Below are 56823 nucleotides of genomic sequence, written 5' to 3' on the forward strand. Positions count from 1 at the left end.
CCATGGACCCGCGCCGGCTCATGGCCTTCCTCGACAGCCGCCCCGAGGGCCTCTACCGCATCAAGGGGTTCGTCGACTTCGGCGCCTTCGACGCGCGCAACCGGTACGGCGTGCACGCCGTCGGCCGCTTTCTGCGCTTCTACCCGGAGCCCTGGCCGCCCGGCGAGGAGCGCCTGACCCAGCTCGTGCTCATCGGCTCCGGCATCGACGTCGAGGGGCTGCACAAGTCGCTGGAGGCGGCCGTGGCACCGGCGCCGCAGGGCGCCCCGGACGAGCCCGCCATGTGGGGCGTGCTGCGCTACGTACAGCGGGCCGAGGCGGAGGAGACGGGCGAGCTGGGGGCGGCAGACGACGAGGCCCCGGGCGACGGGTGATCCCGAGCCCAGGGCCTCGTCGGACGGGTTACAGCGGCGGGCCAGCCAGGGCCGTCACCGTGTGGCCCAGCGGGGTGCCCGAGCCGTCGCGGCGCGGGTCGGGCTCGGGGAGCTCCACCGGGGCGCCGTTGGCCTGGGCGGCCTTCGCCGGGGCCGCGCCCGCCCAGGCCAGGACCAGCATGTCCTCGCCCTTCAGGAACCGCTGGCAGCGCACTCCGCCGGTGGCCCGGCCCTTGCGCGGATACTGGTCGAACGGCGTCAGCTTGACGGTCGCCGCCGAGTCCCCGAGCAGCGTGCCGCGCGAGCCCGCCACCGTGAAGACCACCGCGTCCGCCGCCGGGTCGACCGCGGAGAACGCGATCACCTTGGCGCCCTCGGCGACCTTGATGCCCGCCATACCGCCCGCCGGGCGGCCCTGCGGCCGTACCTGCGAGGCCTGGTAGCGCAGCAGCTGGGCGTCGTCCGTGATGAAGACCAGGTCCTCCTCGCCGGTGCGCAGCTCGACCGCGCCGACGATCCGGTCGCCTTCCTTGAGGGTGATGACCTCCAGCTCGTCCTTGTTGGCCGGATAGTCGGGCACCACCCGCTTGACCACGCCCTGTTCGGTGCCGATCGCCAGTCCCGGCGACGACTCGTCCAGGGTGGTCAGACACACCAGCGTCTCGTCGGCCTCCAACGTGAGGAACTCCGAGACCGGCGCGCCGCCCGAGAGGTTGGGCGCGGCCGCCGTGTCCGGCAGCTGCGGCAGGTCGATCACCGCGAGCCGCAGCAGCCGCCCGGCCGAGGTGACCGCGCCGACGTCGCCGCGCTGGGTGGCGGGCACCGCGGAGACGATCACGTCGTGCTTGGCGCGCCGCTCGGCCTCCGCGAGCGGTTCCGCGTTGGCCGTACGCGCCAGCAGGCCCGTGGAGGACAGCAGCACCCGGCACGGGTCGTCCGCGACCTCCAGCGGCACGGCCGCGACGGGCGCGCCCGCCGACTCCAGCAGGACCGTCCGCCGCTCGGTGCCGAACTTCTTGGCGACCGCCGCCAGTTCGGCCGAGACCAGCTTGCGCAGCTCGCTGTCGGACTCCAGGATCCCGGTCAGCTCGTCGATCTCGCCGGTGAGCCGGTCGCGCTCGCTCTCCAGCTCGATGCGGTCGAACTTGGTGAGGCGGCGCAGCGGGGTGTCCAGAATGTACTGCGTCTGGATCTCGCTGAGCGAGAAGTGCTCGATCAGGCGCTGCTTGGCCTGCGCCGAGTTGTCACTCGATCTGATGAGACGGATGACCTCGTCGATGTCGAGCAGCGCGACGAGCAGGCCCTCCACCAGGTGCAGCCGGTCGCGGCGCTTGGTGCGGCGGAACTCGCTGCGCCGGCGCACCACGTCGAAGCGGTGGTCGAGGTAGACCTCCAGGAGCTCCTTGAGGCCCATGGTGAGCGGCTGGCCGTCCACCAGCGCCACGTTGTTGATGCCGAAGGACTCCTCCATCGGCGTCAGCTTGTAGAGCTGCTCCAGGACGGCCTCCGGGACGAAGCCGTTCTTGATCTCGATGACCAGGCGCAGACCGTGCGAGCGGTCGGTGAGGTCCTTGACGTCGGCGATGCCCTGGAGCTTCTTGGAGCCGACCAGGTCCTTGATCTTGGAGATCACCTTCTCCGGGCCGACCGTGAACGGCAGTTCCGTGACGACCAGGCCCTTGCGGCGGGCCGTCACGTTCTCCACCGCCGCCTTGGCGCGGATCTTGAAGGTGCCGCGGCCCGACTCGTACGCGTCCTTGATGCCGGACAGGCCGACGATCCGGCCGCCGGTGGGCAGGTCGGGGCCGGGCACGAAGCGCATCAGCGCTTCCAGGTCCGCGTTCGGGTGGCGGATCAGATGGCGGGCGGCGGCGATGACCTCGCCCAGGTTGTGCGGCGGCATATTGGTCGCCATGCCGACCGCGATCCCGGTCGCGCCGTTGACCAGCAGGTTCGGGAACGCGGCGGGCAGCGCCACCGGCTCCTGCTCCTGGCCGTCGTAGTTCGGGGAGAAGTCGACGGTGTCCTCGTCGATCGACTCGGTCATGAGCGAGGTGGCGTCGGCCATCTTGCACTCGGTGTAGCGCATCGCGGCCGGCGGGTCGTCGTTGCCGAGCGAGCCGAAGTTGCCGTGGCCGTCGACCAGCGGCAGGCGCATGGAGAACGGCTGGGCCATCCGCACCAGCGCGTCGTAGATCGACGCGTCGCCGTGCGGATGGAGCTTGCCCATGACCTCGCCGACCACGCGCGCGCACTTCACATAGCCGCGCTCGGGGCGCAGGCCCATCTCGTTCATCTGGTAGACGATGCGGCGGTGGACCGGCTTCATGCCGTCGCGGGCGTCCGGCAGGGCCCGCGAGTAGATCACCGAGTAGGCGTACTCGAGAAAGGAGCCCTGCATTTCGTCCACGACGTCGATGTCGAGGATCTTCTCCTCGAAATCGTCCGGCGGCGGGGTCTTCGTGCTGCGGCGGGCCATCGCGGCTGCGGCTCCTTCACCAACGAGTTCTTCTTAGCGACCACCAACAAGGTCTGCTGCTGACGCCGACCATTGTGGACCGTCCCACTGACAACGCAGACCGCGACCCGGGAACTTCGCCAGGTGTCGGTGCGCTTGCATACAGTGGCAGGACTTCTTCACCGCGATCGAAGGGACGTACATGCCCATGGGTCACACGGCCACCGCCCAGGCCGGCTCCGGCGGCCTGACAGCGACCGAGCACCGGCTGGCCAACGGCCTGCGCGTGGTGCTCTCCGAGGACCACCTGACCCCGGTCGCCGCGGTCTGCCTCTGGTACGACGTGGGCTCCCGCCACGAGGTCAAGGGCCGTACCGGCCTGGCTCACCTCTTCGAGCACCTGATGTTCCAGGGCTCGCACCAGGTCCACGGAAACGGCCACTTCGAGCTGGTGCAGGGCGCGGGAGGCTCGCTCAACGGCACCACCAGCTTCGAGCGGACCAACTACTTCGAGACCATGCCCACCCACCAGCTGGAGCTCGCGCTGTGGCTGGAGGCCGACCGCATGGGCTCGCTGCTCTCCGCGCTGGACGAGGAGTCCATGGAGAACCAGCGCGACGTCGTCAAGAACGAGCGCCGCCAGCGGTACGACAACGTGCCGTACGGCACGGCCTTCGAGAAGCTCACCGCGCTGGCCTACCCGGAGGGCCACCCGTACCACCACACGCCGATCGGCTCCATGGCCGACCTGGACGCGGCGACGCTCGAGGACGCGCGGAACTTCTTCCGTACGTACTACGCGCCGAACAACGCCGTCCTCTCGGTCGTCGGCGACATCGACCCCGAGGTGACGCTCGCCTGGATCGAGAAGTACTTCGGCTCGATCCCCTCGCACGACGGCAAGCAGCCGCCGCGCGACGGCGCGCTGCCCGGCGTCATCGGCGAGCAGCTGCGCGAGGTCGTCCACGAGGACGTCCCCGCGCGCGCCCTGATGGCCGCCTACCGACTGCCGCACGACGGCACCCGTGAGTGCGACGCCGCCGACCTGGCGCTCACCGTCCTCGGCGGCGGCGAGTCCTCGCGGCTGCACAACCGTCTGGTGCGCCGCGACCAGAGCGCCGTGGCGGCCGGGTTCGGCCTGCTGCGCCTGGCCGGCGCCCCCTCGCTGGGCTGGCTGGACGTGAAGACGTCCGGCGGCGTCGAGGTCCCCGACATCGAGTCGGCCGTCGACGACGAGCTGGCCCGGTTCGCCGAAGAGGGCCCCACGGCCGAGGAGATGGAGCGCGCCCAGGCCCAGCTGGAGCGCGAGTGGCTGGACCGGCTCGGCACGGTCGCCGGCCGCGCCGACGAACTCTGCCGTTACGCGGTCCTGTTCGGCGACCCCCAGCTCGCCCTGACCGCCGTCGACCGGGTGCTCGACATCACCGCCGAGGAGGTGCGGGACGTGGCCCGGGCCACCCTGCGCCCGGACAACAGGGCGGTGCTGGTCTACGAGCCGACCACCGCCGCAGCAGACGACGCGGCCGACGCCGACGCCAAGGGAGCCGAGCAGTGAGCGAGACCGGCGTGACGATGCAGTTCCACCCCCAGCCGGCCGCCGGCGCGGCCCGTCCCTGGGCGTTCCCCGCCCCCGACCGCGCCACCCTGCCCAACGGGCTCACCGTGCTGCGCTGCGACCGCCCCGGCCAGCAGGTCGTGGCCGTCGAGATCTTCGTCGCCGCCCCGCTGGACGCCGAGCCGGCCGGTCTGGACGGCGTGGCCACGATCATGGCGCGGGCGTTCTCCGAGGGCACCGACAAGCGCTCCGCCGAGGAGTTCGCCGCCGACCTGGAGCGCTGCGGCGCCACCCTGGACGCGCACGCGGACCACCCGGGCGTGCGGGTCTCCCTGGAGGTCCCGGTCTCCCGGCTGCCCAAGGCGCTGGGGCTGCTCGCAGAGGCGCTGCGCGCCCCCGCGTTCGCCGACGCCGAGGTGGACCGCCTGGTGCGCAACCGCCTCGACGAGATCCCGCACGAGCTGGCCAACCCGGCGCGCCGCGCCGCCCAGCAGCTCTCCCGCGAGCTCTTCCCGGCCACCGCGCGCATGTCGCGCCCGCGCCAGGGCACCGAGGAGACCGTCAGCCGCATCGACGCGGGCGCGGTCCGGGCCTTCTACGAGGCGTACGTACGCCCGGCCGCGGCCACCGCGGTGGTCGTCGGCGATCTGGGCGCCACCGACCTGGACGCGGTCCTGGCGGACACCCTGGGCGCGTGGACCGGCACTCCGGCCGAGGAGCGCCCGATGCCCCCGGTCACCGCCGACGACACCGGCCGCGTGGTCATCGTGGACCGGCCCGGCGCCGTCCAGACGCAGCTGCTGATCGGCCGGGTCGGACCCGACCGGCACGACCGCGTCTGGCCCGCCCAGGTCCTCGGGACGTACTGCCTGGGCGGCACCCTCACCTCCCGCCTGGACCGCGTCCTGCGGGAGGAGAAGGGCTACACGTACGGAGTCCGTGCCTACGGCCAGGTGCTGCGCTCCGGCGCGGAGGGCACCGGCGCCGCCATGCTCGCCATCAGCGGCTCGGTGGACACGCCCAACACCGGCCCGGCGCTCGACGACCTGTGGACGGTGCTGCGCAAGCTGGCCGCCGAGGGGCTCACCGACGCCGAGCGGGAGACCGCCGTGCAGAACCTGGTGGGCGTGGCCCCGCTGAAGTACGAGACGGCGGCCGCCGTCGCCGGGACGCTGGCCGACCAGGTCGAGCAGCACCTCCCGGACGACTTCCAGGCGCAGTTGTACGCGCGGCTGGCCGACACGGGCACCGTGGAGGCCACCGCGGCGGTCGTCAGCGCCTTCCCGGTGGACCGGCTGGTGACCGTGCTCGTCGGGGACGCGGCGCAGATCGTGGAGCCCGTCAAGGCCCTCGGAATCGGTGAAGTCACCGTCGTGGCGGGCTGATTGGACCGTCCGCCGGGGCTGCCTCGCGGGCGGGCGGACGAGCCGGGTGAGGACCCCGGTGGCCGAGAGGCCGCCGGGGTCCTCCCTTATGTCCGGTTTATTGGGGAGGTTGCCTGTCTGTCATGTGGCGTGCGCTACAAAAAGACGCGTCTGTTTGGTGATTGAAAGATCAGCCGTCTAGCGTCAGTCCGGCTGTCCGTCACCACCCGTCGCAGCCGCGGCACCGGACAGCGATCGCCGAGTCCCCAACTGGCGCGAGCCAGGGGAGCCGGGGACCCACTCAGTCCCTGGGGTGAATCGGACGCCTCCGTTCGCGGAGGGGCCCGTAGGAGACCTTCCAGCTCCGAACCCGTCAGCTAACCCGGTAGGCGAGATGGAAGGAAAGGACACCGCCACTCCATGGCGTTCACCCGTGCCACCGGGAAGCACCGTCGTCCGAGCGCCGTCTCGCGCAAGAGCGCGAACATAGCGGGCATCGCCACTCTCGCCACCGCCGGAGTCGTGGGCACCCTCGCCTCGCCGGCCCTGGCCGCCGAGACCGCGGCCCCCGCCGCCGCCTCCGTCGAGGACACCGGCATCACCCAGGCCATCGTGATCGGCGACTCGCTCGCCGACCGCATCGACGCCCAGGCCGCCGCCCAGCAGCACGCCGCCGACAAGGCCCGCGCCGCCGCCGAGGCGAAGCGCAAGGCCGAGGCGAAGGCCAAGGAGGAGCGCGAGGCCAGGGAGCGCGCCGCCCGCGAGGCCGAGCGCAAGCGCCTCAACTCCTTCGTCGCCCCGATCGCCGGCAGCTATGTCTCCACCGGCTACAAGACCGGTGGCTCGATCTGGTCCTCCGGCAGCCACACCGGCATCGACTTCCACGCGGGCATGGGCACCTCGGTGCACGCCGTGGGCCTCGGCACGGTCGTCGAGGCGGGCTACGGCGGCGCCTACGGCAACAACATCGTGATCCGCATGAACGACGGCACGTACACGCAGTACGGCCACCTGTCGTCCATCGGCGTGTACGTCGGCCAGCGCGTCGAGCCGGGCCAGCAGATCGGCCTCTCCGGCAACACCGGCAACACCACCGGCCCGCACCTCCACTTCGAGGCCCGCACCTCCGCGGAGTACGGCTCGGACATCGACCCGATCGCCTATCTGCGCTCGCACGGCGTCAACCTCTGACACGGCCGTCCCGCGTCCCACCGAAGCCCCCGGCGCCCGCGCCGGGGGCTTCGTCGTGCCCCCGCCCCCTGCGTGATCCGTCCATGGCCAAAAGATATGCATTGCATACGGCATGTCACCGGGAATTAACAGCCGCTGGAATAGAGTCGCCGAACAGGCGTCGATCGACCGCGTTTCGCGGGGATTAAGGCGGAGGTTCGGTCATGCGCATTCCGGCGCAATCGGTATGCACGGCAATCCGCGACGACATCGTCACGGGGCTCTTCGCGCGCGGCAGCCGGCTCACCGAGGAAGTGCTCGCCCGGCGGTACGGGGTCTCCCGAGTGCCCGTCCGCGAAGCGCTGCGCACGCTGGAGTCCGAGGGGTTCGTCACCACGCGCCGGCACGCCGGGGCCTGTGTCGCCGAGCCCACCGAGCAGGAGGCCGCCGACCTGCTCGAACTGCGCACCATGCTGGAGCCGCTGGCCGCCTCGCGGGCCGCCGCCCGGCGCACCGAGGCCCATCTCAAGGTGCTGCGCGGCCTGGTCAGGCTCGGTCAGGACCGGATCCGGCGGGGCCAGGGCGAGGATCTGCGCTCGCTGGGCGTCTGGTTCCACGAGACGCTCGCCCAGGCCTCCGGCAGCCCCGGCCTCATCGCGTTGCTCACCCAGCTGCGGCACAAGATCGCCTGGATGTACGTGGTGGAGCAGCCCGCGCTGCCCGCCGAGTGCTGGGCGGAGCACGGGGCGATCGTGGACGCGCTGGCGCGCGGCGACGCCGAACGGGCCAGGTCGCTGGCCGCCCACCACGCCGACCGCGCGTTTTCCGCCTATCGCCTGCGGCGCCCGGCCGAGGTGAGGCCTTCGCAACATGCCGTAAACACCGCGAGCGCCCGTGCTTAACAGGGCCGCCGTATACAAAGGGGTGATTCGACGGGGGTGTTTCGTGCTGCCCGAAATCGCCCCGGATATTCGACGGAACGGGCCGTCGGCCCGCACGACCGGCCCATGCGGGTAACCGGTACCGGCGCGCGACCGGTACCCGCACCCAAAAGGAAAGGAGCCGTGGACCCCGAATTCAGGGTCCACGGCTCCGATCGCGAAGTGCGGTGACGCGCCGGGTCCGGCCAGGGGCCGGCCGGGCGGGGTCAGACGGTCTCGGGGAGCTCCTCGAGGCCCTCCGCGACGAGCTTCGCCAGACGCTCCAGGGCAGCCTCGGCGCCGTCCGCCTCGGAGGCCAGCACGATCTCCTCGCCGCCCTGCGCGCCCAGGCCGAGCACCGCGAGCATGGAGGCGGCGTTGACCGGGTTGCCGTCGGCCTTGGCGATCGTCACCGGGACGCCGGAGGCCGTGGCGGCGCGGACGAAGATGGAAGCGGGGCGGGCGTGCAGGCCCTCGGCCCAGCCGACATTGACGCGGCGCTCAGCCATGGTGATGCCCTTCGAAATCTCTGACGGTTGTCTAGACCAGTCTCTCATGTCCTGCGCAGTGCTCGATCCCGACGAGGGTCCCGGATCCGGCGGCCCTTCGGCCCTGGCCGCCCTCTCCACTTGCCCCTACCTTGACCCGACCCAACCGGCCTCGCGACCCGTAGGCTGCCCGTATGCAGGCTCCGCAGGAGAAGACGCAGGACCCCGCGTACCCGGCCCACTGGGAGGCCGACGTCGTGCTGCGCGACGGGGGCACCGCGCGGATCAGGCCCATCACGACCGACGACGCGGAGCGGCTCGTCTCGTTCTACGAGCAGGTGTCGGACGAGTCCAAGTACTACCGCTTCTTCGCGCCCTACCCCCGGCTGTCGGCGAAGGACGTGCACCGCTTCACCCATCACGACTACGTGGACCGGGTCGGGCTCGCGGCGACGGTGGGGGGCGAGTTCATCGCGACCGTGCGCTACGACCGGATCAACGCGCAGGGCCGGCCCGCCTCGGCGCCGGCCGACGAGGCCGAGGTGGCGTTCCTGGTCCAGGACGCCCACCAGGGGCGCGGGGTCGCCTCCGCGCTGCTCGAACACGTGGCGGCGGTCGCGCGCGAGCGGGGGATCCGGCGGTTCGCGGCGGAGGTGCTGCCCGCCAACAACAAGATGATCAAGGTGTTCACCGACGCGGGCTACCAGCAGAAGCGTTCCTTCGAGGACGGCTCGGTCCATCTCACACTGGATCTGGAGCCGACCGCCGAGTCGCTGGCCGTACAGCGCGCCCGCGAGCAGCGCGCGGAGGCGCGCTCGGTGCAGCGGCTGCTGACGCCCGGTTCGGTGGCGGTGATCGGCGCCGGGCGCGCGCCGGGCGGCGTGGGCCGTACGGTGCTGCGCAACCTGCTCGGGGCGGGCTTCACCGGACGTACGTACGCGGTCAACCGGGCCCTGCCCGAAGGCGCTTCCCGGCTCGACGGGGTCCCGGCGGTCCGCTCGCTCGCCGAGCTCGCCGAGCCGGTCGACCTCGCGGTCCTCGCGGTCCCGGCCGAGCGGGTGCCGGAGGCGGTCGCGGAGTGCGGTGAGCACGGGGTGCAGGGGCTGGTCGTGCTGTCCGCCGGGTACGCGGAGAGCGGCGCGGCCGGGCGCGAGCGCCAGCGCGAACTGCTGCGCCAGGTGCGGTCGTACGGCATGCGGCTGATCGGGCCCAACGCGTTCGGCGTCATCAACACCGCGCCCGGCACGCGGCTGAACGCTTCGCTGGCGCCCGAGCCGCCGGGCCGCGGCCGGATCGGCCTGTTCACCCAGTCGGGCGCGATCGGCATCGCGCTCCTGTCCGGTCTGCACCGGCGCGGCGCGGGCCTGTCGACGTTCATCTCGTCGGGCAACCGGGCGGACGTCTCGGGCAACGACATCCTCCAGTACTGGTACGAGGACGCGGACACGGACGTGGTCCTGCTCTACCTCGAGTCCATCGGCAACCCGAGGAAGTTCACCCGGCTCGCGCGGCGTACGGCGGCGGTGAAGCCGGTGGTGGCGGTGAAGGGCGCCCGGCACAGCGGCTCGACCCCGCCGGGGCACGCGGTCCCGGTGACCCGGGTCCCGGACGCGGCGGTCTCGGCGCTGCTGCGCCAGGCGGGCGTGATCCGGGTGGACACGGTGACCGAGCTGGTCGACGCGGGCGTCCTCCTCGCGGGCCAGCCCCTGCCGGCCGGGCCGCGCGTGGCCATCCTCGGCAACTCGGAGTCCCTCGGCCTCCTCACGTACGACGCCTGCCTCACGGAGGGCCTGCGCCCGCACCCGCCGGTGGACCTGACGACGGCGGCCACTCCCGAGGACTTCCGCGACGCCCTGGCCCGCGCCCTGGCGGACGAGTTCTGCGACGCGGTGGTGGTCACGGCGATCCCCTGGGTGGGCGAGCCCGGCTACCCCGACGAGGCCCTGGCCACGGCGCTCCAGCAGGCCACGGCGACGGCACCGGCGAAGCCGGTGGCGGTGGTGCACGTAGAACTGGGGGGCTTGGCGGAGGCGCTGGCGAGCGCGGCGAGCACGGGGCGACGCGGCGCGACTGCGGCCCGGTGGCCCGCTGTGCCCACCCGTTCCGCCCCTGCGGAACGCATGCCCACAGCGGAGGGGAACGGTCAGGCGCGGCGGGACTGGGCAGCCCCGGGGAACACCCCCAAGCGGGCCGCCGGGACGCCAGGCACCTCCGAGGCCCCGGGACACAGCCCGACCGGTGGCACGGGCACGGTTCCCCCGGCGCAGCCCCAGCGGGGTGCGGGGGCCGCAGGCCCCGCCGGGGTTCCGGGGCGGAGCCCCGAGGGGGTGCAGGGGGGCAGCGCCGGGGTTCCGGGGCCGAGCCGCGAGGGGGTGCAGGGGGGCGGCGCCGGGGTTCCGGGGCGGAGCTCCGAGGGGGTGCAGGGGCGCAGCCCCGCTGGGGGGCCGGGGGCGCAGCCCCCGGGTGTTCCCTCCCTCCTCAGCCCATCCCCACCCCCGGAGGGTCTCGGGAAGGGGCGGGGTGGGGGAGAAAACACCATCCCCGCCTACCCCGCCGCGGAACGCGCGGTCCGCGCCCTCGCCGAGGCCGTCCGCTACGGGCAGTGGCGGCGCCAGGCCGCCGAGCAGGGCCGGGTGCCGGAGTACGACGACATCGACGAGACGGGCGCGGCGGCCGACATCGAGCGGCTGCTCGGGGCCGACCCCGACCCCAGGGGCAGGACCCTGGCCGCCGACGACGCCACCGCCCTCCTCGCCCGCTACGGCATCCCCGTCCGCCAGGCCCTCCCCGCCCCCGGCCCCGACGCCGCCGTCGCGGCCGCCAGCCGCCTCGGCTACCCCGTGGCCCTCAAGACCACCGCCCCGCACCTGCGCCACCGCCCCGACCTCGGCGGCGTCCGCCTCGACCTCGCCGACGAGGAGCAACTGCGCCGCGCGTACGCGGAGTTGACGCAGGCCCTAGGCAAGCCCGAGGAGCTCCAGCCGGTCGTCCAGGCGATGGCACCCCGGGGCGTGGACACCGTCGTACGCGCCGCCATCGACCCGGCCGTCGGCGCCGTGCTCTCCTTCGGGCTCGCCGGAGCCGCCTCCGAGCTGCTCGGCGACACCGGCCACCGGCTCGTCCCGGCCACCGACCGGGACGCCGCCGAGCTGGTCCGGTCGATCCGGACCGCACCCCTGCTCTTCGGCTGGCGCGGCTCCGCCCCGGTGGACACCGCGGCCCTCGAAGAGCTGCTGCTGAGGGTCTCGCGTCTGGTCGACGACCACCCGGAGGTCGTCGCCGTCTCCCTGGAGCCCGTGGTCGTCGCCCAGCAGGGCCTCTCCGTGCTCGGCGCCGGCCTGCGCCTCGCACCCCCGCCGCCCCGCTCCGACCTGGGCCCCAGGCGGCTGCCCAGCTACTGAAACGATCGGGCCCCGGGGCCCCGTAGGATGGAGCCCATGGCGAAGACCGGCACGATGACCCAGGGGCTGCGCGCGGCGATCGAGCGCAGCGGCTACTACCCGGCCCTTGTGGCCGAGGCGGTGGAGGCCGCCGTCGGTGGTGAGCCCATCGCGTCGTACCTGGTCCACCAGGAGACCACCTTCGACGCCAACGAGGTGCGTCGCCATGTGACGGTCCTGGTCCTGACGGACAACCGTTTCATCGTCAGCCACACCGACGAGCAGAACGCGGACACCAGCTCCCCGACGCCGTACGCCACCACCTCCACCGAGTCCGTGAAGCTCGACCGGATCTCGTCCGTGGTCGTCAGCCGCGTGGTCGCCAACCCCGAGTCGTACACCCCGGGCACCCTGCCCCGCGAGGTCGTCCTGACCATCGGCTGGGGCGCCGTCTCCCGGATCGACCTGGAGCCCGCCGCCTGCGGCGACCCGGGCTGCGACGCCGACCACGGCTACACCGGCAACTCCACCGCCGACGACCTGAGCCTGCGCGTCAGCGAGGCCGGGGACGGCCCGGACACCGTGCGCCAGACCCTCGACTTCGCCCAGGCCCTCTCCGAAGCCACCGCGGCCGCCCGCTGATGGTCCAGCCCACCTGGCAGGACCCGGAGCCCCTCGCCCTCGACACCGCCCCGCTGCCCGAGTACGGCAGCGGCTCGCTCGCCGACCTGCTGCCCACCCTCGCGGGCGGCATGGGCGTGCCCGGCATGACCGCCGCCATCTCCGAGCTGACCCCGGCCGACCGGAACTGCGTCTTCCTGATCGACGGGCTCGGCTGGGAGCAGATCAAGGCCCACCCCGACGAGGCGCCCTACCTCCACTCCCTGCTCGGCGGCTCGCGCGGCGGCACCGGACGGCCGATCACCGCCGGTTTCCCCGCGACCACCGCCACCTCGCTCGCCTCCGTCGGCACCGGTCTGCCGCCCGCCGCGCACGGCCTGCCCGGCTACACCGCGCGCGACCCGCGGACCGGCGCGCTGATGAACCAGCTCCGCTGGAAGCCCTGGACCGACCCGCACGCCTGGCAGCCGTACCCCACGGTCTTCCAGCTGGCCGACGCGGCCGGTGTGCACACCGCCCAGGTGTCCTCGCCGACCTTCGAGCACACCCCGCTCACCAAGGTCGCGCTCAGTGGCGGAACGTTTCACGGCAGGCTGACCGGCGAGGACCGGATGGACCTGGCGGCCGCCCAACTGGCCGCCGGGGACCGCTCGCTGGTCTACACGTACTACAGCGAGGTCGACGGCAAGGGCCACCGCTTCGGCATCGACTCGGACGCCTGGCGCGGCCAGCTGATGTACGTCGACCGGCTGGTCCAGCGGCTCGCCGAGCAGCTGCCGCCGCGCTCCGCGCTCTATGTCACCGCCGACCACGGCATGATCGACATCCCCTTCGACGAAGAGTCCCGTATCGACTTCGACGAGGACTGGGAGCTGCGCGCCGGAGTGGCCCTGCTGGGCGGCGAGGGCCGGGCCCGGCATGTGTACGCGGTCCCGGGCGCCGAGTCCGACGTGCTCGCCGTCTGGCGCGAGGTGCTCGGCGAGCAGTTCTGGGTGGCGAGCCGCGACGAGGCGATCGCGGCGGGCTGGTTCGGACAGCCGGGCGCCTGCGACGAGCGGGTGTACGGACGGATCGGCGACGTCGTCGCGGCCGCGCACGCCGATGTGGTGATCATCGCCTCGCAGAACGAGCCGCACGAGTCCGCGATGGTCGGCATGCACGGCTCGATGACCCCGGTCGAGCAGCTCGTGCCGCTCCTCGAAGTACGCTCGTAACCCTCCCGCACCTCCCCTCTGTCCCCTGTACGCGGACGCGTGCGCAGATCCGAAAGGCCGTCACCCCCCCATGCCCGAGCTGGTGTTCTTCTCCGGAACGATGGACTGCGGAAAGAGCACCCTCGCTCTTCAGATCGAGCACAACCGCTCCGCGCGCGGCCTCCAGGGCATGATCTTCACCCGGGACGACCGCGCGGGCGAGGGCAAGCTGTCCTCCCGGCTCGGCCTGGTGACGGACGCCGTCGAGGCGGCCGACGGCTTCGACTTCTACGCGTATCTGGTCGCCCACCTCTCCAAGGGCGGCCGCTGCGACTATGTGATCGCGGACGAGGCGCAGTTCCTCGCGCCCGGCCAGATCGACCAGCTCGCCCGGGTCGTCGACGACCTCGACCTGGACGTCTTCGCCTTCGGCATCACCACCGACTTCCGCTCCAAGCTCTTCCCCGGCTCCCAGCGCCTGGTCGAGCTGGCCGACCGGGTGGAGGTGCTCCAGGTCGAGGCGCTCTGCTGGTGCGGCGCGCGGGCCACGCACAACGCGCGCACCCGGGGCGGGGAGATGGTGGTCGAGGGCGCGCAGGTGGTGGTGGGCGACGTGAACCAGTCCGAGGACGAGATCGGGTACGAGGTGCTGTGCCGGCGCCACCACCGGCGCCGGATGACGGCGGCGGCGGCGCGGGCGGCGGCCCTGTCGCCGGACGTGCTGCCCGTGGACGCGTAGCGGCCCGGACCCTCGGCGCGGAACGTCGTCGGCCGCGACCGGCGCACACGGTCACACCTTCGACCGCACCAGCGTGAACACCGCTCCCTCCGGGTCAGTCACCGTGGCCACGCGGCCGCTCGACGCCTCGCGCGGGGGCTGGAGGACATGGCCGCCCAGCTCCGTGACCCGCCGCGCGGCCTCGTCCGTGTCGGCCACCTCGAAGTACGTCATCCAGTGCGAGCCCTTGTCGCGTGGCAGGGCGTGGCCCACGCCGTGCAGCGAGCAGACCGGGCGGCCCTCGACGAGCAGCGTCACGTGGTCGAAGTCGGCCGAGACCATCGCCTCCTTCTCGTAGCCGAACACCGTCTCGTAGAACTTGCCGACCGTGGAGGTCTCGCGGGTCAGCAGCTCGTTCCAGACGGGCGTGCCCGGGGCGCCCGCCACCGTCGTGCCGACGTGCGCCTGGGCCTGCCAGGCGCCGAAGACCGCGCCCTCCGGGTCCGAGGCGATCACCAGCCGCCCCGCGTCGCCCGCGTCGAGCGGACCCACCCCGACCGTGCCGCCGCAGTGCCGGATCGCCTCGGCCGTGGCGTCCGCGTCGTCGGTGGCCAGATAGGTGGTCCAGGCGATCGGCAGATGGCGGTCGGGCGGCAGCTGCCCGATGCCCGCGACCTCGGCGCCGTCGAGCAGCGCCCGCACATAGGGGCCGAGCGAGGCGGGTCCCGGCCGGAACTCCCAGCCGAACAGCGCCGCGTAGAACTCCTGGGTGGGAGCCAGGCCGTGCACCATGAGGCTCACCCAGCAGGGTGTGCCGGGCGTGCGCCGGGTCTCTGCCTGGGACATCGTGACTCTCTCCTCGGACCATCGCTGTGAGAACGCGCCCTGAAGAGGCGGGCGGCCGGGCCGCGCCGACGCCCGCCTTCCCGCAGATGCTTGCACCACCGACGGCCAAGCGCCCCCCGGCCGCGCCGCTTTTGGCGCGTTCCCACAGGAGCATGCCCGCTTTGGCATTTCTCATCCGTTTCGCTCCCGTTACGCGGCGAGGCGCGCTACGACAGGATGGCCCCATGAACGCCATCATCAGCGCATCCGAACTGGCGAACGAGCTGGCCGGGCCCCGGCCCCCGGTCCTCCTGGACGTCCGCTGGCAGCTCAGCCTGGCGAAGGCGGCCGGCGAGCCTGCCTTCGACGGCCGGGCCGAGTACGAGGCCGGGCATCTGCCCGGCGCGGTCTTCGTCGACCTCGACGCGGAGCTCGCGGGCCCGCCCGGAGCGGGCGGGCGCCATCCGCTGCCCGACGTGGCGGAGTTCGGCGCCGTGATGCGCCGCGCGGGCGTGTCGGCCGCGACGCCGGTCGTCGTCTACGACGGAGGCCAGGGCTGGGCCGCCGCACGCGCCTGGTGGCTGCTGCGCTGGACGGGCCATGAGGACGTACGGGTCCTCGACGGCGGCCTGGCCACCTGGACCGGCGACCTGTCGACCGGGATCCCGGCGCCCGCCGAGGGCGACTTCGTCCCTCGGCCCGGCGCGGTCGGCCTGCTCGACGCGGACGGGGCGGCCGCGCTCGCCCGGTCCGGACTGCTGCTCGACGCCCGGGCGGGGGAGCGGTACCGGGGCGAGGTCGAGCCCATCGACCGGGTCGGCGGCCACATCCCGGGCGCGGTCTCCGCCCCCACCACCGAGAACGTCGGCCCCGACGGCCGCTTCCTGGCTCCCGAGGCCCTGGCCGACCGCTTCAAGGCGCTGGGTGCCTCCGGCAACGACGTCGGGGTGTACTGCGGCTCCGGCGTCTCCGGCGCCCACGAGGTGCTGGCCCTGGCGGTCGCGGGCATCCCTGCCGCGCTCTACGCCGGGTCCTGGTCGCAGTGGTCCTCGGACGAGTCCCGCCCGGTGGCGACGGGCCCCGACCCGCAGTAGCGCACGCAGACCGAGGGGCCCGCGCTCGGCGCGGGCCCCTCGACGCGACTGCTACTCCTGTTTCTTGCGCCGGGTGCCGAAGACGATCTCGTCCCAGCTGGGCACGGCGGCGCGCCGGCCGGGCCGGACGCCGTCCGCCTCGGCCTGGCGGTCCGTGGTGCCGGTGAGGCGGTCGCGGTGGCCGGTCACCGAGCGGGGCATCAGGACGTCCGCGTACGCGGCGCCCGCGCCCGCCGACGCCGCCGGTGCGGGCGGCTCCTCGACCTCGGGCTCCGCCTCGGGCTCGGTCGCCGGGGGCTCCGCGGGCGGGGCGGGCCGCTCGGGCACCACCATGTCGCCGCGGAAGCTGGGCACGGCCTCCAGCAGGCTGGTGAGCGAGTCGCTGTCGTCCACCGCCGCCGCGGGCTCCGGCACGGGCGCGGTGGGGCGCTCCAACTGCCGGTCCAGCTGGCGGTCGAGGGCGCGGTCCAGCGGCCGTTCCAGGGCCCGGTCGAGCGGCCGGTCCCGGGGCAGTCTGGCGATCCGGGGCACGAACGGGAAGCTCGGCTCGGGGGTGTCGTCGCTCTCGCCGATCAGCGAGCGGGCCTCGTCGTCGACGGCCTGGACGAGACGGCGCGGCGGGTCGTAGGTCCAGCTGGCCGCGTGCGGCTCGGTGGCCACCCGGTAGACGAGCAGGACCTCCCAGGTGCCGTCGTCGCGGCGCCAGGAGTCCCACTGGACGCTGTCCTTGTCGGCGCCGCGCAGCAGCAGCCGCTCCTGGACGGCCTCGCCGAGCTGGGGGCCGGTGTTCTCGCCGGGGCGCCGCACGGGGGTCTTGCGGGCCCGCTCGGCCATGAAGGCGCGCTCCGCCAGCACCGGGCCCTCGAAGCGCCGGACCCGGTCGACGGGGATCCCGGCGAGCTGGGCGACCTCCTCGGCCGAGGCACCCGCACGTATACGCGCCTGGATGTCGCGGGGGCGGAGGTGGCTCTCGACCTCGATCTCGATCTGCCCGAGCCGGGCGCGGTCGTTGCGCACGGCGGCGCGCAGCCGCTCATCGATCGGAAGCGTGTATTCCGTGCTGTCCGCAGCCTTGAGCACCAGTCGTGTGCCGTCGTTGGAGACGGCCACGACACGCAATTCGGGCATGGGGACCTCCCGGGTGGTGCCTGCCGACGTCACCTGCGTCGCTGCTTCCGCTAGTCGAGTGTGGCCTGCCCGGGTGCAGCCTGCCACAACCTTGCCGAGTTGCCCGGCGTGTCGGGCATGGGCCCTGGAACGCCGTTATGGCACGGTTACCTGTTCGCGACGCAGAGTGACCGAAGTGGTCGCTCTGGACAGCAGGCGCCCGTGCGGTGCCGCGGCGCCGCCGGTTCGAGTGCCGCTTTCGGCCCCCTCCCGCAGAGCCCGGAAACCCGTGAGGGAGACCAGGCCCAGGGCTCGCCACAGTACTCCATTCGGGCCACCTGGGTGGACCGCCGCGCCGCCGAAGTTCTCCCTGGGGGCGGGAGTTGGACACCGTGCGCCCCGCGAATACGCACTTCATACGTGTTGTGCTTCACAGAATCGGCAGAAACGGAACTAATCGCTTCGCCCATAGGTCCCCACTACGTACAAGCTGGCGGAGAAGGGCGAACAGAGGCTGTAGATGGGTGAGAAGCCGGATACCGGGACGAAACTGGACGAGAAGCGCATCGATCTGAGTGTGCCCCAGGTCGCGGGCAGCGCGCTCGCGGCGATCGCGGCCGCCGTGCTCGCCTCCCGGCTCGGTGTCTACGGGACGATCCTCGGCGCCGGTGTGGTGAGCGTCGTCGCCACCTGTGGCGGCACCGTCTTCCAGCACCTGTTCCGGCGTACGGGCGAACAACTGCGCGACGTCACCGTCCAGTCGCTGCCCAGGGCGCGCCGCGACCCGGGCCTGCCGGCGTACGAGGACACCCGCGAGGGCGAGTTCGGCGCGGCCACCGTGCACGGCACCCGGCTGCGCGGCTGGAAGCGGTCGGCGCTCGGCGCGGCCGTCGTCTTCGCGGTCGCGATGGGCGGCATCACCACCTACGAACTGGCGTCCGGCGGCGAGCTGGGCGGCGGCAGCGGCGGCACCACGTTCGGCTCGGTCGTCAGCGGGAGCGGCGGGGGCCCGTCGCGGACGGACTCCGACAAGGACTCCGGGGACGGCACCGGCAAGGACTCCGAACCCGGGCGGCACACCCCGCGACCCTCCGGCTCGGGTGCCGACGGGGGCGCCTTGGCCTCGCCGGACCCGGAACAGGGGAGCGGTGGCGCCTCCGCCACCGGCGGCGCCCCGGGCCCGGGAGGCGGCAGCCCGTCGCCGACGCCCTCCACCGCGACCGGCGGCGCCTCCACCGGCGGTTCGGGCTCCTCGGGCGGCACCCCGACCCCGCCGCCGTCGCCCTCGCCGTCCAAGGGGGGCGCGTCCACCGACCCGGGCGGCGCCACCCCGGACAAGGGGGCGGGCGCGCGGACGGACGCGCCCGCCCCCACGCCGTAGGGCGTCAGTCCCCGAGCACCCGGCGCAGATAGGCGTTGCCGAACAGCCGGTCGGGATCGAGCCGGTCGCGCAGGGCGGTGAACTCGCCGAAGCGCGGATAGGCCTCGGCGAAGTACTCGGCGTCGCGGGTGTGCACCTTGCCCCAGTGCGGCCGGCCCCCGTGCGCGGTCATGATCCGCTCCACGGCGGTGAAGTACGCCTGGTACGGCGTGCCCTTGTACATGTGCACGGCGATGTACGCGGTGTCGCGCCCGGACGCCGTGGAGAGCGCGATGTCGTCGGCCGGGGCGGTGCGCACCTCCACCGGGAAGCTCACCCGCAGGTTCGACCGCTCGACCAGCGCCCGCACTTCGCGCAGCGCCGCCACGACGGCCTCGCGCGGCACCGCGTACTCCATCTCGACGAATCGCACCCGGCGGGGACTTGTGAAGACCTTGTACGGAATGTCGGTGTACGTACGGGCGGAGAGAGCCCGGCTGGAAACCTTGGCGATCGCGGGGATCGTCGCGGGGACGGCCCGGCCCAGCGAACAGACGACCTGGAAGAGGCCGTTGGACATGAACTCGTCCTCGATCCAGCCGCTCACCCGGCCGGGCGGGGCGGCGGGGCCCGCGCTGCGGTTGTTGCGCTTGGTGTTGCAGTTGCCGGTGTGCGGGAACCAGTAGAACTCGAAGTGCTCGTTCTCGGCGTGCAGCGCCTCGAACTCCGACGTGACCTTGTCGAAGGCCATCGGCTCCTCGCGCGCGGTGAGCAGGAACTCCGGCTCCACCGCGAAGGTGATCGCCGAGACGACGCCCAGCGCTCCCAGGCCTATCCGGGCCGCCGCGAAGACATCCGGGTTCTCCTCGGCCGAGCACTTCAGCAGCGAGCCGTCGGCGGTGACCAGTTCGAGCGCGGTGATCTGCGCGGCGATGGAAGCCGATTCGCGGCCGGTGCCGTGGGTGCCGGTGGAGGTGGCCCCGGCCACCGTCTGCTCCATGATGTCGCCCATGTTGGTGAGCGAGAGGCCCTCGCGCGCGAGGACGGCGTTCAGCCGCTTCAGGGGCGTGCCCGCCTCGACGGTCACCGTCATGCCCGTACGGTCGATCTCCCGTATCCCGGTGAGCAGATCCGGGCGTATGAGCACACCGTCGGTGGCGGCGGCCGTGGTGAAGGAGTGGCCGGTGCCGACCGCCTTCACCTTCAGGCCGTCCTCGGCGGCCCGGCGCACCGCATCGGCCAGCTCGGCCGCCGAGGCCGGGGAGACCTCCCGCACCGGCCGGGCCGTGACGTTGCCCGCCCAGTTACGCCACGTGCTGCTGCTCGCTCCGCTCATCTGCTCCGAGCCCCTCCCGCCCAGGCGCCGGCCTGCTCAGCCGGCGGTACCCCAGGAACGCCACCGCGGCCGCGAGCGCTCCCGAGACGACGGGCACCAGATACCCCGAGCGCGCGCCCGCCGCGTCCACCGCCCAGCCGGCGGCCGACGACCCGAGCGCCACACCGACCGCGAGCCCGGTACTGGTCCAGGTCATGCCCTCGGTGAGCTTGCTGCGCGGTACATGCTGTTCGACGAGGGCCATGGTCGTCACCATCGTCGGTGCGATGGACAGGCCCGCGACAAAGAGCGCCACGGCCAGGAACGGCAGGCTCCCGGCCAGTTGGAGCGGGATCATACTCACCGCCATCGCAGCCACTCCCACCAACCACCTCCTGGCAGGGGCGCCCTTGAGGCGCAGCAGTCCGAAGACGGCGCCCGCGAGGCAGGAGCCCAGCGCGTAGACGGCGAGCACCAGACTGGCCGCCGCCTTGTGGCCGCGCTCGTCCGCGAAGGCCACGGTGACCACGTCGACGGCGCCGAAGATCGCGCCGGTGGCGACGAAGGTGGCGACCAGGACCTGGAGGCCGGGGGAGCGCAGTGCGGAGCCGCCGGTGTGGTGCTCGCGCGGGTGCGGCACCGGCTCGGTGGCGCGCTGGGCGGTCAGCCAGAAGACGCCGACCGTCAGGAACCCGGCCGCGATCAGCGGCCCCGCCTCCGCGAACCAGGCGGTGGAGAGCCCGATGGACAGGATCGGCCCGATGATGAAGCAGAGCTCGTCGACGATCGACTCCCACGAGTACGCGGCGTGCAGCCGCTGCCCGTCGCCCCGGTAGAGCTCGGCCCAGCGGGCACGGACCATCGAGCCGACGCTCGGCACGCAGCCCGCGGCCGCGGCGAACGCGAACAGCGACCAGTCGGGGGCGCCCTGCTGGGCGCAGACGAGCAGCCCGGCCACGGCGGCCACCGCGGCGAGCGTGGCGGGGCGCAGCACCCGCCGCTGGCCGTGCCGGTCGACCAGGCGCGAGATGTACGGGCCGAGCACGGCGGCCGACATGGCGAGGGTCGCGGAGAGCGCCCCGGCCAGCCCGTAGCGGCCGGTGAGCTGGGAGATCATCGTGACGATGCCGATGCCCATCATGGACAGCGGCATCCGGCCGAGCAGCCCGGCCGCGGAGAACCGCTTGCTGCCGGGGGCGGCGAATATCGCGCGGTACGGACTGGGCATGGGGGCTCCGGCGGCCGGCTCAGCCGTGGGGCTGAAGCGTGTCACTGATACGGGTGTACTTAACGTCTAAACCTTACGGTGTTGAACTTACGGTGTCAGGTGCCCCCGGCGCACGCGTTTTTCCGGCCTCACCGGCGCGCGCTCCCCGGCGGCCGCCGGGCCGGGCCGGTTCCGCGCCTGTCAGTGACGGATGGCAGGATCGGTGTCATGTCCGATCTGCGCGATCAAGCTCCTGGAGCGGCCGGCGAAGCGGCTCCGTACGACGCCCTGCTGCTGCTCTCCTTCGGCGGCCCCGAGGGCCCGGACGACGTGGTCCCGTTCCTGGAGAACGTGACGCGCGGCCGGGGCATCCCCAAGGAGCGGCTCAAGGAGGTGGGGCAGCACTACTTCCTGTTCGGCGGGGTCAGCCCCATCAACGACCAGAACCGCGCCCTGCTGGAAGCCCTGCGCGAGGACTTCGCGCACAACAGCCTGGACCTCCCGGTCCACTGGGGCAACCGGAACTGGGCGCCGTATCTGACGGACACCCTGCGCGAGATGGCCCTGGCCGGTCACCGCCGTATCGCCGTGCTCACCACCAGCGCCTACGCGTCGTACTCGGGCTGCCGCCAGTACCGGGAGAACCTGGCGGACGCGCTGGCCGCGCTGGAGGCCGAGGGGATCGAGCCGCCGCGGGTGGACAAGCTGCGGCACTACTTCAACCACCCCGGCTTCGTGCGCCCGATGGTCGAGGGCGTGCTCGCCTCGCTGGCCGGCCTGCCCGAGGAGGTCCGCGTCGGCGCCCACCTCGCGTTCACCACGCACTCGATCCCCAACGCCGCCGCCGACACCTCCGGCCCGCCCGAGGAGCACGGCGAGGGCGGCGCCTATGTGCGCGAACACCTGGACGTGGCCCGGCTGGTCGCCGACGCGGTGCGTGAGGAGACCGGCGTCGAGCGCCCCTGGGAGCTCGTCTACCAGTCCCGCTCGGGCGCCCCGCACATCCCCTGGCTGGAGCCGGACATCTGCGACCACCTGGAGACCCTGCACGGCAAGGGCGTGCCCGCGGTCGTGATGGTGCCCATCGGCTTCGTCTCGGACCACATGGAGGTGCTGTACGACCTGGACACCGAGGCCACCGCCAAGGCCGCCGAGCTCGGTCTGCCGGTCGCGCGGTCGGCCACGGTCGGCGCGGACCCCCGGTTCGCCGCCGCCGTGCGCGAGCTCGTCCTGGAGCGGGCGGCGGCCGAGCGCGGCGAGCGCGTGGAGCGCTGCGCCCTGGGCGCGCTCGGCCCCTCGCACGACCTCTGCCCGGTCGGCTGCTGCCCGGCCCGCGCCCCCCGGCCCGCCGCGGCCGGCGCCGACAGCCCGTACGCGTAAGGAGCGAGCATGACCGAGCCCACCACCGCGCCGCCCGAGGACGCCGAGGGCGCCGAGCAGGCCGAGAACAGAGCGCTGCTCGCGCTGGCCCTGGAGGCCGCCCGCCGGGCCGGGGCGCTGCTGCGCGACGGCCGCCCGGACGACCTGGGCGTGGCCGCCACCAAGACGAGCTCCATCGACGTCGTCACCGAGATGGACATCGCCGCCGAGAAGCTGATCACCGGCTTCCTCTCCGAGCGGCGCCCCGACGACGGCTTCCTCGGCGAGGAGGGCGCCTCCAGCGAGGGCACCAGCGGCATCCGCTGGGTCATCGACCCGCTGGACGGCACCGTCAACTACCTCTACGGGCTGCCCACTTGGGCGGTCTCCATCGCCGCCGAGCGCGACGGCGTGCGGGTCGCGGGCGTGGTCGAGGCCCCGATGCGCGGCGAGACGTACCACGCGGTGCTGGGCGGCGGCGCGTTCCTCGGCGAGCGGCGGCTGCGCTGCCGCCCGGCCGCCCCGTTGGAGCAGTCCCTGCTCGGCACCGGCTTCGCCTACGTCCAGTCGGTCCGGGCCCACCAGGCGTCCGTCGTACAGCGCCTGATTCCCCTGTTCCGGGACATCCGGCGCGGCGGCTCGGCCGCGATCGACCTGTGCGACGTGGCGGCCGGGCGGCTGGACGCGTACTACGAGCGCGGTCTCAACCCCTGGGACCTGGCGGCGGGCGACCTCATCGCGCGCGAGGCGGGCGCCGTGACCGGCGGGCGCGCGGGCGACCCGCCGTCGCGGGAGCTGACGATCGCGGCGACCCCGGAGCTCTTCGGCCCGCTCCAGGCGCTCCTGGAGGAGCACGGCGCCTGGCACGACTGAGAGCCTGCTTGCGAACCCCCGTCTGCGCCCCGAGGCCCGGCACGCACCCTCGCCGCACGGCGACCCGCACGAGCGAGCTGTCCGGGCCGGGCCCCGGACAGCGGAGACCCCCGGCACCGTCCTGCCTGGTGCCGGGGGTCCGTCGCGCGGTGCGTCAGTGTGCCGCGGCCGCCACCTCGACGCCGTGTTCGGCGGCGAGGCGGTGGAGGTCGTCGAGCTCGGCCTGCTCGACCTCGGCGAGGAAGTCGTCGCCGGTCTCGCGGGCCCGCGTGAGGTCCGTCTCCGTGGCCTTGATGCGCTGCAGGAGTCCTGCCGTGAATGCGTCCATGGTGCGCCCCCTCGTCGTGGGTCGGTGGCGGTGGCACTTGGGGGTGTGCCGACGGTGGGCCACGATCACGAGCAGCAGGCAGTGGCATGCCACATACAGGGCGTGATCGCGGGTGTGCAGTCGTCCTCCCCCGGCCCGGTGTCCGAGAAACCTCAACTCGCCCGGCAATCCCCGCAATTCCCGGGCGACCCGGGAATCCGCAGGTCGGGCCCCGGCTGGGCGGCGGCACCGTCTTACCGCCGGTTTATGGCCGTAAGGGGCAGGATGGAAGCGCACAGTCACTGCTTCTGTGCCCACAGGACCGCCCGTACGGGCTCAGGAACGCCCGCGCGGGCCCACCGGGGCCCATGGGGGGGCGTACACCGGCCCGCGAGGGCTCGACAGGGAAGGAAAAGCGCCGTGCGCGTACTCGTCGTCGAGGACGAGCAGCTGCTCGCCGATGCGGTGGCCACCGGACTGCGCCGGGAGGCCATGGCCGTCGACGTGGTCTACGACGGCGCCGCCGCGCTCGAGCGCATCGGGGTCAACGACTACGACGTGGTCGTGCTCGACCGGGACCTCCCGGTGGTGCACGGCGACGACGTGTGCCGCAAGATCGTCGAGCTGGGGATGCCCACCCGGGTGCTGATGCTGACCGCCTCCGGCGACGTCAGCGACCGGGTGGAGGGCCTGGAGATCGGCGCCGACGACTATCTGCCCAAGCCGTTCGCCTTCAGCGAGCTGACCGCCCGGGTGCGGGCGCTCGGCCGTCGTACGACCGTGCCGCTGCCGCCCATCCTGGAGCGCGCGGGCATCAAGCTCGACCCCAACCGGCGCGAGGTCTTCCGCGACGGCAGGGAGATCCAGCTCGCGCCCAAGGAGTTCGCGGTCCTGGAGGTGCTGATGCGCAGCGAGGGCGCGGTCGTCTCGGCCGAGCAGCTCCTGGAGAAGGCCTGGGACGAGAACACGGACCCGTTCACCAACGTGGTGCGCGTGACGGTCATGACGCTGCGCCGCAAGCTCGGTGAGCCGCCCGTGATCGTCACCGTGCCCGGCTCGGGATACCGGATCTGACCGCGATGGCCACGACCCCCGCGCCACCGACGGCGCCGCCGAAGCCGACCTGGGACCCCAGGGGGGCCGAACCGCCCTTCCCCTGGGTGCGCCCGACCATCCGGATAAGGCTGACCCTGCTCTACGGCGGCATGTTCATGATCGCGGGCATCCTGCTGCTCTCGATCATCTATCTGCTGGCGGCGACGGCGCTGCACTCCGGCAATGCCCCGTTCAAGATCCTCGGCGGTCAGAACGTGACCGTGCAGAGCGGCAGCTGCCAGATCCCGGGCACCGGCAACGCCCAGGAGTTCAACGAGGCCATCAGCCGCTGTGTGGCCCAGCAGCGCCAGCACGCCCTCGACGACCTCCTGACCCGCTCCCTGATGGCGCTGGTCGGCCTCAGCGTCATCGCGTTCGCCTTCGGCTACGCGATGGCGGGCCGCGTCCTGTCGCCGCTGGGCCGGATCACCCGCACCGCCCGCCGGGTGGCCGGGACCGACCTGACCCGGCGGATCGAGCTGGACGGGCCGGACGACGAGCTCAAGGAGCTCGCGGACACCTTCGACGACATGCTGGACCGCCTGGAGCGGGCCTTCACGGCCCAGCAGCGGTTCGTCGCCAACGCCTCGCACGAGCTGCGGACCCCGCTGGCGATCAACCGCACCCTCCTGGAGGTCCATCTCTCCGACCCCGGGGCGCCCATGGAGCTCCACCAGCTGGGCAAGACGCTGCTGGCCACCAACGAGCGCAGCGAGCAGCTGGTGGAGGGCCTGCTGCTGCTCGCCCGCAGCGAGAACGAGATCGTCGACCGCAAGCCGGTCGACCTGGCCGAGGTCGCCACCCGCGCCCTCGACCAGGCCCGCGGCGAGGCCCAGGCCAAGGGCGTGGAGATCCGCGGCGAGCGGGCGCCCGCGGTGGTCCAGGGCAACGGTGTGCTCCTGGAGCGGATCGCCCTGAACCTGGTCCAGAACGCCGTGCGCTACAACGTGCCCGAGGACGGCTGGGTCTCGGTCACCACCGAGCTCAAGGACGGCCAGGCGGTCCTGCTGGTCTCGAACACGGGGCCGGTGGTTCCCGCGTACGAGATCGACAACCTCTTCGAGCCGTTCCGGCGGCTGCGGACCGAGCGGACGGGGAGCGACAAGGGGGTCGGACTCGGCCTGTCCATCGCCCGGTCGGTCGCGCGGGCCCACGGAGGCCGTATCATCGCGGAGCCCCGTGAGGGAGGCGGCCTCGTGATGCGTGTCACTTTGCCCGTCTGAGCTGCTTTTCGACGCCGTCGAGAAGTTCGCTTTGAGCGGAATTTTCGGGACCCGTTCCGAAGATATTCGTGTGTGATCAATCACAGGGGCAAATTTCCGGCCATCTACTCTCCGTGATCAAGGCTTCCCCCGGAAAACCGGGAAAAGTCCGGGTTTCCGGGGGGTGAGATCACGGGAAGTACACGGGGTGACGCCCGTGAAGTGCGACATTCGGACCGTGTACGGTCCCGATCGCCATCCAAGACGATCACTCTTGAGGAGTGCGGCTGGGTGTCGATTGAGTAACAGACCTTGATGTGAGGCAAAATCTCCGCCTCGGGTCGGGCACAAGTCCGGCCTCTCACGCGTTACGTGCGCTGGAGACACCGCAACCACCCAGAGGGGGAGAGCGACATGGCAACGGACTACGACACCCCACGCAAGACCGATGACGACGTCGATTCCGACAGTCTTGAAGAACTGAAGGCCCGGCGGAACGACAAGTCCGCCTCGGCCGTCGACGTCGACGACTTCGAGGCCGCGGAGGGCATGGAACTGCCCGGCGCGGACCTCTCCAACGAGGAGCTCGCCGTTCGGGTCCTGCCCAAGCAGGCCGACGAGTTCACCTGCATGAGCTGCTTCCTCGTGCACCACCGCAGCCAGCTGGCCCGGGAGAAGAACGGCCAGCCGATCTGCCGCGACTGCGACTGATCAGGCAGACTGTGGCAGGCGCCGAACCGCCCCGGAAGCGACCGTTCCGGCGAAAGGGTGCCCCGGGTTCACCCGAGGCGTCACAGGGCGGCACAGGCCCGGCTGAGGGCGTCCAGACGCCCACCGAGCCCTCCGCCCTCCCCGCGGTGAGCTCTGCCGCAGAGGTACACGAGGACGAGCGGGGCCGATCGGCCTCGCTCGAAGCAGCACTGGACGACCAGGCGGGGCCCGCGGCCGGGGCCCGACGCCTGGACGCCCTGCGCAGAGCCGCGACCGCCAAGGGCGTCCCGGCCATCAAGAAGGGCGTGCGCTGGAGCGGCGTGAGCGCACGGGCCGCAATCGGCCACCTCGCCGACCGCGTCATCGAGATCGCCCCGCGCATTCCGGTCCGCGACCTGGCGACCCTGCGCCGGCAATTCCCGGGTCTCGGCCCGGAGGAAATCGCGGACAAACTGATCTCCGGCGCCGCGAACGCCACCTCGACGGTGGGCGCGGGCATCGGGGCCGCCGCGATGCTCCCCGTCCCGCCGGCCATGCCGGCCGAGCTGGCCGCCGAGATCACCGGCGTCGCCGCCATCGAACTCAAGCTCATCGCCGAGCTCCACGAGGTCTACGGGATGCGGCCGCCCGGCAATCTGAAAGAGCGCTCCACCGCGTATCTGACGTCCTGGACCGAGGAGCGCGGGGTCCAGGTAACCAAACCGGCGACCATCAATGCGGCCCTCGGCGGGCAGATGAAGCGGGAACTGCGGCAGCAGATCATGAAGCGGATGGTCCGCAATCTGCCGAATCTGACGCCGTTCATGGTGGGGGCGGCGGTGGGGGCCGTGATGAATCGGCGCGACACGAAGAAAGTGGCTTCGCATGTCCGGGCCGACCTGCGTGCACGGCAGGTGCCGTGGGAGGCCCTTCCGGAGCTTGCGCCCCTGGAGCAACCCGCTGACCCCCCGCGGCCCGGGGAGCTTCCGAAAGAGCTCGGGCGCTGACGCGCCGAGTCCTGGCGTCGGTTTTCGACCGTGGGCTGTGGTGGGCTGGTCGCGCAGTTCCCCGCGCCCCTAAAGGGCTCGTACGCCGTCCAAGGCCGCCTTCAAAGCCTTCGGGTCCCTCGTCGAGAGGTAGACGTACGGGGTCGGGTCCTCGGGGTCGGTGATCTCCGCCCGTATCGCCGTCGGGATGTAGCTGCGCAGCAGCATGAACGCCCGCGGGTCCGCCTTGTGCAGGCGCCAGGCCCTGGCCTCCTCCGCCTCCAGCACCTCGGGCTCGCCGAGCGCCGTCACCGGGATCCGGGCGTCGCCCGCCACCAGCGTGCCCGCCACCACCCGGATCCGTACCGAACCGTACGAACTCACCACCACCGCGGCCGCGGCCGTCCCGCCGATCAGGCCGGCCAGGAGCGGCAGGCCGCCCAGCGGGAGCAGCATCAGCGCGCAGGCCACCCCGACCAGAGCGGCGATCAGCCACCAGGAGCGGGGGGCGGTGAGGCGTTCGGTGTACTGAGGGGCGTTCGGCTGCATGACAGCAAGCTTGGCACGGCGCGACCGGCGCCCTGGACCGCGGGTAAGGTCAGCGGCTGTGACTGCTAGATCTGCGTCCCTGACGCCCCCGGCCGACGCCGCGCCGCCGGTCCGGCACCCCGACGCGCCCGCCCCGGGCGACCTGCTCGGCGCGCACTACGAGCACTGCTTCGGCTGCGGCGGCGGACAGCCCCATGGACTGCACCTGGCGGCGCGGGCCGGTGAGGGCGTGACCGTGACCGCCGAGTTCACCGTGCGCCCGGCGCACCAGGGCGCGCCCGGGCTCGCGCACGGCGGGGTGCTCGCCACGGCGCTCGACGAGACGCTCGGCTCGCTGAACTGGCTGCTCCAGACCATCGCGGTGACCGGCAGGCTGGAGACCGACTTCGTGCGGCCCGTGCCGGTGGACACCGTGCTGTTCCTGGAGGCCGAGGTCACCGCCGTCGACGGCCGGAAGATCTACTCCACGGCGACCGGGCGGATAGGCGGCCCCGACGGGCCGGTCGCGGTCCGGGCCGACGCCCTCTTCATCGAGGTGAAGGTCGACCACTTCATCGAGAACGGCCGTCCGCAGGAGATCCAGGCCGTCATGTCCGACCCCGACCAGGTCAGGCGCGCCCGCGCCTTCGAGGTGAACCCGTGACCCGTAACCCCGTAGACGTCCTCCTCCGCCGAGTCGACCCGCAGGTGCCGATCCCGGCGTACGGGCACCCCGGCGACGCGGGGGCCGACCTCGTCACCACCGAGGCCGCCGAACTGGCCCCCGGGGAGCGGGCCGTACTGCCCACCGGGGTGAGTATCGCCCTGCCCGACGGGTACGCGGCGTTTGTGCATCCGAGGTCCGGCCTGGCCGCACGCTGCGGTGTCGCCCTGGTGAATGCCCCAGGGACGGTGGATGCCGGGTACCGTGGGGAAATCAAGGTGATCGTGGTCAATCTCGACCCGCGCGAGACCGTGCGGTTCGAGCGATTCGACCGGATTGCCCAACTTGTCGTCCAGCAGGTCGAGAAGGTCCGCTTCCACGAGGTGGCGGAGCTTCCCGGTTCGGCGCGGGCCGAGGGGGGCTTCGGTTCCACCGGCGGTCATGCCGCTGGGGACGGCACTACGGGTGGGAATCGATACGCTTCGGTCGTATCCGACCGGGAAGGACAGTGACGTGTTCGGACGTCGCAAGAAGAGCGGATCCGCCGAAGAGCCGGCGGGCGAGGCCGAGCAGGTCGTCGACGGCATCGATGCTGAAGACGGCGACTACGCCGATGCCGACTACGCCGGTGAGGCGGACGGGCCGCGCCGCGTGAACCTGCCGCCGGCGCCCCGGCCGGACGGACCGTGGGACATCAGCGAGGTCTCCGAGGCGGCCGACGGCCGGGTCGACCTGGGCGGGATGTTCGTCCCCGGGGTCGAGGGCATGGAGCTGCGGGTCGAGGTCGCGGGTGACGCGATCGTCGCGGCCACCGTCGTGCTGCGCGACAGCGCCGTACAGCTGCAGGCCTTCGCGGCCCCCAAGAACGAGGGCATCTGGGGCGAGGTCCGCGAGGAGATCGCCTCCGGCATCACCCAGCAGGGCGGTGTCATCGACGAGGTCGAGGGCCCGCTGGGCTGGGAGCTGCGGGCCCAGGTGCCGGTCCAGCTCCCGGACGGTACGAACGGTGTGCAGCTGGTCCGCTTCGTCGGCGTGGACGGGCCGCGCTGGTTCCTGCGCGGTGTGATCTCCGGCCAGGGCGCGGTGCAGCCGCAGGCCGCCGGGCTCCTCGAGCAGATCTTCCAGGACACCGTCGTGGTGCGCGGCGACGGCCCGATGGCCCCGCGCGACCCGATCGTCCTGAAGCTGCCGGACGACGCGCAGATGATGCCCGACGGCGTCCAGCAGGAGGAGCAGGAGGGCTCGCGCTTCTCCGGCGGCATGGGCCAGCTCCAGCGCGGCCCGGAGATCACCGAGGTGCGCTGACCTCACCGGTCCCACGGCGGGCCGCGTCCCCTCACCGGGACGCGGCCCGTCGGCGTGTGCGCCCCCGTGCATTGCCCGGACGGGTGCGCGCTGCACATACTGGCGCGGCCGGGGAACACACGTACGGGGGAGCGGGCATGAGCGAGAGCACCAGCGGGCGCGGCACGGCGGTCGCCGAGGAGCCGGGCACCGGGCCGATGGTCGTCGTCGAGGACCTGCGCCGCTCGTACGGGGAGGGCGCCGCCGCCGTCCACGCGCTGCGCGGGGTCTCCTTCGAGGTGCCGCGCGGCGAGCTCGTGGCGCTCAAGGGGCGCTCCGGATCGGGCAAGACGACGCTGCTCAACCTGGTCGGCGGGCTGGACCGGCCCGACGGCGGGCGGATCACCGTCGACGCCACGGACCTGGCGGACCTCGGCGAGGAGGGGCTGCTGGCGCTGCGCCGCGACCGCGTCGGCTTCATCTTCCAGTCCTTCGGGCTGATCCCGATCCTGTCGGCCGCCGAGAACGTCGGCGTCCCGCTGCGGCTGCGCAGGGCCGACCCGGCCGAGCGCGAGGCGCGCGTGGAGCTGCTGCTCGCCCTGGTCGGGCTCGCCGACCACGCCCAGCAGCGCCCCGGCGAGCTCTCCGGCGGCCAGCAGCAGCGGGTCGCCATCGCCCGCGCGCTCGCCAACCGCCCCGCGCTCCTGATCGCCGACGAGCCCACCGGCCAGCTGGACGCCGAGACGGGGCTCGCCGTGATGGAGCTGCTGCGCGCGGTCGTGCGCAGCGAGGGCGTCACCGCCCTGGTCGCCACCCACGACACCCAGCTGCTCGGGCTCGCGGACCGGGTCCTGGAGCTCAGCGACGGGCGGATCATCGACCACGGCTGACCGGCCCGGCCTCGCCCCGTCCCATCAGAATCGCGTCAATACGGCAGCTCAGCGGGACCCCCCGTCCGATATGCCGGAATCGGTGGCCGTAAGGTCGGCACCGCGTACGCAGCAGTTCTCTGAAAGACAATGGGGCCATGGCACGCGGCAAGCTACGGATCTACCTCGGTTCGGCACCGGGCGTCGGCAAGACGTACGCGATGCTGTCCGAGGGCCACCGGCGCGTGGAGCGCGGCACCGACTGCGTGGTCGCGTTCGTGGAGCACCACGGCCGCCCGCGCACCGAGGTGATGCTGCACGGCCTGGAGCAGGTCCGGCGACGCGAGATCGAGTACCGCGGCTCGGCCTTCACCGAGATGGACGTGGACGCGGTCCTGGAGCGCCGGCCCGCGGTCGCCCTGGTGGACGAGCTCGCCCACACCAATGTGCCCGGCTCGCGCCACACCAAGCGCTGGCAGGACGTCGAGGAGCTGCTGCGGGCGGGCATCGACGTGGTCTCCACCGTCAACATCCAGCACCTGGAGTCGCTGGGCGACGTCGTCGAGTCGATCACCGGGGTGCGCCAGCGCGAGACCGTGCCCGACGAGGTGGTGCGGCGGGCGGACCAGATCGAGCTCGTCGACATGTCGCCGCAGGCCCTGCGGCGCCGGATGGCGCACGGCAACATCTACCAGTCCGACAAGGTCGACGCGGCCCTGTCCAACTACTTCCGCCCCGGCAACCTGACCGCGCTGCGCGAGCTCGCGCTGCTGTGGGTCGCCGACCGGGTCGACGAGTACCTCCAGCAGTACCGGGGCGAGCACGACATCCGCTCCACCTGGCAGGCCCGCGAGCGGATCGTCGTCGGACTGACCGGCGGACCCGAGGGCCGCACCCTGATCCGGCGCGCGGCCCGGATGGCCGCCAAGGGCTCCGGCAGCGAGATCCTCGCGGTGTACGTGGCCCGCAGCGACGGGCTCACCTCCGCCTCGCCCAAGGAGCTCGCCGTCCAGCGCACCCTGGTCGAAGACCTTGGCGGAACCTTTCACCACGTCATAGGCGACGACATCCCCGCCTCCCTCCTGGAGTTCGCCCAGGGCGTCAACGCCACCCAGATCGTCCTCGGCTCCAGCCGCCGCAAGACCTGGCAGTACATCTTCGGGCCCGGCGTCGGCGCGACCGTCGCCCGGGAGTCCGGGCACGACCTCGACGTCCACATCGTCACCCACGAGGAGGCGGCCAAGGGGCGCGGTCTGCCGGTGGCGCGCGGCGCCCGGCTGGGGCGGGTCCGCCGCATCTGGGGCTGGCTCACCGGGGTCGCGGGACCGGCGCTGCTCGCGCTGCTGCTGACCAACGTCGACGCGGACCTCGGGCTCGCCAACGACATGCTGCTGTTCCTGACGCTCACGGTCGCCGCGGCCCTGCTCGGCGGACTGCTCCCGGCGCTCGCCTCGGCCGCGTTCGGCTCGTTCCTGCTGAACTACTACTTCACCCCGCCGCTGCACCGGATCACCATCGCGGACCCCAAGAACATCCTGGCCATCGCGATCTTCTTCCTGGTGGCGGTCTCGGTGGCCTCCGTGGTCGACCTCGCGGCCCGCCGCACCCACCAGGCGGCCCGGTTGCGCGCCGAGTCGGAGATTCTCTCCTTCCTCGCGGGCAGCGTGCTGCGCGGCGAGACCACCCTGGACGCGCTCCTGGAGCGGGTCCGCGAGACCTTCGCCATGGAGTCCGTGGCCCTGCTGGAGCGGGCCGGCGACGTGGAGCCGTGGACCCGCGCCGGCAGCGTCGGCCCGCACCCCGTCGCCCGACCCGAGGACGCCGACGTCGACATGCCCGCCGGCGACCACATGGCGCTCGCGCTGAGCGGACGGGTGCTGCCCGCCGAGGACCGCCGGGTGCTCGGTGCCTTCGCCGCCCAGGCCGCCGTGGTCCTCGACCGCCGCCGCCTGCTCGACAAGGCCGAGGAGTCCCGCAAGCTCGCCGAGGGCAACCGCATCCGCACCGCGCTGCTCGCCGCCGTCAGCCATGACCTGCGCACCCCGCTGGCCTCCATCAAGGCCGCCGTGACCTCGCTGCGCTCCGACGACGTCGAGTGGTCCGAGGACGACGAGGCCGAGCTCCTGGCCGGGATCGAGGACGGCGCCGACCGGCTCGACCACCTGGTCGGCAACCTGCTCGACATGTCCCGCCTCAACACCGGCACCGTCACCCCGATCATCCGCGAGATCGACCTCGACGAGGTGGTCCCGATGGCGCTCGGCGGCGTACCGGAGGACAGCGTCGAGCTGGACATCCCGGAGAGCCTGCCGATGGTCGCCGTCGACTCCGGCCTGCTGGAGCGGGCCGTCGCCAACATCGTCGAGAACGCCGTCAAGTACAGCCCCGAAGCCACCCCCGTCCTGGTGGCCGCCAGCGCGCTCGGCGACCGCGTCGAACTCCGGGTGGCCGACCGCGGCCCCGGCGTCCCCGACGAGAGCAAGGAACGGATCTTCGAGCCCTTCCAGCGGTACGGTGACGCTCCGCGCGGCGCCGGAGTGGGGCTGGGGCTCGCGGTCGCCCGCGGCTTCGTGGAGTCGATGGGCGGCACCCTCACCGCCGAGGACACCCCCGGCGGCGGTATGACCATGGTCCTCACCCTCAGGGCGGTGCCCGGCCCCGGCCCGGTCCTCGCCGACCTCTCCGCCCAGGTCACCTCGTGACCCACGGCCCGCGACAGAAAGCAGGACCCGCATGACCCGGGTGCTCGTGGTGGACGACGAGCCGCAGATCGTCCGCGCCCTCGTGATCAACCTCAAGGCGAGGAAGTACGAGGTGGACGCGGCCCCCGACGGGGCCACCGCGCTCCAGCTCGCGGCCGCCCGCCACCCCGACGTGGTCGTCCTGGACCTCGGACTGCCCGACATGGACGGCGTCGAGGTGATCAAGGGGCTGCGCGGCTGGACCCGGGTGCCGATCCTGGTCCTCTCGGCCCGCCACACCTCGGACGAGAAGGTCGAGGCGCTGGACGCGGGCGCCGACGACTACGTCACCAAGCCGTTCGGCATGGACGAGCTGCTCGCCCGGCTGCGGGCGGCCGTGCGCCGCGCCGAGCCGGTCGGCGGCGAGGGCGCGGGCGACGTGGTGACCGTGGAGACCGAGGGCTTCACCGTCGACCTGGCCGCGAAGAAGGTCAACCGGGAGGGCCGGGACGTACGCCTGACGCCCACCGAGTGGCACCTGCTGGAGGTGCTGGTGCGCAACACGGGACGGCTGGTGAGCCAGAAGCAGCTCCTCCAGGAGGTCTGGGGCCCCTCCTACGGGACGGAGACGAACTACCTGCGCGTCTACATGGCCCAGCTGCGCCGCAAGCTGGAACTCGATCCCTCGCACCCGCGCCACTTCATCACCGAGCCCGGGATGGGATACCGCTTCGAGCGGTGAGCGGCCGTGTCCGTGCGGTGACGGCCGTGGACGCGTCCGGGAAGGCCGGGCGCGGGCATCTCCCGTGTCGGTGGCGCCCGGTACGCTTTCTGTATGAGTGCTGACCTTCGAACCGAGAAGCCCGCGGGGCGCTTCCGCCGGATGCTCGACCGGCTGTCCACCTCGCAGGAGGACTTGCACTCCGCGGAACTGCAGGAGGACACGCAGGCCACGGGGTGCACCCGCATCTCCGACTGCGACGACCGCCAGATAGTCAAGGTGACTGGTACCTTGCGGACGGTCACCCTGCGCCCGAGGGCGGGCGTCCCGGCGCTGGAAGCCGAGCTCTTCGACGGGACCGCCCCGCTGGACGTGGTGTGGCTGGGACGGCGCTCGATCGTGGGCATAGAGCCGGGCCGCAAGCTGATCGCCTCGGGCCGGATCTCGATGAGCCATGGCCGGCGGGTGCTGTTCAACCCCAAATACGAACTCCGACCGCTCGGACAGGAGTAGCCGGTGACGTCAGTCGACAAGCCGACCACCACGACCGCCGCCCAGCACGCGCGCACCGCCGCCGACGCCAAAGCCGTCACCGAAGCCGCGCTCTTCGAGGCGTTCGGCGGGATCCGGGGCATGGTGGAGACGTGCCTGCCCGGCCTCCTCTTCGTCACGATCTTCACGGTCAACAAGGACCTGCACAGCTCGGCGATCGCCGCCGTCGCGGTCTCGCTGCTGCTCGTGGTGGTCCGGCTGATCCGCAAGGACACCGTCAAGCACGCCTTCAGCGGCGTCTTCGGCGTGGCCTTCGGCGTGGTCTTCGCAATGATGACGGGCAACGCGAAGGACTTCTATCTCCCCGGCATGCTCTACACGCTGGGCCTGGCGCTCACCTACCTGGTGACGACGCTCTTCGGGGTCCCGCTGATCGGGCTGATGCTGGGCCCGGTCTTCAAGGAGAACCTGTCCTGGCGCACCCGCAACCCGGGCCGCAAGAAGGCGTACACGAAGGCGAGTTGGGCCTGGGGCCTGATCCTGCTCGCCAAGTGCGCGATCCTCTTCCCGCTCTACTGGTGGGCCAACACCTCCCAGCTGGGCTGGGTGCTGATCGCCCTGAAGATCCCCCCGTTCCTGCTGGCGGTCTGGCTCACCTGGATCTTCCTGGCCAAGGCCCCGCCGCCGATCGACGTGTTCGCGGAGATGGAAGCGGAAGAGGAGGCGGCTAAGGCGGCCAAGGCGGCCGAGACCGCCCCGTAGGGGCGCGGGGAACTGCGCGACCAGTCACAGACGGCCCGCAGCTTGGGCACATGGCAAAGGGCCGGGAGTACGCACCGTACTCCCGGCCCTTTGCACACCCATGAGGGCACGTCAGCTGGCGGACTCTTCCCGACGGACCGACAGCAGGTCCTCCAGCTGCTCCTCGCGCGCCTGGGCGGCCACGAACAGCAGCTCGTCGCCCGCCTCCAGCGTCTCCTCCGCCTGCGGAGTGAGCACCCGCGTCCCCCGGATGATCGTCACCAGCGAGGTGTCCTGCGGCCAGGCCACATCGCTGACCTGGGTGCCCGCCAGCGCGGACTCCGGCGGCAGCGTCAGCTCGACCAGGTTGGCGTCGCCGTGGCTGAAGCGCAGCAGCCGCACCAGGTCGCCGACGCTCACCGCCTCCTCGACCAGCGCCGACATCAGACGCGGGGTCGAGACGGCGACGTCCACGCCCCACGACTCGTTGAACAGCCACTCGTTCTTCGGGTTGTTGACCCGGGCGACCACGCGCGGCACACCGTACTCGGTCTTCGCGAGCAGCGAGACGACCAGGTTCACCTTGTCGTCGCCGGTGGCCGCGATGACCACGTTGCAGCGCTGGAGCGCCGCCTCGTCCAGCGAGGTGATCTCACAGGCGTCGGCGAGCAGCCACTCCGCCTGCGGCACCCGCTCCACCGAGATGGCGGTGGGCGCCTTGTCCACGAGGAGCACCTCGTGACCGTTCTCAAGGAGCTCGCCCGCGATGGAACGACCCACCGCGCCGGCCCCGGCAATCGCGACGCGCATCAGTGACCGCCCTCCTCGGGACCCTGGGCGAAGGCCGCCTCGACCTTCTCGACCTCGTCCGTCCGCATCATCACGTGGACCAGGTCACCTTCCTGCAGCACGGTCTGCGAGCTCGGCAGGACCGCTTCGCCCAGCCGGGTGAGGAAGGCGACGCGCACGCCGGTCTCCTCCTGCAGCGTGCTGATCTTGTGGCCGATCCAGGCCGTGGAGGTGTGCACCTCCGCCAGCTGCAGCGCGCCGCTCGGGTCGCTCCACAGCGGCTCCGCGCCGGACGGCAGCAGCCGCCGCAGCATCTGGTCGGCGGTCCAGCGGACCGTGGCGACCGTCGGGATCCCGAGCCGCTGGTACACCTCGGCGCGGCGCGGGTCGTAGATGCGGGCCGCGACGTTCTCGATCCCGAACATCTCGCGGGCCACCCGGGCCGCGATGATGTTGGAGTTGTCGCCGCTGGAGACCGCGGCGAACGCGCCGGCCTCCTCGATCCCCGCTTCACGCAGGGTGTCCTGGTCGAAGCCGACACCGGTGACCCGGCGACCGCTGAACCCGGAACCGAGCCTGCGGAAGGCCGTGGGGTCCTGGTCGACGACGGCCACGGTGTGGCCCCGCTGCTCCAAGGTCTGCGCGAGAGCGGCTCCCACTCGCCCGCAGCCCATGATGACGATGTGCACGTCCCCTCACATACTTCCTTGTCGGCGTTGCCCGGTCATGAGCTTATGCGGCTCGCGGCGGTCTGCACTCACCAGCGTCGGTACTTCCGCGGGCGCAGTCGGTGAGCCTCCCACCGCAGGACGCCCCGCCGCACATCCGTCGCGCAGGCTGAGACGCATGGAAACGACACGGCGTTCACTCCTGCCCGAGGGCGATCGTCTTCCGGCCACGGCCGGCCCGCGCGGCGGCGCCGCCGCGCGGCTCGCGCTGGCCACCGCGGCCGCCCTGTTCGCCTCCGGACTGTTCCATCTGGGGGTGTTCGCGGTGGCGGGCGGCCCCTGGGACGGCCCGGTCTCCTGGCGCAAGCCCGCCACCTTCGGCCTGTCCTTCGGCCTCACCCTGGCGGCGCTGACCTGGGTGACCTCGTACGTACGGACCAGCGCGCGCACCCGTGCGGCGCTGCTCGGGCTGCTGGCCGCCGACAGCGTGCTCGAAGTGGCCGGTATCACCCTCCAGGCCTGGCGGAAGGTGCCCTCGCACCTCGACATGGAGACGCCGTTCGACTCGGCGGTCTCGATGACGCTGGCCTTCGGCGGGGGTCTGCTCGTGGTGATCCTCACGTGGTTCGCCGCCGCCGCGTTCCGCCGCCCGCCCTCGGGACCGGCCGGGATGGCGCTCGCCGTACGGGCGGGCTTCGCGATCCTGCTGGTCGCGCTCGCCTCCGGCGCGGCGATGATCGCCCGGGGCGTGGTGCTCACCCGCACCGGCCACCAGCTCGCCGCCTACGACTCGACCGCGCCGCTCAAGCCGCTGCACGCGGTGAGCCTGCACGCGGTGCTCGTCCTGCCGGCGCTGGCGTGGCTGCTGGCCCGTACGCGACTGAGCGCGCCGGCCCGTGCGCGGACGGTGGCGGCGGCGGCCGCCGGGTACGCGCTCGCGGTCCTGGCGGCGGCCGTGTGGGCGGCTGTCTCGTACTGATGGGGGGTGGCGGGTGGGCCGCGTCAATACGCAGCCCTTACGCTTCTCTGTTGTGTCCAAACTGACCGACGTGCCCAAACGGATCCTGATCGGCCGGGCGCTGCGCAGCGACAAGCTGGGAGAAACGCTCCTCCCCAAGCGCATCGCGCTCCCCGTCTTCGCATCCGACCCGCTTTCGTCCGTTGCGTACGCGCCCGGAGAAGTCCTCCTGGTGCTCTCCGTGGCGGGTGTGTCGGCGTACCACTACAGCCCCTGGATCGCCGTCGCGGTCGTGGTGCTGATGTTCACCGTGGTCGCCTCGTACCGGCAGAACGTGCACGCCTACCCCAGCGGCGGCGGTGACTACGAGGTCGCCACCACCAACCTGGGGCCCAAGGCCGGACTGACCGTCGCCAGCGCGCTTCTCGTCGACTACGTCCTGACCGTCGCGGTCTCGATCGCCTCCGGCATCGAGAACCTCGGCTCGGCCATCCCGTTCGTGGTCGAGCACAAGGTGCTGTGCGCGGTGGTCGTGATCGTGCTGCTCACGCTGATGAACCTGCGCGGCGTGAAGGAGTCCGGCAAGCTCTTCGCCATCCCCACGTACGTCTTCGTGGGCGGCGTCTTCGTCATGATCGCCTGGGGTGCCTTCAAGGGCATGGTCCTCGACGACACGATGAAGGCCCCGACGGCCGACTACACGATCCACGCCGAGCACCAGGGCCTGGCGGGCTTCGCGCTGGTCTTCCTGCTGCTGCGCGCCTTCTCCTCCGGCTGTGCCGCGCTCACCGGCGTCGAGGCGATCAGCAACGGCGTCCCCGCCTTCCGCAAGCCCAAGTCGAAGAACGCGGCGACCACGCTGGCCCTGATGGGCGCCCTCGCGGTCACCATGTTCTGCGGCATCATCGCGCTGGCCATGGCCACCAAGGTGCGGATGGCCGAGAAGCCCGCCACCGACCTGCTGCACAGCGGCGTCCCGGTCGGCTCCGACTACGTCCAGAACCCGGTGATCTCCCAGGTCGCCGAGGCCGTCTTCGGCAAGGGCAGCTTCCTCTTCGTCATCCTGGCCGCCGCCACCGCGCTGGTCCTGTTCCTGGCCGCGAACACCGCGTACAACGGCTTCCCGCTGCTCGGCTCGATCCTCGCCCAGGACCGCTACCTGCCGCGCCAGCTGCACACCCGCGGCGACCGCCTGGCGTTCTCCAACGGCATCGTGCTGCTGGCCGGGGCCGCGATCCTGCTCGTGGTGATATACGGCGCGGACTCGACCCGGCTGATCCAGCTCTACATCGTCGGCGTCTTCGTCTCCTTCACCCTGAGCCAGACCGGCATGGTCCGGCACTGGAACCGCCACCTGGCGCGTGAGCAGGACCCCGGCAAGCGCCGCCACATGATCCGCTCGCGCGCGATCAACACCTTCGGCGCCTTCTTCACCGGGCTCGTCCTGGTCGTCGTCCTCGCCACCAAGTTCACCCACGGCGCCTGGGTCGCCCTGATGGGCATGGTGATCTTCTACGGAACGATGACCGCGATCCGCAAGCACTACGACAAGGTGGCCGAGGAGATCGCGGCGGCCGAGGAGCGCCCGGACGAGTACGTCCGGCCCTCGCGCGTGCACTCCGTGGTCCTGGTCTCCAAGCTCCACAAGCCCACCCTGCGCGCCCTCGCCTACGCCAAGCTGCTGCACACCAACCAGCTGGAGGCGATCAGCGTCAGTGTGGACGCGGCCGAGACCAAGGCGCTCAAGGACGAGTGGGACCGGCGCGGCATCGACGTACCGCTGAAGATCATCGACTCGCCGTACCGCGAGATCACCCGACCGGTGATCGAGTACGTCAAGGGCCTGCGCCGGGAGAGCCCGCGCGACGCGGTCAGCGTCTACATCCCCGAGTACGTGGTCGGCCACTGGTACGAGCACCTGCTGCACAACCAGAGCGCCCTGCGCCTGAAGGGCCGGCTGCTCTTCACCCCCGGCGTGATGGTGACCTCCGTGCCCTACCAGCTCCAGTCCTCCGAGGCGGCCAAGAAGCGGGCCCGCAAGCGGCAGGAGTGGAACGCGCCGGGCTCGGTGCGGCGCGGCCCGGTGGCGCCGCAGCGGCCGAAGGAGCCGAGCGGCAAGGGCTGAGCGGCGGGCCCCGGTGGGCTGGGGCCTTCCGGGGACACGGGCCCGGAAGGCCGGGACCTTCCGGGGACGTAGACTGGGGGGCTGTCGTGCGCACAAGCACGGCAGCCCCTCTTCTTCAGCCCTCTTCCTCCTGGAGCCACCCGGTCATGCAGAACGCGTCAGAGCCCTCGTCGCCCTCGTCGCCCTCGTCGATGGTCGGGGAGGAGTACGAGGTCGAGGTCGGCCCCGTCGCGCACGGCGGGCACTGCATCGCCCGCACGGAGCAGGGCCGGGTGCTGTTCGTGCGGCACGCACTGCCGGGCGAGAAGGTCGTCGCGAAGGTGACGGAGGGCGACGAGGACTCCCGCTACCTGCGGGCCGACGCGGTGACGGTCCTCTCCCCGTCCAAGGACCGGGTCGAGGCGCCGTGCCCGTTCGCGGGCCCGGGCAAGTGCGGCGGCTGCGACTGGCAGCACGCGAAGCCGGGCGCGCAGCGCCGGCTCAAGGGCGAGGTGATCGCCGAGCAGCTCCAGCGGCTCGCCGGGCTGACGCCCGAGGAGGCCGGCTGGGACGGCACGGTCATGCCCGCCGAGGGCGACAAGCTCCCCGCGGGCCAGGTCCCGGCGTGGCGCACCCGCGTCCAGTACGCCATCGACGAGGACGGCCGGGCGGGCCTGCGCAAGCACCGCTCGCACGACGTCCAGGTGATCGACCACTGCATGATCGCGGCGCCCGGCGTCAGCGAGCTGGGCATCGAGAAGCGCGAGTGGCCGCAGATGGAGGCGGTCGAGGCGATCGCGGCGACGGGCTCGCACGACCGCCAGGTGGTCCTCACCCCGCGCCCGGGCGGCCGCCTGCCCCTGGTCGAACTCGACAAGCCGGTCTCGGTGCTCCGGGTGGAGGAGAAGGACGGCGGCGTGCACCGCGTGCACGGCCGCGCGTTCGTGCGCGAGCGCTCCGACGAGCGTACGTACCGCGTGGGCATGGGCGGCTTCTGGCAGGTCCACCCGCAGGCGGCGGACACCCTGGTCAAGGCCGTGATGCAGGGCCTGATGCCGCGCAAGGGCGAGATGGCGCTCGACCTGTACTGCGGCGTCGGCATCTTCGCGGGCGCCCTGGCCGAACGCCTCGGTGAGACGGGCGCGGTGCTGGGCATCGAGTCGGGCAAGCGAGCGGTCGAGGACGCCCGGCACAACCTGGCGGACTTCCCCCGCGTCCGCGTCGAACAGGGCAAGGTCGAACAGGTCCTGCCCCGCACCCGCATCTCCGAGGCCGACCTGATCGTCCTCGACCCGCCCCGCGCGGGCGCCGGCAAGCAGACGGTCAAGTACCTCGCGGGCCTGGGCGCCCGCCGCATCGCCTACGTGGCGTGCGACCCGGCGGCGCTGGCCCGGGATCTGGCGTACTTCGCGGAGGGCGGGTACAAGGTGCGGACGCTTCGGGCGTTCGATCTGTTTCCGATGACCCATCATGTGGAGTGCGTGGCGATCCTCGAACCGGTGGCCAAGGCCTCCTGACCTGCGGTTTCGAGCGTGCGCATTATGCGCGGTGCGGGCGTTACGGGCGATATCTTGACGCTGAAATGGCGCTCGCGACGCTCGTTCTGACGAGGTGTCAGGCGCGTTGTGGCGCTGGTTAAATGGCCGGTAGCGGCGGGGGAATGGGTGGCTCCATGCATAGCAGCGGGCTCGTGCCCGCCGGAACCACCTACCTGATGTCCTGCCGCGCAGGGACCTCACCACCGGGATGCGACGCCCGCCGCTCCGCGCCCCTCTCAAGCGATCGGAGCTCCTCCTGCCGCACCTCCCTCTCAGTGGGCGGAGCGGCTGGCGGCCGGCCCGTGCGCCAAGCCGAGTACAGGCCCGCCAGGGCGATGGATACGGCAGCGAGGGACTCCGGTGACAACCCCAAGGCCACCAGCGTGACCCCGGTTACGAGCACCATGACGAACGCAACGAGGTCCAGGGTGGGGGAGCGGCGGGGCGGGGTGGGACGGCGCACGGGCGGATTCCTCTCGGTTCAGGCTATGGTGATCAGCTTTCCTGAGGCCGCCCTCGCTTGCTAGATTTTCCCAGTTCTATCGGAGAAAATAGCCGTCTTGCCGAGAGAATTGTGGGCCTGATGTCTCCATTCCGCGCCAGCGGACGGCCCACCGTGCCTCCATCGACAGGTTCGGATGCCGTAGATGCGCTTGTGCTGCTCCTGCTGGACATGCGTACGCAAGCTCGGCTATCCGTCGAGGACGTCCACGAACTACTCAGGACCAGCGGCCAGTTTGATGGTCAACTGCCCGCCCGATCGACGCTCTACCGCAAGCTGAGCGGCGTCGGGTTGAAGAACGAACGGCGTCTGATCGAGGCCATCGTCAGGGTCTGCGTCCCCGACGCCCAGTGTGCCAACACGCTCAGGGAACAGGCCATCTCCCTACTGCATCAGGCTTGGTCGGAGGATGCCGAGCCAGATCGCCCGGAGCCCGGAGAGGTTCCGGACGACGGAGGCTCGCTGGCAGAACTGGTCAGGGTTCAGCGCGAGTTGATCGATACTCAGGCCCAGCTCACTGCCGCGCTCCAAACCGCTACCGAGGCTGAGAAAGAATCTGCCAAGTCACGCGCGCTCATTACCACGCTGTTGGTACTTGGAGCTTTGGGGCGCCCCGCAGCCGGACGAGTCTCGACTCCTTCCCCTGATGGCGCTTCCTATGCCGTCTCCGGAATCGAGCTGTCCAGACTGCGGACCCGCCTCGCGGCCGCCGAGGCCGAACGAGACGAGGCTCAGCGAGTCGCTCGCGCAGCACAACACCGACTGGCCGAGGCAGGGAACCTGCTTACCGCCCACGGCACTGGCTCCACAGACCCCGCGGGACTTTCAGCTCCTACCCCTATAGGTCCCGTGGAATGGCCGACGACTCGGGCCGATCCCGCCGGCCAGGCTGCCCCAGCCGATCCGCTCCGCAGTTCCTGTCAGGCACTCCCGGACACCACCGCCATCGAGCGGGAGGTAGAGCAAGGGGAGGGGGTGTTGTCGTTCGAGGGGCACGAGCGCGTCCGGTCACTAGAACAGGATCCGGAACTGGCCGAGGTCCTCGCCGAGATGCTGCGTTTGGACCCAGATGGCAGCCGCATGGAATCCGTGATCGACGGAGCGGGGCGGCACCTGCTTGACCCCGCGCACACTGGCCGCTACCTATGGTCCCAGCTTACCAAGGTCGAGAAGACAGGCTTGGGCATTGCCGTGTATCACCGGATGCAGCGCGAGTTGGGCCTCGCTGACGGACTGCACCTGGACTTCATGGTGGCCGGGCACGACGTCGACATGAAGTTCAGCCGGGGCAGCAACTGGATGTTCCCGCCTGAACTGCAGGGTGGCCTGTGCCTGGTCGTACGCGCCGATGACGCCAGTGGCCTGTGGAGCATCGGCCTGCTGCGCGTGAGGTCCGAACTGATGCACGCGGGTTCGAACCGCGACGGGAAACGCGGGCTAAGCGCGCAGGGCCGGGAGGCAATCCACTGGATCCACTCCAACCTTCCCCTGCCCGAGCATGCCCTGCGTCGACTGTCTGCTGACACGGTGAGTTCGATCTTCGCCAAGGCTTCAGGGCAGGCTCGGACCGAGGAGCTGTTCCTGCAGGCACAGCTCACTCCGATCACCACTGCGGACCTCTCCGCCGTCACCATGCAGGCTGATGGGAACAAGCGAGCGCGGGAGGCACGGCGGAGGCTAGCCCATCGGGGCGTGCTCGTCCTTAATGGCACTCGCCCCCGCGACGTCGAGTGGGCTTGGGGCCTCGGTCTACCTGCCCTTGAACCAAGCACGTGGATGAGTGTCCGGCTCACCCCGGCACAGCCCGGACACGAAGGCACTCCCACAATTATGCTCGACGGTACCCCGTGGTGCGTGGCTCACCCGGAGGATCTAGAAGTCCCCCTGCCCACAGCTGCCTTCGCATGACTGGCGCCAGCCGGAATGGCGGTGCCACGCTCCAGGGCCTTTTCAAAGGACCCTAGCGGTCCGAAGCACGGAAGGCGTAGAGCAGGCGGGCAGCCAGTTTCTCGACCAGGTCGCTGCCACGGCTGGCAACCGCCGCCGCAGTGGCAGCTTCTTCGGGTTGCACGCGGACAGGACTATCCGACATACGCATCCCGCTGGACCGGTGGGGATCGCCTTCGCTCAGACGTTCGACCATGACCATCATGGTCTTTTCGATACCGGCTGCCGGTGCATACGACGGAGCGGCCTGTCCATCGACAGCTTCCAGCACCTCCAGCAGAGTCGTGATCCGTCCGCGAACATCGTCCTCGTCGAGTACGTACGTGATGCCTGGCTTGGGAAGCGAGTCCCAGGCACTCCTCTGCTCGGATCGAGTGATCGCCAGTCCAGCCGAGCGCCCCCGAGGATTGGCAACGGCGACCACCGTCATCTCAGCGGTGTTGTGGACGTCGACCTCCTCAGCGTTCGTAAACAGCCCCTTCGAGCGGCCCAGGTTTACCATTTCCCCGGCCAGCTCCCGCATGCGCGTCGCGGTGATCCTGCTTGTCACCGGAATGGGCACCAAGTGGATCTCCAGCAGGGAAGGACCATTGGCGTAGCCACTCGACGGCATGACGTCCCGGTACCAAGCCACGCTGGCCGGTTGATCGAGGGGCTGCCAGATCAGCTCGTCTGTGGGCTGTCCGGAAGAAGGCGCCTTCGGCAGGGATGCTGCGTTCGCGGGTTCGAACTGGGTGATCACTTCCGTCAGGAAGTGAGCCGCGTGCTGTGCTGCGGTTTCCTGCATGCCGGCACCATCGGTGCTCCGCTTGGTTCCGTTCGCCAAATCACTGATCCCCCGGGCCAGAAGGAAGGGGACCCCCGCCTTGGTCGCGGCGTTGGCGGAACCAGCACCTTCCATCTCCACAGCTACGGCGTCGTTGAAGTTGCGGTCCAAGTGGACTCGGGGCGGCGACTCGGCCGGAGCGTCCAGCACGAGGTCGCCCGCCGCGACGGGTTTGAAGTGCACCTTGGTCGTGGCTCGTTCCGCCTCCGGCAGGGCTCCCCGCCATTCATCCACGCTGTGGACGTACATGGCCACCTGCTGGAGCGGATGGGAAGATTCCCAGCTGCGCGGGCGCCCCTTGAACCCTTCCGGACTCTCCTTGCCCCCGTGGTACGCGTACACCTCAAGGGCAACCACCACATCGCCTGGGGAAACGTCGGACTTGAGCGATCCCGCGATTCCGACGAAGAGGACGGCTTGAGGGCGCACGAAATTGATGGCCCGCTCAGTGATCACCGCCGCAGAGTCATTCCCCGGCCCGGTGGCAGCCAGATAGACCGTCCAGGACGTGCCCGGGAGCCGACCTCGCTCGAACACCGTTCCTGCTTGATCGACTCTCTCCAACCCCTCCAACAGCCGACGCACCGCCTTGTACTCCAGCGGCAGTGCAGTCAGTACAACGAGCGTTTCCCCAGTCGCGTCCATGACCGCCCCCTTGCCGCCACCGCTGTGTGCGTCTCGCGCTCATACCGACCGAAGCCGACCCGAGCGCTGCGTAGCAGGTCAGAAGGTGTTTCCCCTCCCCGCATCCGTAGGCCCTGTGGGACTCGAACCCACAAGCAATGGATTAAAAGTCCTGGCCAAAGCTTGCTGGGTGGTTCCGGACGGTTCTTCGGTGTCCGGAACCACCAGGTCAGGGCGCATGCGCCGTAAGCGGCGATCAACCTCCCCATGGGTCGTTCCACACCGTCCGCTCACGCAGGGCGCCCCGCATGAACTGCACGGAACACTCTGAACGGGCCACGCTTGCGGATCCATCCAAGATCGAAAAAAGTGGGCTCGACCCTACAGGCGCCAGCCCGTTCGACGGGCAGCCTGAATGTATCGGCTCAGCCACGTTCCCGTGGCGCAGGTCTTCAAGATCAGCAAAGGCATCAACTCTGATGCTGACCCGCGCCCTCACGGCGGCAAGTGTTGTACGTGGTGCCTCAAAGTGGCTCGGCTCGTTGAGTTCAGCCGCGTGTCCGTCCAATCGTGCGGGTGAAGCCGAGGGTGATCACGAAATGTACCCAGCGAGGTACAGACTTCGCGGTGTGAGACGGAGAGGCTGGTGCCCGAGGTGGGGAGCAGCCGATGAGCGGGCTCGCGGTGGTATTCGAAGTAGCTACTGCCATTTGTGCTGCGCGGGTTCTCATTCGCCAACTTCGAGGACTGCTGATGGACATCGGTAACGCAATCCGCGCCTGGCGCTCCGTGCGCGACGCCTTGCGGGACGATCGGGAGGAAGACCAGGGCTGACCTCTGCCCTCGCACCGCCTGGGCGGCGGGCGGACGGCGCCAGTGCCAGGGCGCTCAGCAGCCGAGACCGCTGTCACCGCCGAGCTGAATCTCTGCGGCCGGCCTGGTGACGAAAGGGCGCGGCGTTCCGTTTCGGAACAGCCGCAGGTGCTGGTCAGTTCTGAACGGGCACTGCTGATCATTTGCTCCGCGTCTCCGTCGGCAGCGAGAGACGGCGCACGATCATCAAGGGCGTGCGGACGACGGCGACAGCTCGGACTCAACCCAAGCGTCGCCGGGGCGCTGCAGAAAACCCGTGGGAGCAGCGCACGGAGCAATCTATGATCGTTCGTCATGGGCGTGTACATAAGCCGACATCGGACAGATGCGACACCGAAGCGAGCATCGGAGTCGGATGCCGAATTCTTCGAACGGATCGCCGGTCCGTTCTGGGACCAGGTTCGAGATGTGATCAACGAGTGGTGGTCTCACCTGCCCCCCGATGCTCAGCCCGGCCTGCGCAGTCGGCTACGCGATCGCAATTCCGACGCGAACGTCTTCTCCGCGCTGTGGGAGCTGTACGTGCACGAGATGCTGCGCGGATCCGGTTGCATCGTGGAGATCGAGCAGCAAATAGGCACAGGGGGGAAGTACCCAGACTTCCTGGTCACCCGTGGCGACCAGCAATTCGTTGTCGAGGCGATCTGGACGGCCGAGAATCTGGACGCAACCGGGAGCCGCTCGCTCCCGCCTCAGGTGGTGGACGCGATTGACCGCGTTCCGAGCCCAAACTTCTACGTGGCGTACAAGGTTGACAGCATTGGCTCGACCACACCGCAGCAACGGCGGTTGAAGAACGAGTTGGCGCGATGGCTGGCAAGCTTGGACCCCGACCAGGTCACTGCCGAGTATGAGCAGAAGGTGCCACTACCGAGGCATACCTGGCAGGAGGCAGGTTGGCGCCTCAGCTTCGAGGCGATCCCCCGCAGCCCCGGCAGGCGAGGCGATCCGACGAGCAGGACAATCGGCTTCCATCCCTGGGTGTGGGTCGCCGATGACTCAGATCGGGTACTCAAAGCCGTGAGAAAGAAGGGCAGGAAGTACGGCGAATTGCGGCTGCCATTCATCGTGGCGGTTGGCAATTCAGCGGTCTTTCCCGAGGATGAGGACACCGGAAGCGCGTTGTACGGGACCTCGGTCGAGTACGCCCACCACACCGGATCGACCTTCGGTCGCAATGCCGACGGCTACTGGACTGCTGCCCAAGATCAGACCCATAGCCGGGTCAGCGGCGTACTGACCGTCGACAATCCGGCACCTTGGACACGGGTGAAGAAGGCCCCAGTCCTCTGGCAAAGCCCCGCACCTGACTCGCTCCCGGCCCCCGTTCTCCCCACCTGGGAAACAGTACAATTGGTTGATATTCACGTCGAACGTCAGTCAGCGGCTCGCCCCATCCACACGTCTCTTGGTCTGTCTGAGGACTGGCCGATCGGAGATGCTTTCCCCCGGCGTCGGCCAAGCGCCGAAAGCTGAGAGCTCGACGCAAACGGGCGGATGCCCCACGTATATAGAGTGCCCGGGGACCAGAGCAGGTCCCCTCGTCATACCGAGCAAGGGTGTCTTCACAGCCCAGTAACCGGCTGCTCTGTGGGCGCCCGGGCGATCTGCCAGACGGCAGCATGCTCCTGCACTTCAGGCCAGGTCCTGCCCTACTGGGAGGGCTGGGAGATGCGGGCCATCACTCGCATGGACATCCAGAGCTGGACCCGTGCCCTGGTGGAGAAGGGTGCGGGAGCCTCCGCGATCAAGAGGGCGTACAACCTGACGTCCTCCATGACGCGCGCGGCAGTCGACGACGACATCCTCGTGGTGAGCTCTTGCCGCAACATCGACCTGCCGGCCATCGCGGTCAAGCCACCGCAGTGGTTCACGCTCGATCAGGCGCAGAGCGTTCTGGACGAACTCCCCCACGCCTTGGCGGTCGATGTGCTTGCCCGGCTTCTACACCGGGCTGCGCTGGGGCGAGCTCTCCGGCCTTCACCGCCACCGCATCGACCAGCGCCGCTCGCCCCTCTTCGTCGTGGAGGTCGACACCAAGAGCGGCATCAAGGAGTATCCGAAGAGCTCCAAGAACCGTCGCGAAGGCTCGCTCCCGCCCCACGTCCTCGAGGCCCTCGAACGCCACATCCACCGGCTCGAACGGGACGCCGTGGTCTTCACCACCATCACCAAGGGTCGCGCCGGCCGCCTCCTCAGCGACAGCAACTGGCGCACACAGACGTGGTGGTCGGCCGTCGACGGCGCCCGCTACTTCGACGGCGACGGCGAGCAACAGCCTGTCTCGCACTACCCGCCGCACTCCATGCGCCACACCTGCGCCTCATGGCTGGTCCAGAAGGGAGTCTCGCTCTACGAGGTCCAGCACCTCCTCGGACACGAGAGCTTCCAAACCACCCAGCGCTACGCCCACCTGCAACCGGACGCGCACAAGGCCGTTCTCGGCGCCTGGGAGCGTTTGGACGCGCCCCTGACCATGGCCGCATGAACGTCCTTCGCCCTGTCCTCATGGACAGGGCGAAGGTGTTTGTGTGTTTGTGGAGACGTCGGTCAGGGGCGTCGGTCGGTCGGCTCGTCTTTTCTCGGCGCGGCCAAGGGTGACTGCGCACTGGAGGCTTGGTCGGGTGCGGTGGCTTGGTGGCCGTGTAGTCGATAGACCATGTCGTCGGGACAACGGTCCAGGCGGGCCCGGCGCCAGGCGACGTCGTAGGACAGGGGTGTTGCGCTGCGCCGTTGAATGAACAGGGCTCGGAGGCTGGTCAGGGGTGCCAGCAGCATCCGCCACAGGGCGAGCTTCATGGGTGCGCCCTTCGGGGTGCTCCGTCAGACCCGGACATGCCCACTGCTGCGATGCCGCTGGGGAGGCTGCCGCCGTTGAGAGCCTTAAGGGAGTCGGACAGCACGAGCATGGCCTGCTGTCGCTTCTCGATGTTCGTGAACCCTTGGCCGACCTGCTCCCATTGCTGCAGGAGCGGGAACCACCAGCGGTCGCAGGAGCAGATCAGGCGCGCAAGGCGCTGGAGTTCGGCAACGTGCTCGTCGCCCAGGGCGCTGGGGGTGTGGTGTTCGAGTTGGTCCAGGACGACGAGGTCCGGGTGGTCGTAGAGGTTCTCCTTCAAGAAGCGGAGGCGGCGGACGCGTTGTTCGTCCGCTGCCCGCTGCGCCAGCAGCTCCTGTGCTGCGCTGGGCAGACCGAGAGTCGCCTTGACGCTCAGCAGACAGTAGTTCGGGGCACGGCGGGGCAGAGTGCCGAGAGCCGCGTTGACGACGTCCTGCGCGGCGGGCACGTCCGAGGCGCGCAAACGTACCGCAGTCTCGGTTGCCGTGGCATGCACGGTGGCGCGTAGCGTCTCCTCCACGCTGGGAGGCACCCGCCATAGTGGTCGCCAGGTGATTGTGTACAGGGCCTCGAAGGCGATGCCATCGGTGGCACTGGGCAGCAATCGTGGCTGGGCAGACCTGCTTGTACGGACGGCGCGGCGCCATGGCCACCTCATACGAGGTTCTCTTCGAGCGGGAAGACCGTGCGCACACGGCTGTCGACGAGGTGGTTGTAGAAGTCGTCGGCCACGCTGACACCCTCAACGGTGGTGGAGATGCCGCGCAGCCCGCTCATGAACCTCCAGCCGGCCTCGAACATGTTGTGGCCCCGCAGCGCTGGCAGAAGCTGGTCGCGCAACTGCATATAGGCGCTGGGATCGTCGGCACAAGCACGGATCCAGTCCGTCAGACGCGAGGTGACCTCGGCGGCGGTCTCCGAAGAGGACAGCAGGTCGTGGACGCCGCGCTGTACGTCGATGTCCGTAGGAGGGGTGTCCACGAGCCACGGCGTGCCGTCGTGGCCGAGGGTCATCAATGCAAGGAAGGCCAGGGCGCCGCTGCGAGCGCAGGAGACCTTGCCCTGCTGCCAGCTCACGACTTCACCGGCCAGTCACAGGGCGACGGTGGGGTGAAGGATTAGAGAGTCGAAGGCAGCCTGGACTTGGCCGATTACGGCGCCCCCGGTGTTCTTGTGCGCGACCCGGCGCAGGCGCACCATTGCCCGCTTGGCCAGAGAAGTGGCGACGGAGGAGTCCTCCAGGACGCGTCGGCACAGTGTAATCACTGCGGGCGCGTAACTCTCCTTCTCCGCCCATCCGTACAGCGCCTCCCACGCCAGGCGTCCCACGTGTTCGTTATGCACGGCACGTTCCATGACCGCACCCAGCACCTTGGGATGACTGCTGCCGACCAGGCCGCCCAGTGTCGTGAGGTAGTCCACCGATCCGTGCCGCACGGTGAGCTCGGCCAACGCAGCCACTGCGTTGTCTTCCGGATCGGCGCTTTGAGCCGTCCCGACGAGCCAGGTCAGCAAGGGTTCACGCATGACGTCGTAGTTGTCCCAGACATACTCCAGCACGGCGCGTCCATAAGCAGGCCGGTCGAAGACCACGGTGTCCTGCAGGTCGACTTCACCCCCGACATCCTGGATGCGCCGGCGCATTCCCCGTCCGGCCAGCGAACTGAGGGGCGGTGAGAATTTTGCTGCTGCGCCGGGAGCGTCGGGGGCGTCGCCGATGGCTTTCAGCAGAGCGGCCGCACTGCGCGCGACGACGGGCATGGGTGCCGTCTGCTGCACAGCTAGGGCCAGCAGCAGACAGCGGTCCTCCACGGTGAGTGAGGGGTTGTCGTGGGCGTACAGGCTGTTCATCTCGCCGAACCGGCCGTCGAGTTCGCCGCGCCAGTCGGTCAGAGCCGCGATGATGCGTTCTTCCAGCGCGGCCGGGGTTCCGTCGTCGGAGTCTCGCGACTGCTGGGAGCCGACGTGGATATGTTCCTTCCAAGCCGTCACGGCGGAGTACGCGGCCCGTACGGCGGCCACCGCCGTCAGTCCGCGCAAGGAAGCCGTGGCCTTGGGGAACGAGCGAATCGATGTGACCAGCTGTCCGTAGCCGTTGGCGCCCAGATGCGCCTCTACGACTTCTTGGGCATCGGGAGCCTCGTGCAGACGAACCACTTGGATGCCGTCGCGATCGCTGAGACGGTGATCCTTCCACAGGTCCTGTGCCACGGTCAGCGCCAGATAGGAACCACAACCCTGGAGATGGGTGGCGTGTTCCGACAGCGCGTCGAGGAAGTCGGCCGATACCTGATCTTTCTCCGGGTGCTTGAGGTCAAGCTGGTAGGCGTGCGCGATCTCCAGCGGCAGGCGTCCTTTGCTGGGGGTCTTCCAGTCTGCGTCCAACTTGACCAGGGTGGCGTCGTGAGCAGTGTGCTCGGCCAGAAGCCGCAGTGTGAGGGTTGTCGAGCCGTATGAGCGGGGCGCGACGATGATGATCACGGGCTGGTGGGGGCGGCTGGTGGCGGGATTGACGATCTGCTCCCAGATCGTGTTCCAGTGCGCGCTGCGAACGAACGGCTGATCGAGCAGTCGCTCGCGACTTTGCTCGACGCCCTCCAGTAAGTCCTGCTTTCGGGTCTCAAGGATCAGCTGTTTGATGTGGTGGGCGACGACATCGGGGTTCCCATACACGTGTGTCGTTCGGTCCTGCGTTTCATGCACGCGATGCGCGGGCGAGGCGGCATCCGGTGGGAGGGGAGTGAGGGAAGGAGGTGGGGCGTCGGGGGTCGCGTCCCGTCGGTCGGGAGCGCCGGATCCGGGGCGCAAGCCATGCAGCCAGTCGCCGGAGCCGTTGGACTGGTTCTCGGTAGCTTCGCTGGTCGGTTGGATGGGGTCGAACGGCACGTCAGACATACGAGTGCTCCAGGGTGAGTGTGGGAAGAGGGGGAGGGCGGAAGGCCAGGCGACTCACCGCTGGCGGCGATCGATTCGCAGGGTGTCGATGCTGTTGGCGATCGTGGCGTCGCTGACCTGACCGTGGAACTGGAAAATGCCGCCGCTGCCGGAAACCGGTGTCACTGACGCGTCGCTCGGCTGCGCGGTGGAGGAGGGAGCAGCGGCCGGTGATGCGGCGTCCGTGACGTAGGGGCGTACGGCCGGCCCGGTCAGGCCCGGCACATGAATCCGGCAAGGCTGCTCGAAGCCGGGCTTGTCGCCGACGAGGGCAACCGCCTCAAGGAAGTGGTGTGGGCCCAGAACCTGCGTGCGGCCCGCGTGCACGGTGCGCTGGTAGACGATCTCGGAGAGCGCGGCAGCCAGGAAGCCGCCGTTGTCCTTCGCCGCGGACAGCGCCTGGCGGGTCGCCTGGCTGTCGAGCAGCCGGGTGGTGTCATTGATGGCGTCACCGCGGTGGTCGGGCAGGGACAGCGGGCCGATGTGCACACTGGCCCGCAGCCGCAGGACGGGACTACTGGCCAGCCGCTGCCGCTCGTAGCGCACCAGAGCCGCATCGAGCCGGCCGAGCAGCGGGTCCACGAGACGTGCCAGCACCGAGGGCGGGAACAGCAAGATCGCCCCGTCGCCACTGTCCTTGTAGCCGCCGGGGAGTTCCTGTGGGTCGGGCAGCTGACATTCGGCGAGCACAGTCGCCACGATGTCGTCCACGTCGCACCGGGCGGCGGCCATCTTCGCCTCGGGGATCTGGCTGTACTTCTCCATGTCGATCGCCACAAGGGCGAGTTCGGCGGGCACATCCAGGGGCTCTGCGTGCAGCGGCGCATCCATTGAGCACCGTCCTTTCAGCACAGGCGGTCAGGGAAGTGCCCATGCTGATCGGGCGGGACGGCCGCCGCTGCCCATTAGTGGGCACGCCTGAAGTGCGGCCCGTCACGCCTGCGTACGCGCGTGCAACTGAATCGAATGGATGTCGCGAACGAGGAGCCCACCGCTGGAGGTGGTGCGGACCCAGTCCTGCTCACGCCAGGGCTTGAGCGCGTTGACCACCGCGTTGCGGGAAGCGCCAATCATCTGAGACAGCTCCGTCTGGGTCAGACGCACGGCAAGATCCGAAGCCGAAGCGGATGCGGCCTCGACCAGCCGCGACAGAGCCGATGCCAGACGCAGCGGCACAGACGCAGTGGCCAGTTCGAGCCGCACGGCCTCGGATTCCCTGACTCGGGCGATGGCATGGCGCAGGAGCGGGGCCAGCAGATCATGCTCCTCAACGAACGTGAGGAAGGCGGCAGCCGGGATGATGCGGATCTGACAGGACTCGGCGGCGATGACCGTGGCCGTGCGAGGCTGGGAGTCCAACACGGCCAGCTCACCGAGTAACTCACCGGCGCCGCGCACGGCAAGAAGCGTCCTTTCTCCGCAGACCCCGGCCAGGGTGATCAGCGTTGACCCGGACTCCAGCACGATCACGTGAGTTGCTGGATCTCCCTGCCGGAGCAGCACACTCCGAGCCGGCCTGACGCGCTGCGGTGCGAGCGCCTTCAGGCGTGCCCATAACTTTTCGCCGATCACCGTGGCATGCGGCTGATACACGCGTCCCCCTGCTATGCGGCCCCAACACACTTAGGTGATCGTCTCAACTAACCAGAATGTTGCTCAATAGACACATTCCAGCCATCAGGAGTGCTGCTAGGGCAAAGTCGACGGCCAGGCGGGCCGCTCGCAGCTTCCTGTCCGCCAGCCAGGCCAGCACTTGTAGTCGGCGGCCCTCGACATGCCGTTCAAGCTCCCCACGAGCAGTCGTACTCACGCCGGCCCGGTCGTGTACGAGTGCCTCGCCCATCAATTCGGTATGCAGACCCGCCCTTGGGACCACGGGCCGCAGCGCGAGCAGCGCAGCCCCTATCGCGGCCATCAGCAACAGACACATCAGGACAAGGGAAAACACCGCGATGGGGGGCATGCCGTGTGCACTCGACAGCACGGCAGCCCCTGCAGCCAGCAGGCCACCGGCTATTCCGCACAACGCCGTTGCTTTTGTATCGGCCCTCTGCACCTCGACGAACGCGCGTTCAGCGTGCCCTTTCAGCCGGTCCGTCTCCGTCGGAATACTGCCTGGCTCGCGCATGTCGTCCCACACCCCTCCGCGGCCGTCGCCTGCTTGTCGTGGCAGTTGCCAGCCTGCTCTCGGCTGACGAGGATTGATGCCAACCGCAGGGCATGAGGAGGGGTAGGTTCCTCACTCCATGGCCTTCCGTGGGGCGTAGTCACGGGGATGTGGGTCGACGTCGGCGGGGCGGCGCCAGCGCCTACCGCTGGCTGAGCCTCGTTGGGCGGAGGCCAGCTCATGCCTCGGCCGTGACGCTCGTTTGAAGCTCCGGGCGTCCGTGGGGTCCTTCGGCGGGGCTACAAATGGCGGCTGACCTGCGAATACGTCAGGTCCTCCCCCTTCTGACGTCTTTCCGATGACTCATCATGTGGAGTGCGTGGCGATTTTGGAGCCGGTGGCCAAGGCCTCCTGACCTGCGGCTTCGTGCGCGCGTCGTGTCCCAAGGCGCGGGCGGGTGACCGTCGCGGGCCGGTCCGCCGGGAGCGTTGTCAGTGGCTTCCGGTATGAATCCTTGTGGAAGCAATCGGTGGCCACGGGGGCTTGGACGCGCGGGGGGCTCTATGACGGATCAGCCGGTCTTCGTGCTGGGCGAGGAGCTGCAGGCTCTGGAGCTCGCCGGGTTCGAGACAGAAGCAGAGTTCCAGGAACTGCTCGCCCAGCACCCTCGCGTGCTGGACTTCGGATCGCTGGCAGACGGCCGGCCCTTGCGGCTGGTGCTGGTGGGTCGGGAGATGGGTGTCCCGACAGGCGCGGAGAGTGCTCCGGCGTACTGGCTGGACCACCTCTTCGTCGACGCCGACGGCGTTCCGACCTTGGTGGAGGTCAAGCGGGCCACGGACACCCGGATCCGGCGCGAGGTGGTGGGCCAGATGCTGGACTACGCGGCGAACGCCGCCCGTTACTGGCCGGCGGCCCTGTTGCAGCGCTCCTTCGAGGACACCTGCGCCAAGGACGGCCGATCGCCGACGGAGGTGTACGGGGAGTTTCTGGGTGACCGTTCCGCGGAGGAGTTCTGGGTGACGGTCGAGGAGCGGCTGGCCGCAGGGCAGATGCGGCTGCTGTTCGTCGCCGACCGGATTCCCCTGGAGTTACGGGCGATCGTCGAGTTCCTGAACCGACAGCTGCGGCAGACCGATGTGTACGCGGTCGAGCTGACGCAGTATCGCGGCGGCGGAGATCTGCGTGTCCTCGTCCCGCGCATTCACGGGGAGGTCGCCACGGCGGCGAAGTCCCCCTCCGGCCGACGTACTGCGCACAGGACCACCCGAACCGACATGGACGTGGCGATCAAGTCGCGCCTTGTCCCGGAAGTGCGCCGGATCGCGACCGCTCTGCTTGATCACGCGACGGCCGTGGGACGGTCGGAGGGCGGCACGGCCCGGTATCCGAGCATGTCCGTCTACTATCCCATCGCCGGTCGCGAGGTGCCGTTCTGGACACTGTCCCTTCGTGACGACCCGGCGAAGGACGACCTCTCCTTCGCCTTCGGTTCGATCACTCATCACCTCGGCCGCGAAACGGCAGCGGCATTCGCGGCTTCCCTGCCGAGCGTCCCCGGCCTGCAGAAGAAGCTGGAAGCCCTGCCGGCCAAGGGGTACAACGCCTGGCCGTCGGTCTTGCTGAGTTCTCTCGTGCCCCAACCCGGCGCATTGGAGGGCATCTTGTCCGCGATTCAGTGGCTCGTCGAGGAGAAATAATTTCGACCCGATCCCCTGGATCGCCCCGCTCCATCCGGCCGGTGACGATGGCGCCTTGGCCTGGCGGATCGGCGAAACCCGAGTCGGCCCGGCTGGGGCGTATGACCGTATGACCCACCGCATTCAGCGTCCAGCAGCCAGCGATTCCCTAGCCGCCTGCCGTGAAGAGCGCTTGTCGTCCGCCCTCGGTCCCGAAGAACCGCTCCACCGTCTCCTCGGTCACCTCGCCCAGCACCCCCGGCGTCCAGCGAGGTTCCCGGTCCTTGTCGATCACCTGGGCCCGGATCCCCTCGACCAGGTCTGGGGAGGTCAGGGCCGCGCAGGAGACGCGGTACTCCTGGGCCAGGACCTCTTCCAGGGTGGCTAGTTCGCGCGCTCGGCGCATGGCCGCCAAGGTGACCTTCAGGGACGTGGGGGACTTGGTCAGGAGCGTCTCGGCCGTTTCCTTCGCCTCCTGGACGCCCGTGGCCTGGAGGCGGTCCACGATCTCCTCCACCGTGTCCGCCGAGTAGCAGTGGTCGATCCAGTCGCGGTGTGCGGCGAGTTCGCCGGGCGGCAGGGGCTGGTGGGCGTGGCGTGCGAGGGCCTCTCGTACCGGCGTGTGCGACAACTCCGCCAGGAACACGTCGAGTTCGGCCGACGGGACGTAGTGGTCCGCCAAGCCGACGAGCAACGCGTCCGCCGCGCCCACCGAGGTGCCCGTGAGGGCCAGGTGGGTGCCCAGTTCGCCCGGTGCGCGGCTGAGCAGATACGTACCGCCCACATCCGGGACG

Annotated in this window: 51 protein-coding genes and 1 riboswitch (2 of these 52 running past the window's edge); of the genes, 33 read left to right on the top strand and 18 right to left on the bottom strand. The window is 70.7% G+C overall.

Annotated features, from left to right (window positions below; all coding sequences use genetic code 11):
* Nucleotides 1-374 carry the end of a CobW family GTP-binding protein gene (locus ABD236_RS00585; protein ID WP_344068332.1) on the top strand. Its footprint begins 760 nt before the window's first position, so the window shows 374 of its 1134 coding nt (coding positions 761-1134); the start codon falls outside the window, past its left edge; it ends in the stop codon at nt 372-374.
* Between the two features lie 28 nt (nt 375-402).
* Here the strand turns inward: ABD236_RS00585 and ABD236_RS00590 are convergent, their stop codons facing one another.
* Nucleotides 403-2853, bottom strand: coding sequence for a DNA gyrase/topoisomerase IV subunit A (locus ABD236_RS00590; RefSeq protein WP_344068335.1), 2451 nt, complete (start codon nt 2851-2853; stop codon nt 403-405).
* A 181-nt stretch (nt 2854-3034) separates the two neighbouring features.
* On the opposite strand from ABD236_RS00590, the gene ABD236_RS00595 reads away from it, so the two are divergent.
* From ABD236_RS00595 to ABD236_RS00610, 4 genes are all read left to right on the top strand, one after another.
* Nucleotides 3035-4387: a M16 family metallopeptidase gene (locus ABD236_RS00595; RefSeq protein ID WP_344068338.1), complete on the top strand. Its 1353-nt coding sequence runs from the start codon at nt 3035-3037 to the stop codon at nt 4385-4387.
* 17 nt (nt 4388-4404) lie between these two features.
* Complete coding sequence (locus ABD236_RS00600; protein WP_425543798.1) at nt 4405-5772, top strand: M16 family metallopeptidase; 1368 nt, start codon at nt 4405-4407, stop codon at nt 5770-5772.
* 225 nt (nt 5773-5997) lie between these two features.
* Nucleotides 5998-6158: riboswitch (cyclic di-AMP (ydaO/yuaA leader) on the top strand.
* Between the two features lie 13 nt (nt 6159-6171).
* Nucleotides 6172-6942: a M23 family metallopeptidase gene (locus ABD236_RS00605; RefSeq protein WP_344068345.1), complete on the top strand. Its 771-nt coding sequence runs from the start codon at nt 6172-6174 to the stop codon at nt 6940-6942.
* 203 nt (nt 6943-7145) lie between these two features.
* On the top strand, nt 7146-7823 hold the full coding sequence (locus tag ABD236_RS00610) for a GntR family transcriptional regulator (protein ID WP_344068348.1): 678 nt from the start codon (nt 7146-7148) through the stop codon (nt 7821-7823).
* 245 nt (nt 7824-8068) lie between these two features.
* On the opposite strand, the gene ABD236_RS00615 is transcribed toward ABD236_RS00610, so the two are convergent.
* On the bottom strand, nt 8069-8350 hold the full coding sequence (locus ABD236_RS00615) for an HPr family phosphocarrier protein (RefSeq protein WP_344068351.1): 282 nt from the start codon (nt 8348-8350) through the stop codon (nt 8069-8071).
* 173 nt (nt 8351-8523) lie between these two features.
* On the opposite strand from ABD236_RS00615, the gene ABD236_RS00620 reads away from it, so the two are divergent.
* From ABD236_RS00620 to ABD236_RS00635, 4 genes are all read left to right on the top strand, one after another.
* Nucleotides 8524-11730: a bifunctional acetate--CoA ligase family protein/GNAT family N-acetyltransferase gene (locus tag ABD236_RS00620; protein ID WP_344068354.1), complete on the top strand. Its 3207-nt coding sequence runs from the start codon at nt 8524-8526 to the stop codon at nt 11728-11730.
* 36 nt (nt 11731-11766) lie between these two features.
* Complete coding sequence (locus ABD236_RS00625; RefSeq protein WP_344068357.1) at nt 11767-12351, top strand: DUF5998 family protein; 585 nt, start codon at nt 11767-11769, stop codon at nt 12349-12351.
* Nucleotides 12351-13544, top strand: coding sequence for an alkaline phosphatase family protein (locus tag ABD236_RS00630; protein WP_344068359.1), 1194 nt, complete (start codon nt 12351-12353; stop codon nt 13542-13544). The genes ABD236_RS00625 and ABD236_RS00630 overlap by 1 nt, the downstream gene beginning before the upstream one ends.
* Nucleotides 13545-13614: 70 nt before the next feature.
* Nucleotides 13615-14262, top strand: a complete 648-nt coding sequence (locus ABD236_RS00635; protein WP_344068362.1) for a thymidine kinase — start codon at nt 13615-13617, stop codon at nt 14260-14262.
* A gap of 51 nt (nt 14263-14313) precedes the next feature.
* On the opposite strand, the gene ABD236_RS00640 is transcribed toward ABD236_RS00635, so the two are convergent.
* Nucleotides 14314-15087, bottom strand: a complete 774-nt coding sequence (locus ABD236_RS00640; protein WP_344068365.1) for a VOC family protein — start codon at nt 15085-15087, stop codon at nt 14314-14316.
* Nucleotides 15088-15311: 224 nt separating this feature from the next.
* Between ABD236_RS00640 and ABD236_RS00645 the strand changes: the two genes are divergently transcribed.
* Complete coding sequence (locus ABD236_RS00645) at nt 15312-16160, top strand: sulfurtransferase (protein ID WP_344068368.1); 849 nt, start codon at nt 15312-15314, stop codon at nt 16158-16160.
* A 51-nt stretch (nt 16161-16211) separates the two neighbouring features.
* Here ABD236_RS00645 and sepH read toward each other — a convergent pair whose 3' ends face one another.
* Nucleotides 16212-17288, bottom strand: coding sequence for a septation protein SepH (sepH, locus tag ABD236_RS00650; RefSeq protein WP_344068371.1), 1077 nt, complete (start codon nt 17286-17288; stop codon nt 16212-16214).
* Nucleotides 17289-17787: 499 nt separating this feature from the next.
* Here sepH and ABD236_RS00655 point away from each other — a divergent pair, with 499 nt between their 5' ends.
* A complete protein-coding gene (locus ABD236_RS00655; protein WP_344068374.1) occupies nt 17788-18648 on the top strand; it encodes a hypothetical protein in 861 nt (286 codons plus the stop codon).
* Nucleotides 18649-18652: 4 nt separating this feature from the next.
* Here the strand turns inward: ABD236_RS00655 and ABD236_RS00660 are convergent, their stop codons facing one another.
* On the bottom strand, nt 18653-19963 hold the full coding sequence (locus ABD236_RS00660) for a D-arabinono-1,4-lactone oxidase (RefSeq protein WP_344068377.1): 1311 nt from the start codon (nt 19961-19963) through the stop codon (nt 18653-18655).
* A complete protein-coding gene (locus ABD236_RS00665) occupies nt 19932-21170 on the bottom strand; it encodes an MFS transporter (RefSeq protein WP_344068380.1) in 1239 nt (412 codons plus the stop codon). The genes ABD236_RS00660 and ABD236_RS00665 overlap by 32 nt, the downstream gene beginning before the upstream one ends.
* Before the next feature lie 207 nt (nt 21171-21377).
* Here ABD236_RS00665 and ABD236_RS00670 point away from each other — a divergent pair, with 207 nt between their 5' ends.
* Both ABD236_RS00670 and ABD236_RS00675 read left to right on the top strand, forming a co-directional pair.
* Nucleotides 21378-22529, top strand: a complete 1152-nt coding sequence (locus tag ABD236_RS00670) for a ferrochelatase (RefSeq protein WP_344068383.1) — start codon at nt 21378-21380, stop codon at nt 22527-22529.
* A 9-nt stretch (nt 22530-22538) separates the two neighbouring features.
* On the top strand, nt 22539-23381 hold the full coding sequence (locus ABD236_RS00675; protein ID WP_344068386.1) for an inositol monophosphatase family protein: 843 nt from the start codon (nt 22539-22541) through the stop codon (nt 23379-23381).
* Between the two features lie 154 nt (nt 23382-23535).
* On the opposite strand, the gene ABD236_RS00680 is transcribed toward ABD236_RS00675, so the two are convergent.
* Nucleotides 23536-23709 (bottom strand): hypothetical protein, encoded by a 174-nt coding sequence (locus ABD236_RS00680; protein ID WP_344068389.1) that lies wholly within the window; start codon nt 23707-23709, stop codon nt 23536-23538.
* Nucleotides 23710-24108: 399 nt separating this feature from the next.
* On the opposite strand from ABD236_RS00680, the gene ABD236_RS00685 reads away from it, so the two are divergent.
* From ABD236_RS00685 to ABD236_RS00700, 4 genes are all read left to right on the top strand, one after another.
* The gene (locus ABD236_RS00685) at nt 24109-24762 is read left to right on the top strand and encodes a response regulator transcription factor (RefSeq protein ID WP_344068392.1); all 654 of its coding nucleotides are present in this window, start codon (nt 24109-24111) and stop codon (nt 24760-24762) included.
* A gap of 5 nt (nt 24763-24767) precedes the next feature.
* Nucleotides 24768-26006, top strand: a complete 1239-nt coding sequence (locus ABD236_RS00690) for a sensor histidine kinase (RefSeq protein WP_344068395.1) — start codon at nt 24768-24770, stop codon at nt 26004-26006.
* Between the two features lie 393 nt (nt 26007-26399).
* Entirely contained in the window at nt 26400-26696 is a 297-nt protein-coding gene (locus ABD236_RS00695; protein WP_067165176.1) for a DUF4193 domain-containing protein, read from the top strand.
* Nucleotides 26697-26707: 11 nt separating this feature from the next.
* Complete coding sequence (locus ABD236_RS00700; protein WP_344068402.1) at nt 26708-27682, top strand: hypothetical protein; 975 nt, start codon at nt 26708-26710, stop codon at nt 27680-27682.
* Between the two features lie 69 nt (nt 27683-27751).
* Here the strand turns inward: ABD236_RS00700 and ABD236_RS00705 are convergent, their stop codons facing one another.
* Nucleotides 27752-28210, bottom strand: coding sequence for a DUF3093 domain-containing protein (locus ABD236_RS00705; RefSeq protein ID WP_344068405.1), 459 nt, complete (start codon nt 28208-28210; stop codon nt 27752-27754).
* 58 nt (nt 28211-28268) lie between these two features.
* Here ABD236_RS00705 and ABD236_RS00710 point away from each other — a divergent pair, with 58 nt between their 5' ends.
* From ABD236_RS00710 to ABD236_RS00745, 8 genes are all read left to right on the top strand, one after another.
* Nucleotides 28269-28853 (top strand): PaaI family thioesterase, encoded by a 585-nt coding sequence (locus ABD236_RS00710; RefSeq protein WP_344068408.1) that lies wholly within the window; start codon nt 28269-28271, stop codon nt 28851-28853.
* The gene (dut, locus tag ABD236_RS00715) at nt 28850-29365 is read left to right on the top strand and encodes a dUTP diphosphatase (protein ID WP_344068411.1); all 516 of its coding nucleotides are present in this window, start codon (nt 28850-28852) and stop codon (nt 29363-29365) included. The genes ABD236_RS00710 and dut overlap by 4 nt, the downstream gene beginning before the upstream one ends.
* Before the next feature lies 1 nt (nt 29366).
* Nucleotides 29367-30158, top strand: coding sequence for a DUF3710 domain-containing protein (locus ABD236_RS00720; RefSeq protein ID WP_344068414.1), 792 nt, complete (start codon nt 29367-29369; stop codon nt 30156-30158).
* A 137-nt stretch (nt 30159-30295) separates the two neighbouring features.
* Entirely contained in the window at nt 30296-31027 is a 732-nt protein-coding gene (locus ABD236_RS00725; protein WP_344068417.1) for an ABC transporter ATP-binding protein, read from the top strand.
* Between the two features lie 137 nt (nt 31028-31164).
* The gene (locus tag ABD236_RS00730; RefSeq protein WP_344068420.1) at nt 31165-33708 is read left to right on the top strand and encodes an ATP-binding protein; all 2544 of its coding nucleotides are present in this window, start codon (nt 31165-31167) and stop codon (nt 33706-33708) included.
* A 31-nt stretch (nt 33709-33739) separates the two neighbouring features.
* The gene (locus ABD236_RS00735) at nt 33740-34429 is read left to right on the top strand and encodes a response regulator (protein WP_344068423.1); all 690 of its coding nucleotides are present in this window, start codon (nt 33740-33742) and stop codon (nt 34427-34429) included.
* 93 nt (nt 34430-34522) lie between these two features.
* The gene (locus ABD236_RS00740; protein ID WP_190091524.1) at nt 34523-34921 is read left to right on the top strand and encodes an OB-fold nucleic acid binding domain-containing protein; all 399 of its coding nucleotides are present in this window, start codon (nt 34523-34525) and stop codon (nt 34919-34921) included.
* A 3-nt stretch (nt 34922-34924) separates the two neighbouring features.
* The gene (locus ABD236_RS00745) at nt 34925-35662 is read left to right on the top strand and encodes a DUF3159 domain-containing protein (protein ID WP_344068432.1); all 738 of its coding nucleotides are present in this window, start codon (nt 34925-34927) and stop codon (nt 35660-35662) included.
* Between the two features lie 111 nt (nt 35663-35773).
* Here ABD236_RS00745 and ABD236_RS00750 read toward each other — a convergent pair whose 3' ends face one another.
* Both ABD236_RS00750 and ABD236_RS00755 read right to left on the bottom strand, forming a co-directional pair.
* Nucleotides 35774-36451 (bottom strand): potassium channel family protein, encoded by a 678-nt coding sequence (locus ABD236_RS00750; RefSeq protein ID WP_344068434.1) that lies wholly within the window; start codon nt 36449-36451, stop codon nt 35774-35776.
* Nucleotides 36451-37119 (bottom strand): potassium channel family protein, encoded by a 669-nt coding sequence (locus ABD236_RS00755; protein WP_344068437.1) that lies wholly within the window; start codon nt 37117-37119, stop codon nt 36451-36453. The genes ABD236_RS00750 and ABD236_RS00755 overlap by 1 nt, the downstream gene beginning before the upstream one ends.
* Nucleotides 37120-37276: 157 nt before the next feature.
* On the opposite strand from ABD236_RS00755, the gene ABD236_RS00760 reads away from it, so the two are divergent.
* From ABD236_RS00760 to ABD236_RS00775, 4 genes are all read left to right on the top strand, one after another.
* The gene (locus ABD236_RS00760) at nt 37277-38077 is read left to right on the top strand and encodes a hypothetical protein (protein WP_344068440.1); all 801 of its coding nucleotides are present in this window, start codon (nt 37277-37279) and stop codon (nt 38075-38077) included.
* 52 nt (nt 38078-38129) lie between these two features.
* Nucleotides 38130-40181, top strand: a complete 2052-nt coding sequence (locus tag ABD236_RS00765; RefSeq protein WP_344068443.1) for an APC family permease — start codon at nt 38130-38132, stop codon at nt 40179-40181.
* A 146-nt stretch (nt 40182-40327) separates the two neighbouring features.
* The gene (locus ABD236_RS00770; protein WP_344068446.1) at nt 40328-41677 is read left to right on the top strand and encodes a class I SAM-dependent RNA methyltransferase; all 1350 of its coding nucleotides are present in this window, start codon (nt 40328-40330) and stop codon (nt 41675-41677) included.
* Between the two features lie 676 nt (nt 41678-42353).
* Nucleotides 42354-44108, top strand: a complete 1755-nt coding sequence (locus ABD236_RS00775; protein ID WP_344068449.1) for a NaeI family type II restriction endonuclease — start codon at nt 42354-42356, stop codon at nt 44106-44108.
* A 52-nt stretch (nt 44109-44160) separates the two neighbouring features.
* Here ABD236_RS00775 and ABD236_RS00780 read toward each other — a convergent pair whose 3' ends face one another.
* Nucleotides 44161-45618 (bottom strand): 5'-methylthioadenosine/S-adenosylhomocysteine nucleosidase family protein, encoded by a 1458-nt coding sequence (locus ABD236_RS00780; protein ID WP_344068452.1) that lies wholly within the window; start codon nt 45616-45618, stop codon nt 44161-44163.
* Nucleotides 45619-46266: 648 nt separating this feature from the next.
* Between ABD236_RS00780 and ABD236_RS00785 the strand changes: the two genes are divergently transcribed.
* From ABD236_RS00785 to ABD236_RS00795, 3 genes are all read left to right on the top strand, one after another.
* Nucleotides 46267-46431: a hypothetical protein gene (locus tag ABD236_RS00785; protein ID WP_344068455.1), complete on the top strand. Its 165-nt coding sequence runs from the start codon at nt 46267-46269 to the stop codon at nt 46429-46431.
* A 333-nt stretch (nt 46432-46764) separates the two neighbouring features.
* Nucleotides 46765-47946, top strand: coding sequence for a hypothetical protein (locus ABD236_RS00790; protein WP_344068458.1), 1182 nt, complete (start codon nt 46765-46767; stop codon nt 47944-47946).
* Nucleotides 47947-48403: 457 nt separating this feature from the next.
* On the top strand, nt 48404-48958 hold the full coding sequence (locus ABD236_RS00795) for a tyrosine-type recombinase/integrase (RefSeq protein WP_344068461.1): 555 nt from the start codon (nt 48404-48406) through the stop codon (nt 48956-48958).
* Between the two features lie 307 nt (nt 48959-49265).
* Here ABD236_RS00795 and ABD236_RS00800 read toward each other — a convergent pair whose 3' ends face one another.
* The 6 genes from ABD236_RS00800 to ABD236_RS00825 form a co-directional block, all read right to left on the bottom strand.
* Nucleotides 49266-49829, bottom strand: a complete 564-nt coding sequence (locus ABD236_RS00800; RefSeq protein ID WP_344068464.1) for a hypothetical protein — start codon at nt 49827-49829, stop codon at nt 49266-49268.
* A 134-nt stretch (nt 49830-49963) separates the two neighbouring features.
* Nucleotides 49964-50386 (bottom strand): hypothetical protein, encoded by a 423-nt coding sequence (locus tag ABD236_RS00805; RefSeq protein WP_344068467.1) that lies wholly within the window; start codon nt 50384-50386, stop codon nt 49964-49966.
* 15 nt (nt 50387-50401) lie between these two features.
* Nucleotides 50402-52204 carry a hypothetical protein gene (locus ABD236_RS00810; protein ID WP_344068470.1) on the bottom strand — a complete coding sequence of 601 codons (1803 nt, stop codon included), beginning with the start codon at nt 52202-52204 and terminating at the stop codon, nt 50402-50404.
* A 54-nt stretch (nt 52205-52258) separates the two neighbouring features.
* Nucleotides 52259-53074, bottom strand: coding sequence for a hypothetical protein (locus tag ABD236_RS00815; protein ID WP_344068472.1), 816 nt, complete (start codon nt 53072-53074; stop codon nt 52259-52261).
* A 102-nt stretch (nt 53075-53176) separates the two neighbouring features.
* The gene (locus ABD236_RS00820) at nt 53177-53866 is read right to left on the bottom strand and encodes a Crp/Fnr family transcriptional regulator (RefSeq protein WP_344068475.1); all 690 of its coding nucleotides are present in this window, start codon (nt 53864-53866) and stop codon (nt 53177-53179) included.
* 13 nt (nt 53867-53879) lie between these two features.
* Nucleotides 53880-54371 carry a Pycsar system effector family protein gene (locus ABD236_RS00825; RefSeq protein WP_344068478.1) on the bottom strand — a complete coding sequence of 164 codons (492 nt, stop codon included), beginning with the start codon at nt 54369-54371 and terminating at the stop codon, nt 53880-53882.
* Nucleotides 54372-54913: 542 nt separating this feature from the next.
* Here ABD236_RS00825 and ABD236_RS00830 point away from each other — a divergent pair.
* Nucleotides 54914-56050 (top strand): hypothetical protein, encoded by a 1137-nt coding sequence (locus tag ABD236_RS00830; RefSeq protein WP_344068481.1) that lies wholly within the window; start codon nt 54914-54916, stop codon nt 56048-56050.
* A gap of 148 nt (nt 56051-56198) precedes the next feature.
* On the opposite strand, the gene ABD236_RS00835 is transcribed toward ABD236_RS00830, so the two are convergent.
* Nucleotides 56199-56823, bottom strand: the 3' portion of a protein-coding gene (locus ABD236_RS00835; RefSeq protein ID WP_344068484.1) for an enoyl-CoA hydratase/isomerase family protein. 464 nt of this gene lie beyond the right edge of the window; only the last 625 of its 1089 coding nucleotides appear in the window; its start codon lies off the right edge, out of view — the gene reads right to left on this strand; the stop codon is at nt 56199-56201.

The sequence above is a fragment of the Streptomyces crystallinus genome, from assembly GCF_039521265.1.
GTDB lineage: Bacteria > Actinomycetota > Actinomycetes > Streptomycetales > Streptomycetaceae > Streptomyces > Streptomyces crystallinus.

Coding starts and splice junctions, on each gene's coding strand:
- ABD236_RS00640 (WP_344068365.1), bottom strand. CDS start 15,087: ATGTCCCAGGCAGAGACCCGGCGCACGCCCGGCACACCCTGCTGGGTG.
- ABD236_RS00655 (WP_344068374.1), top strand. CDS start 17,788: ATGGGTGAGAAGCCGGATACCGGGACGAAACTGGACGAGAAGCGCATC.
- ABD236_RS00600 (WP_425543798.1), top strand. CDS start 4,405: ATGCAGTTCCACCCCCAGCCGGCCGCCGGCGCGGCCCGTCCCTGGGCG.
- ABD236_RS00605 (WP_344068345.1), top strand. CDS start 6,172: ATGGCGTTCACCCGTGCCACCGGGAAGCACCGTCGTCCGAGCGCCGTC.
- sepH (WP_344068371.1), bottom strand. CDS start 17,288: ATGCCCGAATTGCGTGTCGTGGCCGTCTCCAACGACGGCACACGACTG.
- ABD236_RS00670 (WP_344068383.1), top strand. CDS start 21,378: ATGTCCGATCTGCGCGATCAAGCTCCTGGAGCGGCCGGCGAAGCGGCT.
- ABD236_RS00690 (WP_344068395.1), top strand. CDS start 24,768: ATGGCCACGACCCCCGCGCCACCGACGGCGCCGCCGAAGCCGACCTGG.
- ABD236_RS00665 (WP_344068380.1), bottom strand. CDS start 21,170: ATGCCCAGTCCGTACCGCGCGATATTCGCCGCCCCCGGCAGCAAGCGG.
- ABD236_RS00810 (WP_344068470.1), bottom strand. CDS start 52,204: ATGTCTGACGTGCCGTTCGACCCCATCCAACCGACCAGCGAAGCTACC.
- ABD236_RS00735 (WP_344068423.1), top strand. CDS start 33,740: ATGACCCGGGTGCTCGTGGTGGACGACGAGCCGCAGATCGTCCGCGCC.
- ABD236_RS00825 (WP_344068478.1), bottom strand. CDS start 54,371: ATGCGCGAGCCAGGCAGTATTCCGACGGAGACGGACCGGCTGAAAGGG.
- ABD236_RS00595 (WP_344068338.1), top strand. CDS start 3,035: ATGCCCATGGGTCACACGGCCACCGCCCAGGCCGGCTCCGGCGGCCTG.
- ABD236_RS00635 (WP_344068362.1), top strand. CDS start 13,615: ATGCCCGAGCTGGTGTTCTTCTCCGGAACGATGGACTGCGGAAAGAGC.
- ABD236_RS00660 (WP_344068377.1), bottom strand. CDS start 19,963: ATGAGCGGAGCGAGCAGCAGCACGTGGCGTAACTGGGCGGGCAACGTC.
- ABD236_RS00740 (WP_190091524.1), top strand. CDS start 34,523: ATGAGTGCTGACCTTCGAACCGAGAAGCCCGCGGGGCGCTTCCGCCGG.
- ABD236_RS00620 (WP_344068354.1), top strand. CDS start 8,524: ATGCAGGCTCCGCAGGAGAAGACGCAGGACCCCGCGTACCCGGCCCAC.
- ABD236_RS00625 (WP_344068357.1), top strand. CDS start 11,767: ATGGCGAAGACCGGCACGATGACCCAGGGGCTGCGCGCGGCGATCGAG.
- ABD236_RS00730 (WP_344068420.1), top strand. CDS start 31,165: ATGGCACGCGGCAAGCTACGGATCTACCTCGGTTCGGCACCGGGCGTC.
- ABD236_RS00780 (WP_344068452.1), bottom strand. CDS start 45,618: ATGGACGCGACTGGGGAAACGCTCGTTGTACTGACTGCACTGCCGCTG.
- ABD236_RS00750 (WP_344068434.1), bottom strand. CDS start 36,451: ATGCGCGTCGCGATTGCCGGGGCCGGCGCGGTGGGTCGTTCCATCGCG.
- ABD236_RS00645 (WP_344068368.1), top strand. CDS start 15,312: ATGAACGCCATCATCAGCGCATCCGAACTGGCGAACGAGCTGGCCGGG.
- ABD236_RS00770 (WP_344068446.1), top strand. CDS start 40,328: ATGCAGAACGCGTCAGAGCCCTCGTCGCCCTCGTCGCCCTCGTCGATG.
- ABD236_RS00760 (WP_344068440.1), top strand. CDS start 37,277: ATGGAAACGACACGGCGTTCACTCCTGCCCGAGGGCGATCGTCTTCCG.
- ABD236_RS00615 (WP_344068351.1), bottom strand. CDS start 8,350: ATGGCTGAGCGCCGCGTCAATGTCGGCTGGGCCGAGGGCCTGCACGCC.
- ABD236_RS00705 (WP_344068405.1), bottom strand. CDS start 28,210: ATGCAGCCGAACGCCCCTCAGTACACCGAACGCCTCACCGCCCCCCGC.
- ABD236_RS00630 (WP_344068359.1), top strand. CDS start 12,351: ATGGTCCAGCCCACCTGGCAGGACCCGGAGCCCCTCGCCCTCGACACC.
- ABD236_RS00680 (WP_344068389.1), bottom strand. CDS start 23,709: ATGGACGCATTCACGGCAGGACTCCTGCAGCGCATCAAGGCCACGGAG.
- ABD236_RS00830 (WP_344068481.1), top strand. CDS start 54,914: ATGACGGATCAGCCGGTCTTCGTGCTGGGCGAGGAGCTGCAGGCTCTG.
- ABD236_RS00590 (WP_344068335.1), bottom strand. CDS start 2,853: ATGGCCCGCCGCAGCACGAAGACCCCGCCGCCGGACGATTTCGAGGAG.
- ABD236_RS00610 (WP_344068348.1), top strand. CDS start 7,146: ATGCGCATTCCGGCGCAATCGGTATGCACGGCAATCCGCGACGACATC.
- ABD236_RS00790 (WP_344068458.1), top strand. CDS start 46,765: ATGGGCGTGTACATAAGCCGACATCGGACAGATGCGACACCGAAGCGA.
- ABD236_RS00675 (WP_344068386.1), top strand. CDS start 22,539: ATGACCGAGCCCACCACCGCGCCGCCCGAGGACGCCGAGGGCGCCGAG.
- ABD236_RS00695 (WP_067165176.1), top strand. CDS start 26,400: ATGGCAACGGACTACGACACCCCACGCAAGACCGATGACGACGTCGAT.
- ABD236_RS00815 (WP_344068472.1), bottom strand. CDS start 53,074: ATGGATGCGCCGCTGCACGCAGAGCCCCTGGATGTGCCCGCCGAACTC.
- ABD236_RS00725 (WP_344068417.1), top strand. CDS start 30,296: ATGAGCGAGAGCACCAGCGGGCGCGGCACGGCGGTCGCCGAGGAGCCG.
- ABD236_RS00785 (WP_344068455.1), top strand. CDS start 46,267: ATGAGCGGGCTCGCGGTGGTATTCGAAGTAGCTACTGCCATTTGTGCT.